This window comes from Nocardia yamanashiensis, from assembly GCF_021183565.1.
Lineage (GTDB): Bacteria > Actinomycetota > Actinomycetes > Mycobacteriales > Mycobacteriaceae > Nocardia > Nocardia yamanashiensis.
On the sequence record NZ_CP089226.1, the window covers coordinates 2,104,273 to 2,160,530 of the forward strand.

The window sequence follows — 56,258 nt, forward strand, 5'->3', positions numbered from 1 at the left end:
TCGCCCTCGCGGGCGGCGCGGCGCGCGGTGTCCTGGACGACCGGGTCGGCGGCGAGTTCGTGCAGCGTCCACGACAGCGCGGATGCGGTGGTCTCGTGCCCGGCCAGCAGCAGGGTGATGAGCTGGTCGCGCAGTTCGGCATCGGAAAGCGGTGTGTCCGAGGGATGCTCGCCCGAACCGACCGCGAGCAGCCGCGACAGCACATCGGTGCGCCGGTCCAGGTCCGGGTCGGCGCGGCGGGCGGCGATCTCGCGATAGAGCAGCTCGTCGATCGCCCGCTGGGTGTCGCGGAAGCGCTTCCACGGCCCGAAGCGTTCCAGGCGCGGATACTTCCAGCCCAGGAACACGATCGGATTGAGGTTCACGATCTGGCGCAGGCGCGGGGCGAGTTCCGCCCGCCGGCGCGCGTCGGTCAGCCCGAACACCACCCGCATGATGACCTCGAGGGTCAGATCGTTCATCTGTTCCAGGCTGTGCACGGTCGAACCGGTGGCCCACCGCTCCGCATGCTCCTTGGCGATGGCCTCCACCATGCCCCGGTAGCCGCGCAGCGCCGAACCCGCGAACGCGGGCATGAGCAGGCGGCGCGACCGGGCGTGTTCGGCTTCGTCGGTGAGCAGCAGCGAATGCTCGCCCATGACGTACAGCAGCAGCCGATTGCCTTCGCCCGCATGCAGATCCGCGGGATCGGCCGCGAAGATCTCGCGAATGTGCTCGGGCTTGGAGAACACCACCACGTGCGATGCGTACGGTTCGATCAGCCGCAGCGTGAACACCTCGCCGTAGCGGCGCGCCGATGCGATGAGCAGCGGGGCGCGCCATTTCGCGTACAGCAGAGTCTGAATGGCGCGCGGCACCGGCGGACCGGGCGGATAAGCGAGGTTCACGTGATCGTCCCTTCGCGCACACCGCATCGGCGCGGCAGCTTTCCCCTGTGGTCCAGCCTAGATCGCGGCCGCCGATCCGAGAACGGTCCTGCCGCCGCGGAACTAGGACCGGTGCTGACCTACACGGTTCCTATCGTGGAAGGCATGACGAATATCGAGCCCTTCCGAATCGCGGTCCCGCAGCACGATATCGACGATCTGAACGCCCGCCTGGCCGCGACGCGCTGGCCCACCGAACTGCCGGGCGTGGGCTGGGATTACGGCATCCCGACCGAGTACGTCCGCGAACTGTCCGACTATTGGCGCACCGGGTACGACTGGCGCGAGCACGAAGCGGAACTCAACGCGCACCCGCAGTTCGTCACCGAAATCGACGGCCGGCGACTGCATTTCACGCATGTGCGTTCACCCGAAGCCGATGCCCTGCCGCTGGTGCTCGTGCACGGCTGGCCCTTCGAGGATTTCAGTGAGGTGATCGGTCCGCTCACCGACCCGGCCGCCCACGGTGGCGATCCCGGTGACGCCTTCCACCTGGTCATCCCGACCCTGCCCGGATTCGGTTTCTCCGGTCCCACCCGGCGTCCCGGCGACGCGGCGACCGACCGCAGCGCCGAATCGATCGCGAAACTCATGTCCGCCCTGGGTTACTCGCGCTACGGCGCACAGGGCGGTGACGCCGGTTCTTTCATCGCACCGCAGCTCGGCCGGATCGCCCCGCAACACCTGGCCGGTATCCACCTCAACGACCCGATCACCATCCCGTCCCGGGACGACGACGGGTCGTCCTACAGCCCGGAGGATCAGGAAAAGCTCGCCAAGCTGTCCGACTGGTCCAGCCAGGACACCTCGGGCTACGCCGGAATCCATTCCACCCGCCCGCAAACCCTCGCGCCCGCCGTCAACGATTCCCCGGCCGGCCTGCTCGCCTGGGTCCTCGACGTGGTCAACACCTACAAGGATCCGGCCAAGGCCACGCCGACGGACGCCATCGACCGCGACCTGCTGCTGACCAATCTCTCGATCCTCTGGTTCACCGACACCATCGGCTCCTCCATGCTGCTCTACAAGGAGTCCCAGCAGTGGGGCGCGGACCTCTCCAACTCCGGAGTGCCGACCGGCATCGCGCTCTTCCCCGGCAACAAGACCATCCGCGGTTCGGCCGAAAAGCAGCACACCGTCACCCACTGGTCGGAATTCCCGCGCGGCGGCCACTTCGCCGCCATGGAAACCCCGGACCTGCTCACCACCGACCTGCGTGAGTTCTTCCACAAGCTCCGCTGAGGCCAGGGGCCGTTTTCGCGCCGTTCTGCACCCGGTGCGGACATGCCGTTGGCGCAAAGAGCCAGGTAAACGGATATTCCGGTCATATCATTGAGTCCATGCCCACCAATCGGATCGAGGGGCGGATCACGGTGTTCGCCGACTGGGCTTGGCAAGCGCTGCTGGTCAGCGGCGCCTGCTCGGTGCTACTCGGTGTGATCACCATGGTCTGGCCGAACAAGAGTGAAACCGTGCTGGGCACGCTGGCGGGCCTGATTCTGCTGGCCACCGCCGCCGTGCAGTTCGTGGTGGCCTTCGGCGCGCACATCGCCACCGCGCTCAAATGGCTGGAGTTCTTCGCGGCCGTGGCGGCGACGGTGCTGGCGCTGTGGTCCTTCAGCAGCGGACAGTGGATCTCGTTGCTGTCCTTGTGGATCGGTATGGGCTGGATGATCCGGGGCATCGTGCAGGCCATCGCCGGCGCGTGGTCGGAGCAGCACGCCGGATCCGGTCGTCAGGAAGTCCTGGGTCTGGTCACCGCCGCTATCGGCATGATCCTGGCGGTCGGACCGTTCCAGACCGCGACCGCGTTCTCGGTGGCGGTCGGGTGCTGCGTCGCGGCCCTCGGCGTCAGCGAGATCCTCACCTCCGCTCAGCTGATCGTCCCGCAGCGGTCCGCGACGACCTAGTTCATTCCCGGCGGTCATTCCGAGGCGGTGTAGACGGAACCTGCGGCGCGGCGCACGTCGGTGTCGGGGTGCGCGCGGAGCGTGAACAACAGGTCGGTCCACGGGTTCGTCCAGCCGAAGCGCTTGCCGCACTGGGCGATCAGCGGGACCGCGGCCAGTGCGGTGGTGTGCCGGGAGCTCGAGGCCAGAGGGGCCGCGAGCGCGGTCCAGGAGCCGGCCGGGATGTTGTCGAATTCGGAGGCGACTCGTTCGCTCAGGCGATCCGCGGGCCGGCCGGTCAGGATGCCGGTCGCGTAGGGGGCCAGGGCATCGATGGCCGATACCGTCGCTTCCGTCTCGGTCCAGCGCACCGCGGCCATCGCGATGTCGATGAGATGCGGGTGCCAGAACGGATCCGCGGCCAGCAATGCGATCACCGGCGGCGCGGCGGAGCGCGCGGTGTCGCTCACCCGGATGGTGGCGGCGAGGAAGTCGAGCAGGGCCGAAAGCCTTTGGCGGGCGGGCAGATCGCGGTCGGGAAGCGTGACCGTGGAGTCTCGGAGCACGGTGACGGCGGTGGTGAGGGCGGTGGGATCGCCGTCTTCGACGAGCGCGGCCAGCAGGGCGCGACCGGCCTCGCCCCAGAGTCCGACGACGTTCAGGTCGGTGAGCAGACCGACCAGGAGATCACCGGTGCCCGGCGGGGTCCAGCGATGCCAGCGGGTGAGGGCGTTCAATGCCTGGCGAGCGATACGCGGATCGGGAGCGGCGGCCAGGTCGCGGAGGAATGCGGCGAAGCGCGGGCGTTGCGGGGGCGGCAGCAGGCCGGGGGTGATTTCCAGGACGGCCGTGGCGGATTCGGGGTCGGCGGCCGCTTCGGTGAGCAGCTGCCAGGCCGCCGTCCGGTCGAACAGGGAACGGGTGGCGAAGACGGCGGCCCGGCGCACATCGCGATGGGTATCCGGGCGATTCCAGACCTCGGTGATGGTGTCCATCGCATCGGGGGCGCGCAGGGCGGCGAGCAGGCGCAGGCCTTCCTTCGCCGCGGTCACCTTCCGCGAATCCACCAGGGGCGCGAGCGTTCCGGAGAGTTCGTCGGCGGAGATGTCACGAGCGCACGCGGCGATCGCGCTCACCGCGACCCGGGCCCGGTCACCGTCGACGAACCCGGACAGCAGCGCGATGGCACGGGCCGGTTCATCGCTGGAACCCAGTGCGGTCAGCGCGGCCTCCACGATCACCAGATCGGGTGAGTTCAGGTGGCCGTACAGCCAGGTGAAACTGCCTGGCAGTCGGCCCAATTGCCGCACGGCGCCGGCGCGCTCGTACAGGCCCGCGGTGGTGCTGCGGGCATAGGTGTCGAGCAGCCGGGCGTAGCGTTCCACCTGCGCGGGCGGCCAGTTGCCGAAACCGGTGGCGAACATGGGCACGAAGCGGATCTTCTTGGACAGGAACCGGCCCGCGGTCGACTTGCTCAGCAACAGGTCGAGCAGGTCGGTGCGCCGGTAGGCGATCAGGTTGCGGACTTCCGGGAGGGCGATGAGCGAGCGGTCCCGGCCCAGGATCTCGTCCAGATGGGCGTCGCGGGTGGCCGGATTCGCCAATGCCAGTGGGAGTGCGCGGCGGACGATGTCGTCACTGTGGGCGGAGCAGGCGCGTACCAGCAGGCGCTGTAGTTCCGGGAGGGCGAAGGCGCGGCGGTCCAGTCCGGTCGCCAGGCGGATCGCCAGGTCCCAGCGGTCCCGGTCGGCGTCGGCGCGCAGCCGTGCGCTCAACGCCGCGTACAAACGCTGTTCGGCTCCGCGGGGCAGATTGCGGTGCAGCCCATACAGATTGACGGTGCTCGACAGTTCCGCCAGCCGGGTCAGCATCCGCAGCGAGACGTCGGTGTAGGCGGTGTCGCCGGTCGCGGCGCCGCGCAGCAGCAGGGTGCGGGCGAGTTCGCCGACAGCGGAGGTGGTCTGGTAGGACCGGTCGCGGGCTTGCAGGGCGTCCTCGGCGAGCTGTTCCAGAGCCGGGAGATGCGCGGTGCGCCACAGCGAGGCCGGAATCTTGTTCACCGCTTGTAATGCGCTGCTGCGCACCGGATCCTGTTCATTGCGCAGCCGTCCCAGCATGCCGAGCATGGTTCCGACGACCTCGGGGTCCCGGCTGCCGGCGGCGGCCGTGGCGAGCCGCGTGTACGCCAGGGCGCGTTCCTCGGCGGTCGGCCGCCGGATCGCTTCGGCCAGCCGCGGTTCGGCTTCCGGCCACGGCAGCCGGGCGTGCAGCGCATCGGCTACTCCGGGTACCTCACTGCCGGGCCGGGCCAGCAGGCTCCGGACCAATTCGATGCGTTCGCGCCGGGGAATCGCGTCGAGGACGGCCAGATCCACCAGGGCGGGTGCGAGCCCCGGCCGGGCGATCAGCGGACCCGCGAGTGCGGCACGACGGGCCGGCGGCAGCGTGGTCAGGAACCGCTGCCGCCGATGGACGGGGCAGGCGCGATAGAGCTCGGCCAGCCGCTCGTCGGGCAACTCGCGCATGGCACGCCACAGCGCAGGACCCGCCAAGCCCCGGCCGTTGCCGGTGGGATGGGTGATCAACCGGTGGACCGCGTCGGCGTCATGGCGTGCCAAACGTCCTGCCACCGGGTTCAATTCACCGATCGGAATCCATTCCACGGCCCGCGCGGACAGCGCCAGCAATCGATCCGGATCGAATTCCACGGCGGCCACGGCATCGGCGGTGAGCCGCCCCCACCATTCGCGCCAGTCGTCGCGTCCCGCGTCGGCGGCCATCGCTTCGACCTGCTCGAACACCACCTCGATATGCCGGTGACCGAGCACCGCCCAATTCGGAACGGCATAACCGAGTTCCGGCAGCAATGCACGCACCGTCGCGGCCGGACAGTACGGCAGGACCCGCGCCGCTTCACCGTCCCCGAACAGGGTTCGCAGTTGCGGCAGCAGGGCGGCGGCCAGCTCTTCCCGGTCCCCGGCGGCCAGGGCTCGGCGGATGTATTTGCGCGTGCGATGAGACAGGTGCGCCAACCTGCCGGACACCACCGCCGGTTCCACGCCCATTCGCACCAGCGCCGCCAGCGCGCGATTCACGCAGCCCGGATCGGCCGAATCCAATTGGGCGAAAAGGTGATCGCGCGCCCCGCCCAGCTCGGCCATCCGGATCGCGGTGAGCCGCTCGTACCGGTCCCCGCCACCGAGTTCGGCGAGCAGCCGATCCAATTCGGCCGTGCCCGCCAGCCGCCGCGCCTCGCCCGCGATCGTATGCAATCGCCGCGGCACCGACATGCTCGCCGTCGACTCCAGCCACCGCTTTCCCGCACCAGTCACGCCCGCCACGTTACAAAGATCAACCGGCGGTCGCCGGTTCAGCGCGCCGGAATGGTGGTGGCCAGGCCGGTGCCCGGCCAGCACTGGAATCCGGTCGGCAGCTGCTTGCCGCTGTTGAGCATGTCCAGGCATTTGGAGACGAGCACGTTCGGATCCTTCAGCGATTCGGCCAGGATCCGGTTGGCCTCGGCTTCCGCGGCGGCGGTCTTCTGCTTCTGCTCGGCGATGCGGGTGTCGGCGATCTGCGCCTGATACGCATTGATCTTCGACTGGGTCTGCTGATCGAAGTGCACGATCGAGATGATGACGTTCTGCACCTCGATCTGCGCGCCGATCTTGACCTGTAGCTTGTCGGTGGCCTGCCCCGACAGATCGGTCAGGTTCGGCCCGCCCGCGTTCTGCGGTTCCAAGGGGTTGTAGGCGGCGAAGATCTCGTTGAGCGTGGCATTGAGCTCCCGCGTCACCAGGCTGTCCTTGATATTGGCGATGGTGTGATAGTCGCGGAACAGTGCGTCCGCGGCCGCGTGATGGATACGCCAGCGCACCGTATTGTCCACGCACGCCGTGGAATTATTGGCCAGCCGGATGGCGCTCCCGCCCGAGCACCGGTCGTCCTTGAAGCCGCCGATCTGGTTATTGGTCTGAATGGTGCCGTCGAGTTCGGGCACCTGCTGCCACGGCCACACCGCGTGCAGGCCGTTCTCCTTGGTGCCCACCGGTTTCCCGAACGAGGTCACGATGCCGACATTGCGGGTGGAGACGATGCTCAGCGACGACATGGCCAGCAGGATCAGGCCGGCGACGACGCAGCCGAGCGCGGTCAGCAGGGTTGAGCCGCGGCTGGCGTACGGACGGCCACGCCGGCTCAGCAGCACGAGTACGGCGGCGCCGAGAAAGACGACGGCGAACAGGAACAGCCACGGCATGGCGTACTCTCCTCGGACGGTGCGGTCGGGCGAGACCAGCTTGGCACGGGAGTCGGTGAACGGCCGGTGTTCCCAATCGAATTCGGATAGTCTGGACGGCGTGTCGGAGATCGAGCGACTATCCGTTGTCACTCGCGTGCCCCGCACCGATATCGCCGCACTGGGGGATCTCGACGAGGGGGACTACGCGGTATTGCGCGCGGCCTGCGAACACGCCCTGGATTTGCGGGAACGCGAGTTGAGCGCGGCCATCGACAAGGGTCTCGGCATGGTTCCCGCCCTGGTGCGCAATGCGATCCGGCGGTTACTGCTCTCCTGAGGCGAATCATGACCAGTTTGGCGGCACGTGCGGAAGTGGTGAAACTGGCGCGCGAATTGCACACCGCGCCCGAGGATCTGGAGTTTCTGCTCGAATCGGATCCACAGGCCGTGCGGCAATTCCGGCGGGGCCTGCATCGCGGTTTGGACGCCAAACACCGGCCCATGTTCGATCGCCTCGCCAAAGCCAGTGCGCTGCTGCCGAATTCCCTGGCGGTGACCATCGCTACCCGGTTCTTCGGACCGGTGCTGTGCGGCATGATCGCCCCGTCGCTGAGCCCCGAACGCGCGCAAGCCCTCATCGGTCACGTGCCCATGCGATTCCTGGCCGACCTCGCACCGTACGTGGATCCCGAGGCCGCCACGCCCATTGTCAGCGCCTTGGACGTCGAGGTGATGGTGCCGGTCATGCGGGAGATGCTGCGGCGCAAGGACTATGTCACGCTCGCGCGCTTCCTGGTCGCGGCCACCGACCAGCAGTTGCTGGAGGTGCTGCCGCACATCGACTCGGGTGCGGACATGCTGCTGGTGGCGTTCAATGTCGAGCTGGACACGGTGTCGGACCGGTTCGAAACGGTCATGGCGGCGCTGCCGGAAGAACGCATTCGCGAGATCATGCAGGCGGGTTACGAACAGGACATGGTGGTGGAGGCGCTGACCTTCCTGCAATTCCTGAGCACCGAGACGCTCGGCCGGGTGGCGGACACCATCGCGGAGATGGACACCGAGATCCTCACCCACATGGTGGAGACCGCCCATCGCGAGAACGCCTGGGCGGAACTGATTCCGATCACCCTCGCCATGTCCGAGAAATACCGGATGCGGCTGGCCGAGCTGGACGTCTGGGACGAGGAGAAGATCGCGGCGATCACGCGGGTGGCCGAGCGCAACGGATTGTCCGCCGAACTCGAGCAGCTGATCAACGCGGCGGAGGAGTCGCGCGACTGACCCCGTCGAGAACGCAGGCCAGCCCGAACGCGAACTGCTCGGCCGGCCCCGGATCCTCGGCCTCGAGCACCCGCTTGGCCAGATGCGGGTACTCACCGGATTCGATGACCGCGCGCACGTACGGCCCGACGCTGGCCCGCCATTGCTCCTCGGTGAGCCCGGTGCGTTGCTGCACTTGGATTTCCGCGAGTTCCTGGTTGACCGCACCGAAGACGTACGACATCACGGTCTGGACGATTTGCGAGGCCAGGGTGGCGTCCGAGGTCAGCGGCGTGACCGCGGCCAGTGCTCGATCATGGCGGCGCAGCGCGTTGGGGCCCAGCGCGGGACGGCCGGACAGCTCGGGACCGAGCCAAGGGTGCCGCAGCAGGGTCGCGCGCAGCTGGTTCGCCAGTTCGGCGAGGTCGGCGCGCCAATCGCCCGAGGGTTCGGCGAGCGCGGTCTCGCCCTGTACGGCATCGATCATCAGATCCAGCAGTTCGTCACGATTGGCGACATAGCGGTAGAGCGAAGCGGTGCCCGACCCCAGATCGGTCGCGACCCGGCGCATCGAAACCGCGGGCAGCCCTTCGGTATCGGCGACCGCGCAGGCGGCCCGCACGATGCGATCCACGCTGGGCGCCCGGCGCGCGGGTTCGCGGCGGTCCTTGCTCCACACCAACTGCGGGTCGGTCATCGGCGTCCTCTCCGGATTCGTTGCGCACAGCCTAACACTGTGGTTACGGTGTAACCAGTACGGCTACGGTGTATCCATAAGGAGATTTGCGATGGCGGACAAGCACGTTCCGGTACTCATTGCCGGTGGCGGATCGGTCGGGCTGGCGACGGCCCTGTTCCTGGCGGATCGCGGGGTGCCGCCGCTGGTGGTGGAGGCGCAGGCCGGGCCGTCCACGCATCCGCGCGCCACCGGACTGGGGTCGCGCACGATGGAGATGCTGCGGGCCCTCGGGCTACAGGAGGCCGTGAACGCGGTGAGCGTGGACATGGTCGGCGCGGGCCTCGGCAAGACCTACGCATACAGCCTGGCCGCCACCGATTTCGGTGCCATGCCGGTGGTGGCCACCGCGCGCAAGGCATGGGGGAAGGACGAGGTGAGTCCGGGCCGCACCCGCGGCACCTGCCCGCAGCATCGGCTGGACTCGGTCCTGCTGCCGGCCGCGCGGGAACGCGGTGCGACGCTGCGCTATTCGACCCGCCTGGCATCGCTCACCCAGGACGCGGACGGCGTGCACGCGGTGCTCGACAGCGGGGAGACGGTGCACGCGGACTATCTCATCGGCGCGGACGGCCTGCGCAGCACGGTGCGCACGGCAGCCGGCATCGGCGTCAGCGGCCCCGGACCGCTCGGAAAACCCATGGTGAGCATGCTCTTCCGTGCCGACCTCACCCCGTACCTGGCCGGTCGGCAGTTCGTGACCTGCAATATCGAGAACCCCGGCGTGACCGGAATGATGGTGACCGTCGACGGCGAGAAGGAATGGATCCTGCACGTCGCGGCCGCCGAGGAGAAGGTGTTCCCCGAGGCGCGCTGCCTGGAATTGATCCGGGCCGCGATCGGCGACGACACCGCCGAGGTCGAGTTGGTGAGCGTACTGCCGTGGCGGCCGCGCGGATTCCTGGCCACCGCATTCCGCTCCGGCCGGATCTTCCTGGTCGGCGACGCCGCGCACGCCATCCCGCCGATCGGCGCGTTCGGGCTCAATACCGGTTTCGCCGACGCGCACAACCTGGCCTGGAAGCTCGCCGCCGTCGCGCACGGCCAAGCCGGACCCGCGCTGCTGGACACCTATGCCGCCGAACGGGAACCGGTGGTGCGAATGACCTTCGAACAAGCCCTGCTCCGATCCGCCGACGCACGCCTGCACTGGGACGACAGTCCCGAAACCGTCGCCGAACGCATCGCCAAGGGCGTACTCAACGCGCCGGTCGTACACCTGGGCTACCGCTACGACTCGACCGCGATCATCGGCGCGAACCCGGAACTGCCCTCCACCGAAGACGTTTCACTGACGCTGGACGGCACACCCGGTTCCCGCCTCCCGCATCGATGGATCGAGCAAGCCGGACGCACCGTCTCCACCCTCGACCTGATCGGCCCCCTGTTCACCCTCTTCACCGCCGACGAGCATTGGGCGCGGGCAGGGGAGCAGCTCGAAAACCTCACCGTGCGCCGCATTCCCGCCGACGACGCCGCCTGGATCGGCAGTCTCGGCATCACCGCACAGGGTGCAATGCTGGTGCGACCCGACCACATCGTCGCCTGGCGCACCACCGAATCCGCCACGCGCCCGGCCGAGGAACTCGCTCGGCTCCTGAATCGGCTGTGCGCACAACCGGACCCGCACCGGGACTGAGCATCCGTTCGACAATCATCGGCTCGTGGATGCGTGAGAACCAGGTTGACGGCGTGCGCAACGGGCGCTGATCGGGCTTGCATACGCCGCAGGGTTGCATCACCCGCAACCTTGCGGCATCCCCAGGGATGAGTGTCAATACCGCTGAGGTCGAATCGATTTCCGGTCCGGCGGTGGATGTCGCGGGACCGGCGGCGACCGTACCGTGACGATATGTCCGTTCAGGCCGTCTCACCCGTCGCCGCCGGGCGGCGCATCGGGGAGGTCGATACGCTGCGCGGGTTCGCGCTCTTCGGCATCCTCGTCACCAATACCGTCGTCTTGACCATGCTGATCTCGTTCCAGGGGACGGGCACCGATCTCACGGCCGGATTCGACGGCGGCTGGGATCGTTTCGGGTACGCCGTCATCGAGGGGCTGTTCCTCGGGAAGTTCTATCTGTTGTTCGCGTTCCTGTTCGGCTACTCGTTCACGCTGCAGATCGCGGCGGCCGAACGGGCGGGGGCGCGGGCGGTGCCCCGGCTGTTGCGGCGCAGCGGGGCGCTGTTCCTGATCGGGCTCGCGCACGTGATGTTCCTGTGGCTGGGCGACATTCTCACCCTGTACGCCGGATTGTGCGTGCTGCTGATCCTGTTCCGGAAGGTGCGCGCCCGCACGGCTCTGATCACCGGGATCGTGCTGTACGCGCTGTTCATGGCGCTGGCCTTCCTGCCGTCCTCGGGCGGCGGCGATATGTCCGGGCTCGGCAATGTGCTGGACGTGGCGGCGATCCGGAACGGTTTCACCGGCGGCTTCGCCGACACCTTCCGCACTCAGCTGACCACCGCGCCGGTCTTCATGATCTTCACGTGGATCGGGCAGGGCGTTCCCGCGTTCGGCATGTTCCTGATCGGCATGGCCGCGGGCAAGCGGCGGGTGTTCGAGGACGCGGAGTTGCTGCGGCGCTGGACGCCACGCGCCCTGCTGCTGGGATTCGGTGTGGGGCTGCCGGTCGCGCTGGTCACCATCGTGCTGTGGACCATGAACGGCAAGGTGCCGACCTATTGGTATGGGCTGCAGGAGCTCTGCAATCCGCTGCTCACGCTCGGATACGTGGCGGGCACCGTGTGGTTGACGCGGTCGCGGTGGGCCGAGCGGGTGCGGCTGCTCGCACCGGCGGGGCGGATGGCGGCATCGAACTACCTCTTGCAGTCGATCGTGTTCATGCTGCTGTACACCGGATACGGGCTGGCGCTGGGGGATCGGGTGCCGCCGCTCGGGGTGATGGCCATTGCGGTCGTGATCTTCGCCGGGCAGGTGTGGCTGAGCGACCGGTGGTTGCGGCGGTACGCCTACGGTCCGGTGGAATGGGTACTGCGCGCGGCGACCTACCGGTCGGTTCCGGCTTGGCGGAAGTCCTCGGCGTGAACGGTGGCCCACTGGGCGAAAGTGCGTGGGGCGCGGGCGGTGAGGCGCTCCACGTCCGGGCGGACCACGGATTCGTCGATGGCGCCGCGCACATAGAAGTCGAAGAAGGCGTCCACGTATGCGGCCGGGGTGGTTTTCAGCAGCTCGGCCCGAGCCTGCTCGTCGGTCAGGCCGACGCATTCGAGCGGGCGATCCAGCACCTGGGCGAGCAAGGCGATCTGTTCGGCCGGGCGCAGCGCTTCCGGGCCGGTCGGGAAGACGAACTCGCCGTGTAATGCCTTGTCGCGCAGTGCGTGTGCGGCGACGGCGGCCAGATCGTAGGGGTCCAGGCAGGCGGTGCGGACCTGCGGGAACGGTACCCGGATGAGATCGCCTTCGCGCATTTGCGGCAGCCAGCGCAAGGCATTGGAATCGAAGGCGCTGGGGCGCAGGATGGTCCAGGTGGTGCCGCACCGCTGGGTTTCCGCCTCGGCGGCCATCATGTAGCGGGTGACGGCGTTCGCGGTATCGCCGGTTCCCGCCGAGACACCCGACAGTTGCACTATGTGCTCGACGCCGGCCCGGGCGGCGGCGGTGGCCACGCCCGGATAGCCGGGCAGCAGGAACACCGCGCGCACACCGGCGAAAACGGGCGCCAGCGAATCGGGTGCGGTGAGATCGGCGGTCACGGCTTCGACGCCGTCCGGCAGCGTGGCCCGCCGCGGATCTCGGACCGCGGCCCGGACCGGTTCCGGGCCGCCCGCCAGGGTGTGCGCCAACTCCGCGCCGACATTGCCGGTCGCACCCGTCACCAGAATCATCCGCCCTCACCTTCGCCCGTCCCCGCCCGCGATAAGGAATACCTGAAAATCGTACGCGGAGAATGGATCTCCACGATTCCTTTACGCGGAGCGAACGGATCAGGACAGGTTGTAGGCGACCGGATGACGCGGTTGATACAGCCCGACCTCGCCCGCACCGGGCACCAGGAAGCTGGTCAGCAGCCCCCAGCCGGCGTCGGTGACCTCGGCGGTGAACTCCACATCGGCCGCGCGCAGGTCGGCCACGGTGGCTTCCAGGTCGTCGCACATGAAATAGATTCCGGCGGTGCCGCTTTCGGGGGCGGCGGCCGGATGGACGGCCAGTTCGGCCGGCGGGGATTTGAAGATGAGCCAGCCGCCGCCCGCGTCCACATTCGGCAGTTTCAGCACATCGCGGAAGAAGGCACGCGCCCGATCGGCGTCGGAGGCGTAGAGGATGGTGTGCGCTCCGTTGATCATCCGCCGACGGTAGCAGGGGGCGGGGCCTCGTTCTCGCAGGTGAGGCGTGGGCCGCGCGTCAGCCGGCGGTGGGGATCGGGGTCAGCAGGGTTTCGGTCAGCAGGTGGGCGAAGGCCTCCGGTTCGTCGGTGAATCCGCTGTGGCCGCCGGGGAATTCGGTGACGGTCGTGCCGAGCCGGGCGGCGATCTCGGCGGCCGGGCGGGCCGGGAGCTGGGTGCCGGTTTCGCGGCCGGATGCCAGCACCAGGCGATCGGTGACGGTGGCGAGCGCTGCGTAATCAGGGACGTGCGAAGTGAACTGGCGCAGTTCGTGTTCCATCATGATCGGCGCGTTGGCGAACAGGCGGCCCAGCATGTCGGCGGCGCGGGGCGGGAGATCGGCCGGGTCGGGCATCGGCTTCATGGTGCCGCCGATGCCCTCGATGAATCGCGCACCCGCGGCGGCCACGCCCTCGGTGCGGAACAGGCGGTAGACCTCGTCCACAAACGCGCGCTGTTCCTCGGCGTCCGGCAATACCGCGAAGCAGGGCGGTTCGTGCGCGACCAGTTTGCGCACCCGGTCGGGGTGGCGGGCCAGCAGATCCAATCCGACGATCGCGCCGCCGCTGCCGCCGAAGACGTAGGCGGGCTCGTCGGTGAGGTGGGTGAGGAGGTGGTACGCGTCCTCGCTCTGCACCTCTACCCGCTGATCTTCGGGGCCGTTGTCGAGGGTGCTGCGGGAGTATCCGCGCGGGTCGATGGCCACCAGGGTGAAGTGCGCGGTGAGGATGTCGGCGATCGCGTCGACGATGGCCGCGTCGCCGCCGCTGCCCGGCAGGAACAGCAGTAGCGGGCCGGTCCCGCGCACTTCGTAGTACAGGTTCGCGCCGGGGACGCGCAGGGTCTCGGATCGCATGTGAACTCCTTGGTTCCGCATCAAACTATGACTCGTAGGTACTTTCCTAAGATACATAGGTTTGGCGGATGTGCAAAAGGGCGGCCCGGCTCGACCGGACCGCCCTTGCTCTTCGGAGCGGCTCAGTCGATCGCCGCTCCGAACCACTTGCCGAGATGCGTGCGCAGGTCGTGCTGATCGTCACCGATCCACGCCACATGACCGTCCGGTCGCAGCAGCAGCGCGGGCACGTCCAATTCCTCACTCACCTCGGCAATGTGGTCGACGCGGTCCGCCCAGCCGTCGACGGACAGCCCGCCGGTCTGATCGAGCAGCAATCCGCGCCCCGTCCGCAGCAATTCGTAGAGCCGCCCCTGCTTCAAAGGCACGTCCCGCAATCGCTTTCCGAGCAGTTCGGGCCCCTCGCCGAAGTCGTAGCGGATCGACACCGCGATGAGCCGCTCGAGCAGATAGCGATTCACCTCGTCGAAGTCCATCAGCTTCGCGACCAGGTTGCGCGCGGCCTGCGGGCCCGGTTCGAGGGTCGTCAATTCCACCTGTGCGCGCGTGTTCTCGAGTACGTCCGCCGCGACCGGTCGCCGTTCGCTCTCATAGCTGTCCAGGAGCGTGTCCGGAGCCCAGCCCGCGATCTCCGCGGCCAGCTTCCAGCCGAGATTGAAGGCGTCCTGCAGTCCGAGGTTCAGGCCCTGCCCGCCCTGTGGCGGATGAATGTGCGCCGCATCCCCGGCCAGCAGCACGCGGTCCGCCCGATACCGGTCGGCTAATCGTGTGGCATCGCCGAATCGGGACAGCCAATGCGGTGAATGCGCCCCGAAGTCGGTCCCCGCCCACACCCGCAGCTGCTCCTTGAGCTCGTCGAGAGTCGGTGGGACCGAACGATCTTCGGCCACCTCGGCCGCAGGAACGCCCACCCGATACCTGCCGTCCTCGAGCTGCATCGCACCGAACCGCAACTGCGTCTTGCGCACCTCGTTGACCACGGCCGTCACCTCCTCCAGCGGCGTGGTCAGCTCCACCTCACCGATCAAGGTGTCCACTCGCGAAGGCTCGCCGGGAAATTCGATGCCCGCCAGCTTCCGCACCGTACTGCGACCCCCGTCGCACCCGACCAGATACCGCGCCCGCACCCGCGCACCATCGCCCAACTCGACGTCCACCCCCTCGGTGTCCTGCCGCAATCCGGTCACCTCGCACCCGAACCGAATCTCCACCCCCAGCTCCGCCGCATGCTCGAGCAGCAACCGCTCGGTCACAGGCTGCGGCACCCCCAGCACGAACGGATAAGTCGTATCCAGCCGCTCCGGCTGCGGCTTCCGAATCCCCGCGAAAAACCCACCCACCGGATACTGCGTCCCCACCGCCAGAAACCGCTCCAGCAACCCCCGCTGATCCATCACCTCGACAGTGCGTGCATGCAACCCCAGCCCCCGCACCACTTTCGTAGGCTCCGGCTCCTTCTCCACCACAACCACATTCACCCCCCGCATCTTCAATTCACTCCCCAGCATCACCCCGACCGGCCCGCCGCCCACAACGATCACATCGAACATGAACACCCCATTCGCCAAAGTTTCTCGGAATTCCCGCAGGTACTGGCTTCGGCACGAGATTCTGCACCACCCCCGTCCCCTTGCCGCAAGCCCCCGGATGCGTTATATGTTGAAGAGGGAAGGAGAACACAACTCCTTCCTTTCGCATTTCACCCCGCCGTACGCGCAAGCGCTTCGTACAACCAATGATTGGCGGGAGTCGGTTGACCTTCGAGTTGGTTGAGGCCTGACGATGATCGCGTGACCGCCATGACCACAACAGCCGCAACGCCGGACCCCACGATGGAGGCGATCGGCGCAGCCGTAGGCATCGGACGGGCAGGCGATGTCGAGTCAGCTCGGCGCGATCTGCTGGCCATCTGGGAACAGATCGGCGTTGCGGGCGATCCGTTGCATCGTTGCACGCTCGCGCACTACCTGGCCGACCTCTACGAAGACCCCGCCGAATCGCTGGTGTGGGACGTCCGCGCTCTCGATGCCGCCGATGCCCTCACCGACGACCGGGCCCAGCAACACCATGCAGGCCTCCAAGTCGCTGGCTTCTACCCGAGCCTGCATCTCAACCTGGCCGACAACTTTCGTCGCCTGGGCGCGTTCCACGCGGCCGCCGACCACATCGACGACGCCGAGCAGCACACCGCAGCACTTGCCGACGGGCCCTACGGTGACACCATACGAACGGCTATCCACGAGGTGAAGCAGGCCATCGCTAACCGGGACACCGCCCGGCGAGCTTCCGCGCCCGGCCCCACCCGGTGACGCACAAGAACGCCGCGCCAATTCGCCTATGCTGATCGGCTTTTCGCGGAATGTGCGTTCCGTCACAGTCCCTTGATCCTCCACCCGACTGGAGGTCCTAGCGTATCGGCGAACGAATGACGCGTTCGTGATCGGCTTCGGAAGGGAAAAGAATGGCTACCACGCAGAACGAGATCGTCGCGGGCATAGCGCTGATCGTGGAAGAGGTTACGGGGATCGAGGTTTCGGAGGTGACGGTGGAGAAGTCGTTCGTGGAGGATCTGGATATCGACTCGCTGTCGCTGGTGGAGATCGCGGTGCAGTTGGAGGACAAGTACGGGGTGCAGATTCCGGATGAGGATATGGCGAGTTTGCGGACCGTAGGGGACGCGGTGACGTATGTGCAGAAGATGGAGGCGGAAAAGCCGGAGTTGGCGGCAGAGCTGGAATCCAAGTTCAAGGAAGGGCAGGGGCGGTGACGGAATCGCTTCCCACGACTTCGTGAGGTGCTCGATCGGTAAGTTGGTCGGAATCGGGGAATTGGCGCGCCGCACCGGGGTGGCGGTGCGCACTATCCGGTTCTATTGCGATGAGGGGCTGCTGGAGGTCACGCGTAGTGCGGGCGGGCATCGTATGTTCGATGGCGAGCGGGCGGCTGAGCGGTTGTTGCTGGTTCGCCGGTTGCGGACGCTGGGGCTGGGGTTGGATTCGATCGCTGAGGTGGTGCGCGGGCAGTGTTCGGTAGGTGAGGCTGTCGCGGCCGAAAGTGTGCGGGTGGAGGTCGAATTCAGGTCGCTGGCTTGGCGGCGGGCGGCGTTGCGTGCCGTCGAGGCGGCGGTGCCGGTGGAGCGGAACCAGCGGCTTGCGCTGCTCACCGCTGTGGAGGACGGTGCTGCGGCGTACCGGTGCCTGGTTCGGTTCTGGCAGCAGGTGCTCGCGCCGATATCGCAGCGGGAGGTCGACGGCTGGGTGGATTGGAATGTCCCGGAGCCACCCGCTGATCCTTCCGCCGAGGATGTCGTCGCATATGCCGAGCTGGCCGTGCTGGCGGCCGATGCGGGCCTGAACGGTGCTGTGCGGCAACAGCTCTTCCGGCATCGGCCGGAAACCATTCGGGATCTGCGCGGACTGTATTCCGAGGTGGGCGGGGTGATGGCGGACGTGGTGCCGCTGGTGTCCGAAGGTGTGCGTCCGCGGGGAGGCGCTGAACTCGACCGATACGTCGGAGCGCACGCGGGAGCGCGGGGTGAACGTGATTCCCCGCGCTTCCGCGAACAATTGCTCGGCAATGCCACCGACACCGACCGTCGGATTCACCGCTATTGGGCGTTGACCACCCGATTCCTCGGGCCGCGAATCACCGTCGGGCAGGCGCACAACTGGGTGTACGACGCCTTGGCCGGCTCGGCCGCCGCTCAGCCGACCGGCTCATAGTCACGCGCCACCAGATTGTCGACGCACGCTCGAGCCACTTCGACGTCCTGGTCGGCGGTGCCGCCGGACACACCGACCGCACCGATGACGCGGCCGTCGGGATCGGTGATGGGCAGTCCGCCGCCAAAAGTGATCAGTCCGTCGTTGCTCACCTCGATGCCGTAGATAGGGCCGTCGGGGCGGGACAGTTCACCGAGCGTGGCGGTCGGCATGCGGAACAGCAAAGCCGTCTTGGCCTTTCGATGCGCGAGGTCGATGGAGCCGAGCAGGGCGTCATCCATGCGGGTGAAGTGCAGGAGGTGTCCGGCCGCATCGACGATGGTGATGTTCATGGGGACGCCGAGGGCGGTGGCGGCGGCGTGGCCGGCGGTCGCGAGGCGGGTGGCGGTGGCGAGGTCGATCGTTGTCATGGGAATGACTGTGGCGCGGAACAGACGCCGCAAACAGGGTGGTGTGGTGGCCGGGGACCGCGTTCCTGGGGATGACAGCCCCAGGCAGCGGGCGGCGCCGGAGTGCGAAACTGGGCGGTGTGAGTGAGCTCGGCGATTTCCTGAAGGCGAAACGCGCGGCCTTGACGCCCGAACAGGCCGGGCTGCCCGCGGTCGGGAATCCGCGCCGGGTCAAGGGATTACGGCGCGAGGAAGTCGCCCTGCTGGCGGCGGTCAGCGTCGACCACTACACGCGGCTCGAACAAGGCCGGGTCGCGGCCGCCTCGGAGAATCTGCTGGCCGGTATCGCCCGCGCGCTACGGCTCAGCGACGAGGAACACGAGTATCTGCGGATGCTGGTCGGGGCGCGGCCGCCGCGCCGTAAGTCCGCGGAACCCCGGGTCGGTGGGCCATTGCGGGATCTCCTGGATGTGCTGCCGACGCCCGCGCTGGTGCTGGGTCCACGCACCGACATCATCGGCTGGAACGCCTCCGCGACTGCTTTGTTCCTCGACTTCGTCGAAATACCGGTGCAGCAAAGGGCTTTGGTGCGGATGGTGTTCCTCGAGCCGCGTATGCGCGGATTGTTCCTGGACTGGGAGCAGGTCGCGGCCGAGGCGGTGGACCGTTTGCGGATGGCGGCGGCGCGCACGCCGGGTGATCCGCGGCTCGCGCAGTTGGTGGGCGAGCTGTCGGTGCACGACGCCGACTTCCGGCGCTGGTGGGCCGGGCACGGGGTGCGGGCCATGGCCGGTGGGCGCAAGCGGTTGCGGCATCCGGTGGTGGGGGAGTTGGAGCTGGATTGGCAAGTGCTCCAAGTGCTGTCCGCCAGTGAACAGACGTTGGTTACCTATACGGCGGCGGCCGGGTCGCCCAGTGCACAAGCCCTGCGGATTCTCGATTCCTGGTCGGCTCCGGCGCACCCCGGCGCGGTTGACGCAGATCACTGACCTCGATCCGGAAAACCTCTACTACGGCCCGTCGTGGGCGTCCTACTATCTGGAACAGGAAGATTCGACGAGCAAGGGGGCCCGCGATGCGAGCGATCACTCGAACCTGGCACTACCTCAAGGCATTCCGGCGTGCGCGCAAGAATCGATCCGATCTGATGGGGTGGCTCATCCGGCGGCCGGCATTGCTGCTGAGCACCATGTTCTACGAGTCGGCGCTGCTGCTGAGCAATCGCCTGGATCCGAATCTGAAGGAGCTGGCCGAACTCAAGGCGGCCGCCCTGGTGAACTGCCAGTTCTGTCTCGATATCGGCTCCACGCTCGCGCATTACAGCGGTCTCACCGAAGCACAGGTGGCGGAGCTGCCCAAGTATCAGACCAGTGACGCCTACTCGGAATTGGAGAAGCTGGTGCTGGCCTTCGCCGAGGCGATGACGGTGACTCCTTCCTCCCTGGATCTGGAAGACGTACGCGCGCAACTGCTGACCCGGTTGTCGAAGGCGCAGGTCGCCGAACTGGCCGCCGCTGTCGCGTGGGAGAACCAGCGGGCCCGGATCAATCAGGCGCTCGGGGTGCGGCCGACCGGCATGGCGGAGGGCATGGCCTGCGCGCTGCCCGAGCCCGGAAAAGCGGTGTGAACCGGTTCGATTCGCGGCGATGACTTTCCAGCGGTCGTACCGTCGACAGTGGTGTCCGTACCGTACGCCCGCTGGGAGCAACCATGACCTCGTCCTCGCCCGTCACCTCCGGAACCCTGGCCGTCCCCGACGGCCGCCTCTACTACGAAGTCCGCGGCAGCGGTCCGCTCATCGCGCTGGTCGGCGCGCCCATGGAGGCGGAACCGTTCGCGGCCGTGGCCGACGCGCTGGCAACCGATCACACCGTGCTGACCATGGATCCGCGTGGGCACGGCCGCAGCGAACTCGATGATCCGAACCAGGATTCCACCCCGGAGCTGCGCGCCGACGATCTGGCTCGGCTGATCACCCACCTCGGTGCCGGACCGGCCGCCGTATTCGGTTCCAGCGGTGGCGCGGTCACGGGCCTGGCCCTGGTCCTGACCCACCCGGAGGTGGTGCACACGCTCATCGCCCATGAGCCGCCGGTGCGCGAATACCTCGACGATCGAGCCGAATTGCGCGCCGTCACCGCGGATATTCTCGCCACCTACGGCACCGACGGTCCCGTCCCCGCCATGCGGAAGTTCTTCGCCCTCACCGGAATTTCGGTGCCCGACTTCATGATCGAGCAGATGTTTGGCGGTGAACGCGATCCACGCGTGGTGGCGGGTGAGCGTTTCTGGTTCGAGCACGAATTCAACGGAACCGTCGAGTTCCGCCCCGATTTCGAAGCCCTGCGCGCGGCGCCCGCCCGCATCATCATCGGTATCGGCGATGCCTCGGCCGGGCAATTCTGTGACCGCACCTCGCGGGCGCTGGCGGCGGGACTCGGCATCGAGCCGGAGCTCTTTCCAGGCGGGCACGGTGGCTTCACCGAGGACGCCGAGTCCTTCGCCAAGCGCGTGCGCGAGGTGCTGTGACCCTCAGTTCCAGTTGTCGATCTTGACGTCGTAGGGGTCGGGCGCGCCCTTCCCGGTCTCCACCGAGGACTTCAGGCTCACCAGGTACACGGCCCATTTGGTGCTGCAGTGGTGCATGAACTCGACCGGTTCCTTCCAGCCCTCGTGCTTGAAGAGCACGCTGGTCCAGTCGTCGGTGCGGTCGAGGGCGAAGTCCACGGTGGTGCCGAGCCATTCCGCGGGGCCGTCCACCACCTCCCACCGCACCCGCTTGCCGGGGTCGAGCTCGAGCACCTTCATATCGACGCTGCCGGGCCCGAAACGGAACTCGATGATGCCGCCGAGGTCGTCGCTCTTACCGCGGGTGTCGCTGGCCCACCAGCCGGACAGGCCTTCGACGGTGGTCAAGGCCGAATAGACCTCGGCGGCCGGCGCCTTGATCGCGACCTTGTGCAGGATGTCTACCATTTCGACTCTCACTTTCCGGATTGCTGATCTTTTTGGCGCTGAATCGCTTCCGCGATCCGCTTGATGCGCCGCAGCCTGGCATCCCAGGACTCTCCTACCGCGGACAATTGCGCGACCGCGCGAGCGAGTTGCGCTTCGTCCACCCGATATCGCCGTTCGCGTCCGGTGGCCGTGGCGTGCACCAGGCCGACCCGGTCGAGGACGGTGAGATGTTTCGCGATGGCCTGCCGGGTCACCGGCAGCTGCTCGCTGAGACTGGTAGCCGTGCCGTCGCCGGTCACCAGGAGCAGGTCGAGCATCCGCCGACGGGTCGGGTCGCCGACCGCGGACCACAGGTCGTCGTCGACGGGCGTGTTCACTTCGCCGACGCCAGCCGTGTGGTGTACTCGCCTAGCTGAGGCACGAACTTGTCCCAGCCGGTCGAGTGATCGAGGTACACCTCTTCCAACTTCGCCGCCTCCCAGCCCATTTCGCGGAAGCCGGTTTCGGTGAGCTTGACCAGCGTCCCGGTGCCGGAGGGGATGAGCTCGAAGGTGACCAGCAGCGAGTCGGCCACCTCGTCGGCCACGTTGTCCGGGTAGCACCACCGGAAGGCGAACAGCCGCGGCGGGTCCGCGGCCACCACCCGCATGACGGCCACATGCTCGCGATCGCCCCAGGCGAGTTCGCCGACCGCCCCTTCCTCGGGCTTGAAGTCGGCTTCGTCGCTCCACCATTCGGATACGTGCTCGGGACTGCTGACCACCTCGTAGACCACTTCGGGCGAGGCCTCGATATGAATCTCACGCTCGATGCTGCCGAACTCCATGCCGTCCTCCTCGTGCAACCTTTTGTTGCATATAAAGCTAGCCCGCCGATCACTGATCCGCAACCCTTGGTTGCATATCGTCCTGATCCAAGATCGGACTTGTGGCTGGACGCTTGATAGGTTGGCGTTCGTGCGAGGTGTCATGAGGGGGAGCCGGCGGCTCCGTACGAGCTGGCTGGTAGCCGCCATCGCCGCGGGAATCGTTGTAGGGCAACCGAATGCGCAGGCCTCGCCTTTCGCGCCGGACTGCTCGGCGGGCTGGGATGTCAGCACCGTGATGAGCGGGCGCGGCGAACTGGAGAACCTGGATTCCGATGGGCGAGGCGGGTTCTACGTCACCACGATCCTGGCCGGGGAACTGCTGCACGTCGCCGCCGACGGCACGGTCGAAACCCTGGCGGCGGGGTTCGACCATCCGGCCGGCGTTCGCTTCGACGGCCGCTACGTCTACTTCGTCACCGGTGACGACTTCAGCGCCGCGCCGGGACAGCTGTACCGCTACGACACCACGTCGGGCGAACTGGTCTCCTTGCTGTCAGGCTTGAGCATGGCCAACGGCCTGCTCCTGCTGCCCGACGGCGATCTGCTCATCGCGAACAGCTCGTTCGCCGGTGAGCCGCAAGGCATTTCGCGGTACCGCCCGTCGACCGGCGAATACACCAAGGCGTGGTCGTCGGTGCAGTCCCCGAACGGTCTCGCACTGTCGGAAGACGGCACCGCGATCTATGTGAGCTCCCTGATCATGCAGATCCAGCGCGTGCCATTGGACAACCCCCGCGCCGCGACCTTCGTGACCGGCGTACCGAAGCTGCTCGCCCTCCCCGACGACATGCAGGCCACCCGATCCGGCCTGCTGTTCTTCGGCGATCACGGCGTGGGCGCGGTCTACCGCACGAACACCGCCACCGGCGAAACCTGTTCGATCATCGAGGGTTTGATCAAACCCTCCACCGTGCGCATCCCACCCGACGGCGTCAGCTCGGTCCGAATCGCCCGCGACGGCGACGGCTGGTCCCTCTACGTCACCGCCATGGACGGCGTCCTGCGCCGCCTCCGCCCACCACCGGGCATCGACCTCACCCCGGTCGCAGATCGTCCTGGTAGCTGATCCGGACCGAAGCGCGGTGCGGAGTTATTCGAGCGGGGGGATCAACCAGCGGGCGTAGGTGTTTTCGGGGGAGACGGTGATCAGGTCGGCGACTTTGACTACGTCGGCGGGGATCTGGCCGTCGAAATGGTCGAGGCTGGGGGTGATTACGGCGTCCGCTTCCATGCGGGTGATGGCGGTTCTTACTCGGGTCAGAAGCCGGTCGGTGTCGGGGCCGAGAACGAGGGTCTTGCAGAGGTCGTAGCCGAGTCGGCCGGCGAGGTGACGAATTTGCGCCTCGTCCCATTGCTGTTGCGCGCCCGACACATCGTGCCGGAGGAAACCTATGGCCGCAGGTTGGGGCCGCATGACTCCTCCTCGGGAAGCCGTGATGCTGCTGATTCAACGCTAGGCCCTGGTTGCGAGGCGCGGAAGGATAATGCGGAATGCTATCGACCAGCCCGCAGCGTGTCGGAATGGTGCTGCGATTAGGGTCGACGGCATGGCTGAGGTGCATCGAACGACATTGGTTCCCACCAAGATCGAACTGCTCGCGCAGTGGTTGCCGAAGCAGGAGTGGTATCGCGGCGATGACACGCCGAAGTTGGTGAGAGCGGGCGGATTTCGCATCGACGATCCGGCCGGCGAGGTCGGCATCGAGTGCTATGTGGCGGTCGATGAGAACGCGGGCGTGGCCTATCACGTGCCGATGACCTACCGCGGCGCGCCGCTGGCGGATGCTGAGACGGCATTGATCGGCACCACCGAACACGGCGTGTTGGGCACCCGGTGGGTCTACGACGCGACCGGTGATCCGGTATTCGCGGCGCAGGCGGCGGAACTGCTGGCCGGGCGAGTGCGGGCGCAGGCGCAGAGCGAGAGCGATGCGGTGGATTCGAGCGTGCACGTGTCGGTGGACGATTCCGGCGCCGCCCGTGTGGTCCGGGTGCTCGTCGAAACCACCGAGGAACCCGAGGACGGCGGATTCGTGTCCGCGCCGTGGACCAACGGTCAGGGCGAGACCGTGCGCGGTGTACTGCTGACCGCGGACTGAACCGCGAAACGTGAAGGGCCGGGCTGATTCAGCCCGGCCCTTCACGATCGGTGTGCGCCGCTCAGCGGGTGAGCGCCGCCGCCTGCTCGGCCAGATCCAGCAGCGGCTGCGGGAAGATGCCGAGCACCAGGGTCGCCGCCGCGGTGAGCGCGATGACCGTGGTGGTGAGCGTCGGGAAGACGACCGCCGGCCCGGGCTCGGGGGCGTCGGTGAAGAACATCAGCACGATCACGCGGACGTAGAAGAACGCCGCGATCGCGCTGGTGACCACGCCGACGATGACCAGCGGGGTGGCCCCGCCCGACGAAGCCGCCTGGAACACCGCGAATTTGGCGATGAACCCGCTGGTGAGCGGAATGCCCGCGAACGAGAGCAGGAACAGCGACAGGATGATGGCGAGCCAGGGGGAGCGCCGGCCCATCCCGGCCCAGGCGGTGAGCGAGGTGGCCTCGTCACCGTTCTCGTCGCGCACCAGACTGACGATGGCGAACGCCCCGAGCGTGCCCAGACCGTAGACGGCGAGATAGAACAGCACCGAGGAGATGCCCGCCGTATTGGCCGCGACCAGTGCGGTGAGAATGAAGCCCGCGTGCGCCACCGCCGAATACGCGAGCATGCGCTTCATATCGGTCTGGGTGACGGCCAGGATCGCACCGACCACCATGGTCGCGATGGCGACGGCCGCCAGGATCGGCCGCCAATCGTCCCGCAGATCCGGCACCGCGACGTAGAGCACGCGCAACATGGCGCCGACAGCCGCGATCTTGGTGGCGGCGGCCATGAACGCGGTCACGGCCGTGGGCGCACCCTGGTACACGTCCGGCACCCAGGACTGGAACGGCACCGCACCGATCTTGAACAGCAGCCCGACCGCCAGCAGGGCGATGCCCAATACCGCCAGCGTGTGCGAGTTTCCGCTGTCCCGGGTCACCGCGTCCGCGATCCCCGACAGGCGCACCGTGCCCGCGTACCCGTACAGCAACGCCATCCCGTAGAGGAAGAACGCCGACGAGAACGCCCCCAGCAGGAAGTACTTGAGCGCCGCTTCCTGCGAGAGCAGCCGGCGCCGCCGCGCCAGCCCGCACAGCAGATACAGCGGCAGCGACAGCACTTCCAGCGCCACGAACATGGTCAGCAGATCATTGGAGGCCGGGAAGAGCATGAGCCCGCCGACCGCGAACAGCGTGAGCGGGAAGACCTCGGTGGTGGCGATTCCGGCTCGGGTGGCGGCGATTTCGTCCGAGCTGCCCGGCGTGGCGGCCGCCTGCGGGGTGAACGCGTCCACCCCGCGCGACGCCGTCAGACTCCAGGTGCCGGGGCCCTCGCGCCGGATCGGCATCCGGTCGGCGCGCCGTTCGGCCATGAACAGCAGCCCCAGCATGGCCACCACCAGAATGGTGCCCTGCAAGAACAGGGTCACCCCGTCGATGGCCACCGCGCCCACGACCGCCGTCTCCGACGTACCGCGCAAGCCGATGACCGCGCCCAGCGCCACACCGAGACCGCCCAGTCCGAGCGCCAGCTGGATGTAATACCGAGACACCTTGGGCGCGAACGCTTCCACCAGCACCCCGGCCACCGCCACGCCGAACACGATCAGCATCGGCGACAGATCCCGGTATTCGATGGACGGCGCCGGCACCACCGCCGCGAGCGGGGTATCCGCTCCGGCGGCGAACAACAGTGAGCCCGCACTCATTTGTGTGCACCTCCGGTCTGGGTCTGCGCGGCTTCGGGCTGCACCGCCGGTTTCGGATCGTGCTGCCCGATGGTGGTGAGCGTGTTCGCCACGGCCGGATCGATGCGGTCCAGCACCGGCTTCGGGTAGAAGCCGAGCACCAGCAGCGCGATCAGCAGCGGCGCCACCACGACCATTTCGCGCGGCAGCAGATCGTAGAGCCGCTCGTTGCCCTTCTTCACCGGGCCGGTCATCATGCGCTGGTACATCCACAGGATGTAGAGCGCGGCCAGCACCAGCGCCGTGGACGCCAGGATCGCCGCCACCGGGTAGCGGGTGAAAGTGCCGATGAGGACCAGGAATTCGCTGATGAACGGCGCGAGTCCCGGCAGCGACAGGGTGGCCAGGCCGGCGATGAAGAAGGTGCCCGCCAGGATCGGCGCGACCTTCTGAACGCCGCCGTATTCGGCGATGAGCCGGGTGCCGCGCCGCGAGACCAGGAATCCGGCGATCAGGAACAGTGCCGCCGTGGAGATTCCGTGATTGACCATGTACAGCGTCGCCCCGGAGCCGCCCTGGGTGGTGAGCGCGAAGATGCCCAGGATGATGAACCCGAAGTGCGAGATCGAGGTGTAGGCGATCAAGCGCATGACATCGGTCTGCCCGATGGCCAGCAGCGCCCCGTAGATGATCCCGATGACCGCCAGCACGCTGATGAACGGCGCGTAAGTCGAAGTGGCGGTGGGGAACAGCAGCAGGCAGTAGCGCAGCATGCCGAAGGTCCCGACCTTGTCGACGACGGCCATCATGAGCACCGCGCTGGCCGGTGTCGCGGCCACGGCGGCGTCCGGCAGCCAGGTGTGCAGCGGCCACAGCGGCGCCTTCACCGCGAACGCGAACATGAAGCCGAGGAACAGCGCGTTCAGCACCGCGGGCCCGGCGCCGAGCTGTCCGGAATTGGCGGCTTCCATGACCACCCGGAAATCGAAGGTGCCCTTACCGTCCACGCCCAGCTGCTCGCGCGCGGTCAGCACGTACAGCCCGATGACGGCGGCCAGCATGATGAGCCCGCCGAACAGGTTGTACAGCAGGAACTTCACGGCCGCCCGGGACCGCTGCGCGCGCACCGCCAGATCGCTGGTGCGCGGGCCGAAGCCGCCGATGAGGAAGTACATCGGGATGAGCATGACCTCGAAGAACACGTAGAAGAGCAGAATGTCCAAGGCGGTGAAGGAGATCAGCACCATGGACTCGACCACCAGCGTGAGGGCCATGTAGTAGTGCGTGACGCGGGGCCCGGTGCCCACCGCGCGCTCGTCCTGCCAGCCGGCGAGGATGAGCAGTGGGACGAGTCCGGCGGTGAGCAGCACGAGCACCAGGGCGATGCCGTCCAATCCGAGCGTGTAGCCCGCCCCGAACGCCGGAATCCATTGGTGCGATTCGACGAACTGGTAGTGCTCGCCACCCGGCTTGAAATCGATGGCGAGCCAGATCCCCACACCCAGCGTGCCCAGCGACACGATCAGCGCGAAGGCCCGGGCCGCGGTCCGCCAGGCGGCGGGGAAGAACAGCACCAGCAGCGCCCCCACCATGGGCGCCGCCCACAATGTTGTCAGCCAAGGAAAGTCGTTCAAAACAACCTCACCGCCAGCAGGGCGGCAGCCACCAGGGCCGCGCCGGTGAACATGGACAGGGCGTAGGAGCGCACGAATCCGGTTTGCACACGCCGGATCCGGGCGGACAGTCCGCCGATGACCGCGGCCGTCGTATTGACCAGGCCGTCGATGCCCCGGTTGTCGACGAAGACCAGCGAGCGGGTCAGATGCTGACCGGTGCGCATGAACGCCGCCTCGTTGACCGCGTCGCCGTAGAGATCACGGCGGGCGGCCTCGATGAGACCCGATGCGGCCGGGGCGGTTTCGGGAATCTCCTGTCCGGCAAACTGGTCATAGGCGACCCACACGCCCGCGGCGACGACCGCGAGGGCGAAGAAGGTGATGGCCCAGACCGGAATGACCGGTTCGCCGTGATGGCTGCCGACGACCGGCTCCAGCCAGTTCGCCAGCGAGGAACCCCACGCGAACACCGCGCCGGAGGCGACGGAACCGATGGCCAGCAGGATCATCGGACCGGTCATGGACACCGGGGCCTCGTGCGGATGCGTGCCATCCTTCCACCGCTTCTCACCGAAGAAGGTGAGCAGCATGACCCGGGTCATGTAGAAGGCGGTGATGCCCGCGCCGACCAGCGCCGCGATACCGGTGACGATGCCGCCCCAGCCGCCGTGCGCGAACGCCGCCTCGATGATCCGGTCCTTGGACCAGAACCCGGCGAACGGCGGAACGCCCAGGATGGCAAGGTATCCGAGCCCGAAGGTGACGTAGGTGATGGGCAGCAGTTTGCGCAGCCCGCCGTAGCGCCGCATATCGGTCTCGTCGTCCATGGCGTGCATGACCGAGCCCGCGCCGAGGAACAGCCCGGCCTTGAAGAAGCCGTGCGTGAGCAGGTGCATGATGGCCGCCGCGTATCCGACCGGGCCGAGACCCGCGGCGAGGACCATGTAGCCGATCTGGCTCATGGTGGATGCCGCGAGGGCCTTCTTGATGTCGTCCTTGGCGCAGCCGATCACCGCACCGAAGATCAAAGTCACCGCGCCGACGGCCATCACGCCCGCCTGCGCGCCCGGCGCCAGATCGAAGATCGGGTTGGACCGGGCGATCAGGTACACGCCGGCGGTGACCATGGTGGCCGCGTGGATGAGCGCCGACACCGGGGTCGGGCCCTCCATGGCGTCCCCGAGCCAGGACTGCAGCGGCACCTGCGCGGACTTGCCGCACGCGCCGAGCAGCAACAGCAGCCCGATCGCGGTGAGCGTGCCTTCGCTCGCCTGGCCCGCGGCCCCGAACACCGTCTGGAAGTCGATGGTCCCGAAGGTCGCGAACATGACCATCAGCGCGATGGCCAGGCCCATGTCGCCGACACGGTTGACGATGAACGCCTTCTTGGCGGCCGTTGCGGCGGAAGGCTTCTCGTACCAGAACCCGATCAGCAGATAGGACGCCAGGCCGACGCCTTCCCAGCCCAGGTACAGCACCAGGTAGTTGTCGGCGAGGACCAGCACCAGCATGGCCGCCAGGAACAGGTTGAGGTAGGCGAAGAATCGCCGCCGTCCCGGATCGTGCGACATGTACCCGATCGAATAGATGTGGATCAGCGATCCCACACCGGTGATCAGGAGCGCGAAGCACATCGACAACTGGTCGAGTTGCAGCGCGAAGTCCACCTTCAACCCGGTGACCGGCACCCATTCGAACATCGAATAGTGCACGGCCCGTTTCGCGTCCGACCGTCCCAGCATTTCGGTGAACGCCCACACCGCGACCCCGAAGGAGCCCAGCGCCAGCGCGGTCCCGACCCAATGTCCCCACTTGTCGGTGTATTTGCCGACCAGCAACAGGAATACGGCTCCGCCGAGCGGCAGAGCGGGCAGCAGCCACAGCATCATCTGTGCGGTATCCATGTCAGTACCGCAGCAGATTCGCGTCGTCGACCGAGGTCGAGCGGCGGGCCCGGAAGATGGTCATGATGATGGCCAGGCCGACCACGACCTCGGCCGCCGCGACCACCATGGTGAAGAACGCGAACACCTGCCCGTCCAGATTGGCGTGCAGCCGGGCGAAGGTGACGAAGGCGAGGTTCACCGCATTGAGCATGAGCTCGATGCACATGAACACGACGATGGCATTGCGCCGCACCAGTACTCCGGCCGCGCCGATGGTGAAGAGCAGAGCCGAGAGATACAGGTAGTAATCGGGATTCACCGCAAGCCTTCCTCGTGGGAGTCGTTGCCGTTGTCGCTCACATTGCGCGCCGCCGCTTCGGTATGCGCGCGTTCGCGCCGATGCCGCAGAATCGTGCTGACCGACAGCTCCTCGAAGGAACCGTCCGGCAGCCGGGCCGGCGCGTCGACGGCATTGTGGCGGGCGTACACGCCGGGCGTCGGCAGCGGTGTGACCCGCTTGCCTTCGCGGAAGCGCTGTTTGGACAGTTCCCGCTGATCCTGGCGGGGGCCGAAGCGTTCGCGGTGCGCGAGCACCATGGCCCCGATGGTCGCCGTGATGAGCAGCGCGCCGGTCAGCTCGAACGCCCACACGTAGCGCACGAAGATGAGTTCGGCCAGGGCCCCCACCGTGTCGTTGCCGCCCAGTCCGGGACCGGTCAGCGCCACGCTCTTGTCAGACATTCCGCGCGCCACCGCGGCGATGACGAGCAGCCCGAAGCCGATGCCCACCACCAGCACCGCGATCCGCTGGCCGCGAATGGTTTCCTTCAGCGATTCCGCCGAATCGACGCCGACCAGCATGAGCACGAACAGGAACAGCATCATGACCGCGCCGGTGTAGACGACGATCTGCACCACGCCCAGGAACAGCGCGTCCTGGGCGATGTAGAACACCGAGAGCGTGATCATGGTGGCGGCCAGGCAGAGTGCGGAGTGCACGGCCTTGCGCGCGCACACCATGCCCAGCACGCCCGCCACCGCGACGACCGCGAGGGTCCAGAACAGCACGGCCTCACCGGTGGAGGTGCGGGTGATCAGTTCCGGTTCGGCAGCCAGCAGGGAGATCATTTCGCCGCCCCTTCCGCCTCGGCCAATTCGCTGGGCGCGCCGGGCACTTCACCCCGGTAGTAGGAGCCCTCGTCCGCACCCGGGTACATGGCGTGCGGCGGGGCCAGCATGCCGTTGCGCAGCGGTGCGAGCAGATCGTCCTTCTCGAAGATGAGGTCGGCGCGATTGTCGTCGGCCAGCTCGTATTCGTTGGTCATGGTCAGCGCCCGGGTCGGGCACGCCTCGATGCACAGGCCGCAGCCGATGCAGCGCAGGTAGTTGATCTGGTAGACGCGGCCGTACCGCTCACCGGGCGAGAAGCGTTCGTCCTCGGTGTTGTCCGCGCCCTCGACATAGATGGCGTCCGCCGGGCAGGCCCAGGCGCACAGTTCGCAGCCGATGCACTTCTCCAGGCCGTCCGGATGCCGGTTGAGCTGATGCCGGCCGTGATAGCGCGGCGCGGTCGGCGTCTTGACCTCGGGGTACATCTCGGTGTTCGGCTTCTTGAACATGGTGCCGCCGGTGACCAGGAAGCCGCCGAGCGGTTCCAGCAGACCGGGTTTCGGCTTCTCCGCGGGCGGTTCCTTCGGCATGGGCGGCACCGGGAACGCCGAGTAGGCGCTGGTGGCCTCCTCGTCCGGGGCCGCCTTGGTGCGATCGTCGCCCGCGTGCCCGGCCTTGAGCACGAGCCCGATCAGCAAGCCCGCCACCAGGATTCCGCCGATGATCATGCCCGGCGTCTGGACCTCGATGCCCTCGTTCTGCAGCGCCCGCAGCGTGGCCACGAACATCACCCAGGCCAGCGAGACCGGGATGAGCAGCTTCCAGCCCAGGTTCATGAACTGGTCGTAGCGCAGGCGGGGGAGCGTGCCGCGCAGCCAGATGAACACGAACAGGAACGTCCACACCTTGGCGGTGAACCACAGCATGGGCCACCAGCCGGAGTTCGCGCCCGCCCACAGGCTGATCGGGAACGGCGCGTGCCAGCCGCCGAAGAACAGCGTGGTGGCCAGCGCGGAAACCGTTGCCATATTGATGTATTCGGCCATCATGAACATGGCGAACTTGAGCGAGGAGTACTCGGTGTGAAAGCCGCCGACCAGCTCGCCCTCGGCCTCGGGGAGGTCGAAGGGCGCACGGTTGGTCTCGCCGACCATGGACACCGCGTAGATCAGGAACGACGGCAGCAGCAGGAAGACGTACCAGGTGCCGTACTGCGCCTCCACGATGCCGGAGGTGGCCATGGTGCCCGAGAGCAGGAACACCGCCGCGAAGCACAGCGCCATGGCGATCTCGTAGGAGATGACCTGCGCGGTGGAGCGCAGCCCGCCCAGCAGCGGGTAGGTGGACCCGGAAGCCCAGCCCGCCAGCACGATTCCGTACACGCCCACCGAGGCCATGGCCAGGATGTAGAGCACGCCGACCGGCATATCGGTCAGCTGCAACGGGGTGCGATGCCCGAACATGCTCACCTCGGGCCCGAACGGGATGACGGCGAACGCCATCACGGCCGGGATGAGCGAGATGATCGGGGCCAGAATGAAGATCGGCTTGTCCACGATGGCCGGGATGATGTCCTCTTTGAGGAGCATCTTCACGCCGTCGGCGATGGACTGCAGGCTGCCGCGCGGGCCGACCCGGTTGGGGCCGACGCGCATCTGCATGAACGCCACGATCTTTCGTTCCGCGTACACCGCCAGCATCGGGGTGAGCAGCAGGAACACGAAGATCCCGATGGACTTCACCAGCACCAGCCACCACGGGTCGTGGCCGAACATACTCAAGTCACTCACGGTGATCCTCCCGTCGGATACGCACGATGTGGCCGGGTGTGGTGCCGAGCTGCACCAGCACGTCCGAGCCGGCGGAATTCATGGGCAGCCACACCACGCGGTTCGGCATCTCGGTGATGACCAGCGGCAGCGTGATGTGCCCGTGGTCGTTGCCGACCGTCACGGGATCGCCCGTGGTGGCGCCGATCTCGGCGGCGGTGTGCGCGGACAGCCGCACCACCGGGGTGCGGGCCGTGCCGGCGAGATTGGGTTCGCCGTCCTGCAATTTGCCGCGGTCGATGAGCATGCGCCAGCCCGCGAGCACCGCGCTGCCCGGGTGCGGTTCGGCCGGCGGCTGCGGCCGGATGCCCGGCGTCGCGGCGGCGGGGCCGTCCCATACGCCCAGGTCGGCGAGTTCGGCGCGGGCGTGGGCGGCGTCGGGCAGACCCAGCCGCACACCCATTTCCTGGGCGATGGCATCGAGCACGCGGTATTCGGCGAGCGGTGCGGCTTCGCGGCGGACCGTGGAATCGCGCAGCGCGGCGTCGAATTGGCGGTGGCGGCCTTCCCAGGTCAGGAAGGTGCCGGTCTTCTCCATGGCCGAGGCGACGGGGAAGACCACGTCGGCGCGGTCGCTGATATCGCTGCGCCGCAATTCCAGGGACACCACGAAACTGGCCGCGTCGATGGCCCGCAGCGCCGCGTGCGGGTCGGGCATATCGCCGACCTCCACGCCGCCGATGACCAGCGCGCCCAGGGTCGGCGCGGCGGCGAGGATGGCAGAGGTGTCCTTGCCGATGGCCGCGGGCAGTTCGCCGCAGCCCCAGGCTTCCCGGAGCTGGTGCCGTGCAACGGGATCCGCGACCGGACGGCCGCCCGGCAGCAGCACCGGCAGCGCACCGGCTTCCAGCGCACCGCGTTCACCGGCCCGCCGCGGAATCCAGGCCAGCTGCGCGCCGGTCTCGTCCGCCAGGCGCGCGGCGGCCGAGAGCCCGCCCGGAATCCCGCCCAGGCGTTCACCGGCGATGATCAGCGCGCCGGGTTCCCGCAGCAGGGCGCCGATTTCGTGCAGGCGGGCGTATTCGGCCGCGATGCCCTCGGTCGATCCGGTGCGAATGGCATCCAGCAGATGCGGTTCCACCCCGGGCGCGGTGGCGATCAAGGTCCCGGACATGCGCTGCAAACCGCGAGTCACGTAAGGGGCCATGGAGAAGATGGCCGCACCGTTCTTCCGCGCCGACTTGCGCAGCCGCAGATAGACGATGGGCGATTCCTCTTCGGCCTCGAACCCGACCAGCAGCACCATCGGCGCGCGTTCCAGTGCCGCGTAGTCGACGGTGATGCCCTGGCCCGCGATCCGCGCCGCCAGGAAGTCGGCCTCCTCGGCCGAATGCGCGCGCGAGCGGAAGTCGATGTCGTTGGTGTCCAAGGCGACTCGCGCGAACTTCGAGTACGCGTAGGCGTCCTCCAAGGTCACCCGGCCGCCCACCAGTACGCCGGCATTGCCGTGCGCCGCGGCCAGTCCGCGCGCGGCGGCGGTCAGCGCCTCCGACCACGAGGCCGGTTGCAGTGAACCGTCCCAGCTGCGCACCAGCGGAGTGGTGAGCCGGTCGCGTTCGGTGGCGTACTGGAACGCGAATCGTCCCTTGTCGCAGTTCCATTCCTCGTTGACCTGCGGGTCGTCACCGGCCAGCCGCCGCATGACCTTGCCGCGCCGATGGTCGGTGCGCTGCGCGCAGCCCGAGGCGCAGTGCTCGCACACGGCCGGGCTGGACACCAGGTCGAACGGCCGCGCCCGGAACCGGTAGGTGCTGCCGGTGAGCGCGCCCACCGGGCAGATCTGCACGGTATTGCCGGAGAAGTACGAGTCCAGGGGCTCCCCGGCGGCGATGCCGACCTGTTGCAGCGCACCGCGATCCATCAATTCGATGAACGGGTCACCGGCGACCTGCTGCGAGAACCGGGTGCAGCGCGCGCACAGCACGCAGCGTTCCCGATCCAGCAGAATCGCCGAGGACAGCGGAATCGGTTTGGGGTAGGTGCGCTTCTCGCCGTCGAAGCGCGATTCGGCCCGTCCGCTGGACATGGCCTGGTTCTGCAACGGGCATTCGCCGCCCTTGTCGCACACCGGGCAATCCAAGGGGTGGTTGATGAGCAGCAGCTCCATCACGCCCTCTTGGGCCTTCTCGGCGGCGGGCGAGGTGAGCTGGGTGTGCACCACCATGCCGTCGGCGACGGTCATGGTGCAGGAGGCCACCGGCTTGCGCTGGCCTTCCACCTCGACCAGGCACTGGCGGCAGGCGCCCACCGGATCCAGCAGCGGATGATCGCAGAAGCGCGGGATCTGGATGCCGATGAGTTCGGCGGCCCGGATGAGCAGGGTGCCGGGCGGGACGGAGACCACGGTCCCGTCGATGGTGACGCTCACCAGCTCGGCGGGCGCGAGGTCCCCGCCGGTGCCGGCGCTGACTGTGCTGGTCATCGCACTCCTTCGGCGGCCCACGCGGTCGACCGGGCCGGATCGAACGGGCAGCGGCCGAGGCGGATGTGCTCGGCGTACTCGTCGCGGAAGTACTTCAGGGAGGAGAAGATCGGGCTGGCCGCGCCGTCGCCGAGCGCGCAGAACGATTTGCCGTTGATGTTGTCGGCGATGTCCAGGAGCTTGTCCAGGTCGGTCTCGTGGCCGGTGCCGTTCTCCAGTCGTTGCAGCAACTGCACCAGCCAATACGTGCCTTCGCGGCACGGCGTGCATTTACCGCAGGATTCGTGGGCGTAGAACTCGGTCCAGCGCAGTACGGCCCGCACCACGCAGGTGGTTTCGTCGAAGAGCTGCAGCGCCTTGGTGCCCAGCATGGATCCGGCCGCCGCCACGCCCTCGTAATCCAGGGGGACGTCGAGATGCTCGGCGGTGAACAGCGGCGTGGAGGATCCGCCCGGCGTCCAGAACTTCAGGGTGTGCCCCTTGCGGATGCCGCCGGCATGAGACAGCAACTCGCGCAGCGTGATTCCGAGCGGCGCTTCGTACTGCCCGGGTCGCGTCACGTGACCGGAGAGCGAGTAGATGGTGGTGCCCGGCGACTTCTCGGTGCCGAAGCCCCGGAACCAGTCCACGCCATTGGCGATGATGGACGGTACGGAGGCAATGGATTCCACATTGTTCACCACGGTCGGGCAGGCGTAGAGCCCGGCGACGGCGGGGAACGGCGGACGCAGCCGGGGCTGGCCGCGGCGGCCTTCCAGGGAATCGAGCAGTGCGGTTTCCTCCCCGCAGATATACGCGCCGGCTCCGGCGTGTACGACCACTTCCAGGTCGTAGCCGGAGCCGAGGATATTGCGACCCAGATAGCCCGCGTCGTAGGCCTCGCGGACCGCTGTCTGCAGCCGGCGCAGCACCGAGACGACCTCGCCGCGCAGGTAGATGAACGCGTGCGAGGCCCGGATGGCGTACGCCGCGATGATCACGCCTTCCACGAGGGTGTGCGGCGAGGCCAGCATGAACGGAATGTCCTTGCAGGTCCCGGGTTCCGACTCGTCGGCATTGACCACCAGGTAGTGCGGTTTGGTGATGCCGTCGGGTCCGGGGCCCTGCGGGATGAAGCCCCACTTCATGCCGGTCGGGAAGCCCGCGCCGCCGCGACCGCGCAGCCCGGAGTCCTTGACGGTCGCGATGACCTCGTCCGGTTGCATGCGCAGCGCCTTGGGCAGGGCGCGGTAGCCGTCCTGGCGGCGATAGTTCTCCAGCGTCCACGATTCCGGATCCGCCCAGTGGCGGGTGAGTACCGGCGTCAGGGTCACTTCGCGCCTCCGTCGGTCGAATCGTCTTGCACCGCATGCAAACCGGCGAGGGTTGCCGCGCCCGGATCGCCGGCGTTGGCATTCGGCCGGTCGTCGGTGTATCCGGCGAGTATCCGGGCGGTCTCACGGAAGGTGCACAGCGGTGCGCCGCTGCGGGTTCCGGTGATCTGCTCGCCCCGGCGCAGCCCGTCCACCAGCGCCCGCGCCTTGTCCGGGGTCTGGTTGTCGAAGAACTCCCAGTTGACCATCATCACGGGGGCGTAGTCGCAGGCGGCGTTGCACTCGATGTGCTCGAGGGTGACCGCGCCGTCGGCGGTGGTCTCCCCGTGCTTGATGCCCAAGTGCTGCTTCAGTTCCGCGAAGATCTGGTCGCCGCCCATGACCGCGCACAGCGTGTTGGTGCACACGCCGACGTGGAAGTCACCGGTCGGGGTGCGCCGGTACATGGAGTAGAAGGTGGCGACCGCGGTCACCTCGGCATCGGTCAAACCCAGCTGCTCGGCACAGAATTCGATGCCGGTGCCGGAGACGTAGCCCTCCACCGATTGCACCAGGTGCAAAAGCGGCAGCAGTGCCGAACGCGAATGCGGATACCGGCCGATGATCTCCTTCGCCTCCAACTGGAGACGATCGTGCACCTGCTGCGGATAGGGGATGGGGCGCACGGTCAGGTTGAGCAGGATCTCGGTCATCGGTCCACACCGCCCATCACCGGGTCGATCGAGGCGACCGCGGCGATCACGTCGGCGACCATGCCGCCCTCGCACATCGCCGCCACCGCTTGCAGATTCGTGAACGAGGGGTCGCGGTAGTGGACCCGGTACGGGCGGGTGCCGCCGTCACTGACGATATGCACGCCCAGCTCGCCACGCGGGGATTCCACGGCCGTGTACACCTGGCCGGGCGGCACCCGCAGTCCCTCGGTCACCAGCTTGAAGTGGTGGATGAGCGACTCCATGGACTTGCCCATGATGTTGGAGATGTGCTTGGGGGAGTTGCCCAGCCCGTCCGGACCCAGCTCCAGATCGGCCGGCCACGCGATCTTCTTGTCCTCCACCATGATCGGACCGGGGCGCAGCTTGTCCAGGCACTGCTCGACGATCTTGAGCGATTCCTTCATCTCGTTGACGCGAATCAGGTAGCGCCCGTAGCAGTCACAGCCGGTGTCGACCTGCACATCGAATTCGTAGTTCTCGTAACCGCAGTACGGCTGGGCCTTGCGCAGATCGTGGGGGAGACCCGTCGAACGCAGCACCGGGCCGGTGATGCCCAGCGCCATACACCCGGTCAGATCCAGATACCCGACATTGCGGGTGCGAGCCTTCCAGATCGGGTTCTCGTTGAGCAGCAATTCCATGTCGCGCAGGCGCTTCGGCATGAGCTCGAGGAGTTCACGCACCTTCTGCACGCCGTCCTCGGGCAGATCCTGCGAGACGCCGCCCGGCCGGATGTAGGCGTGGTTCATGCGCAGGCCGGTGATGTTCTCGAACACGTCCAGGATGAGTTCGCGCTCGCGGAAACCGAACAGCATCGGGGTCAGCGCGCCCAGCTCCATACCGCCGGTCGCCAGGGCCACCAGGTGCGAGGAGATGCGGTTGAGCTCCATGAGCATGACGCGAATGACGCTGGCGCGCTCCGGAATATCGTCGGTGATGCCCAGCAGCTTCTCCACGCCCAGGCAGTACGCCGTCTCGTTGAAGAACGGCGACAGATAGTCCATGCGGGTGACGAAGGTGACGCCCTGCACCCAGCTGCGGTATTCGAGATTCTTCTCGATGCCGGTGTGCAGGTAGCCGATGCCGCAGCGGGCCTCGGTGACGGTCTCGCCCTCGATCTCCAGAATCAGGCGCAGCACCCCGTGCGTGGAGGGGTGCTGGGGGCCCATGTTCACGACGATGCGTTCCTCGGCCGCGCCGTCCAGGGCGGCGGAGATCTCGTCCCAGTCGTTGCCGACGGCGGTGAATTCCCGTTCGGGAGTGGGAGAGACGGGTGTATCCGGCGTACCTGTCTCGGTACGCCGGGTGTCGATGTCGTTCATCAGTGGTATGCCCTCCGCTCGTCGGGCGGCGGGATGCGCGCGCCCTTGTACTCGACCGGGATCCCGCCGAGCGGGTAGTCCTTGCGCTGGGGGTGTCCGCGCCAGTCGTCCGGCATCGCGATCCGGGTCAGCGACGGATGACCGTCGAAGAGGATGCCGAAGAAGTCGTAGGTCTCCCGCTCGTGCCAGTCCGTCGTGGGGTAGACGGCATAGAGCGAGGGGAGATGCGGATCCGCGTCGGGCACCGAGACTTCCAGGCGCACCCGGCGGTTGTGGGTGATCGAATTCAGGTGGTAGACGGCGTGCAGTTCCCGGCCCTTGTCGTCCGGGTAGTGCGCGCCGCTGACGCCCAGGCACAGCTCGAAGCGCAGCGGCTCCTTGTCGCGCAGGGTCTGGGCCACCAGCGGCAGGTGTTCGCGCCGCACGTGCAGGGTGAGTTCGTCCCGGAAGACCACGATCTTCTCGATGGCCTCGGTGAACACGCTGCCCAGCGCGACCCGCAGATTGGCGACCAGGTCGTCGAAATAGCCGCCGTAGGGCGGCTCGGAGCCGCCGGGCAGGCTGACCGTGCGCACCAGGCGGCCGTAGCCGGAGGTGTCGCCAGTGCCGGTGACGCCGAACATGCCGTGCTGGACGCCGATCACTTCCCCGGTGGCCGGTTCCGAGGCGGAATCCGGTGTGCCGGAGGCAGTTTCGGCGGGCGGTTCGATCGGCTGATTCGATTCGCCGTGTGCTTTCACGGCTTCCTCCGGGGGACTCTCCGTACCTGCGGCTGAATCGAATGTCATCGCAACAGCCCCTTCAATTGAATGGTGGGCGTGCTGGCGAGTGCGGCGCGTTCGGCTTCGCGGATCGCTTCCTCGCGATCGACGCCGAGCGGCATTTCCTGAATCTTCTCGTGCAGCTTCAGGATCGCGTTCAACAGCATCTCCGGGCGCGGCGGGCAGCCGGGCAGGTAGATGTCGACCGGCACGACGTGGTCCACGCCCTGCACGATCGCGTAGTTGTTGAACATGCCGCCGCTGGATGCGCAGACACCCATGGCCAGTACCCATTTGGGTTCGGTCATCTGGTCGTACACCTGGCGCAGGACGGGAGCCATCTTCTGGCTGACCCGGCCCGCGACGATCATGAGATCGGCCTGGCGGGGCGAGGCGCGGAACGCCTCCATGCCGAAGCGGGCGATATCGAATCGCCCGCCGCCGGTGGCCATCATCTCGATCGCGCAGCACGCCAGACCGAATGTGGCGGGCCACAGCGAACTTTTACGCAGGTAGCCGGCCATTCCTTCCACTGTGCTCAGCAGGAATCCGCTGGGCAGTTTCTCCTCGAGACCCATGTCGAACTACTTCTCCATCGGATCGACCCCGCCAAGCGCGGGGTTGGTTTTCGGAATCCCCCTGTGCGGCAATCAATCCCAGCTGAGCCCGCCCCGCTTCCACTCGTAGGCGTAGGCCACCGAGACGTTGAAGATGAACAGGGCCATGGCGGCCAGGCCGAACAGGCCCAGCGAGTCGAAGTGCACGGCCCACGGGTAGAGGAAGACGATCTCGATATCGAAGATGATGAAAAGCATGGCGGTCAGGTAGTACTTGACCGGAAAGCGTTGTCCGGCAGGACTTCCGGGTCCGCCGCCGATGGCGTGCGGAGTGGGCTCGATACCGCACTCGTACGGTTCGAGCTTGGCCCGGTTGTAGCGTTTCGGGCCGATCAGCGACGCCAGGAACACGGAGAAGACCGCGAAGGCGGCGGCGACCGCGCCCAGGACAAGCGTGGGTGTTTCGATGTTCACAACAGCACTACCCCTCCTGCGAGCTGGACGACGCGAAATACGGACGCAGCTGTCGGCGCGCGGGGGCGGATGGACTGATGCGCCTCCCGTGCGCGGTGTGAGCTAGGGCACAGACTACAACTCACGCGACAAGATACATGACGATTCACCACTGCGTTTGATCGAATTCAGAACAGTCTTTTATGACCGAATAGACGCAATCGCCACCGTCACGTGACAGAAACAACTCTCGTAACTCTCAGGGGTTCCACCCCTGAAACCCCAGGTCATCCGGGCCCACTTCGCCCACTTGGGCTTCACCTCCGAAACCTGGTCACGCGGGTTCGGATCGCCCGAGTGGGGTTCACCTCCGAAACCTGGTCACGGGGGGTCGGATCGCCCGATTGGGGTTTCAGGGGTGAGACCCCTGAAAATCTCTTGTTCAACGCCCGCCTCAGGCGGCGGAACGGCTCCGGAGCACGCCGAGGACCGCTTCGGTCAGGCGGATCGGGTCGATGGGGTGGGAGACCGCGGCATCGGCGCGCGACCAGTTCGCCAGCCAGGCGTCGTCCGGGCGACCGGTGATGACGACGATGGGCGGGCAGTCGGCGATTTCGTCCTTGAGTTGCTTCGCCAGGCCGAGGCCGCCGGTGGGTGCGGATTCGCCGTCGAGGATCAGCAGATCGGGCGCATCGGTGTCCATGTGCTCGATGACCACCGGACCGGTGGCGACCTCGAGGTACTCGAGGGGCGGTAGATCGGCATGCGGCCGTCTACCCAGCGCCAGCATGATCTGGCTGCGGGAATCGGCGTCGTTGCTGTAGACCAGCACCCGCACCGAGGAGGAACGCTTCGCTTCGGCCACGCCCCGCATGGTACGTCCTGACTATGGGTGCAGGTGGCAGCTTCGCGTGAACCCGTGTGCGCGTCGCGTTTTCGCCGGACGTGAGACAAGTCGATCGCAATCGATACCCAATTCACGCCCGGTAGCATCCGGAAAATGCGGGGTGACATCGACGAACGGCTCATCGAAACCGACGCCTGGACCGATGAGATGGTGGGGGCGGCCGGGATTCCGGTGATCGATGTACCGCTGGTGACGGTGGGCGGCGGTATCGGATCGTTCACGCTCTTCGACACCTTGCGGATTTACGGGGTGCCGAGGCGGGCGATGGCGGTGCTGAGTCCGCAGGACGCCCCGTGGCAGTCCTACGAATATCTGACCCGGGTATCGCAGATTCCACGGACGGAACGGCTGCGCAGCGATTCCGGCGGGATGCCCGAGAATATCTGGGGATTCCCGTCCTATGCCGTCCGCGAGGCAATAGCCGACAAGTCGCTGCATCCGCTGTGGAATGTCCTGGCGGAGCCGGTATTCGCCGATTACTACACCCCGCGCGCCGGCCAGGTCCTGGCGGGAATGGAGCGCGAGGCGAAACGAATCGGCTTCGCGCAATCGCTGTTCAAGGGACAGGTGCGCATGGTGCGCAAGCGGCGCGGCGGCGGGTATTACACCATTCTCACCCCACCGGCGGGGGCCACCCGGACCAAGCGAATTGCTTTCCGCAGCACCTATGTTCACATCGCCATCGGGTATCCCGGACTGCGCCTGCTACCGGATCTCCAAGCGTATCGGGAGAAATACCGCGATCCGACGCGGGTGGTGAATGCCTACGAGCCACACGAGCACGTTTATCAAGCCCTGCAACGACGTCCCGGAACCGTCATGGTGCGCGGCAGCGGAATAGTTGCCAGCCGGGTGCTGCAACGCCTCATCGACGATCGCGATCGTCTGGGCCTCCATACCCAGATCCTGCATCTGTTCCGGACCTATGTCGCCGGCCCGCACGGTTCGAGTGTTTTCATGCGCCGCAAGGGTGGTGACGGCTGGGCGTATCAGGGCTTCAATTGGCCCAAGGCGACCTGGGGCGGACAGTTGAAGACCCGGTTACGCAAACTCGAAGGCCGGGAACGGGCCGCCCTGCTGAAAACCATGGGCGGCACCAACACCCCGGCGCGCAAACTCTGGCAGCGGCAATTGGCGCGCGGCCGCGCCGAGGGCTGGTATCAGATTCTGGCCGGGGAGGCCCGGGACCTGCGACCGGATCGCACCCGGCCCGGCGTGGTCACCACCATCGACCCGGACCGATACGCACCCTTGCCTTTCCGGCCGCCGGAGCGCCCCTTCGATATGCACGCCGACTACGTCATCGACTGCACCGGACTGGAAGCCGATATTCGCGAGCACCGGCTGCTGGCCGACCTGCTCGTGCACACCGGGGCGCGCCGCAATCCACTGGAGCGGCTCGATGTCGAACCCACCTTCGAGCTCATCGGCGCCCGCAGCGCACCCGGCCGGCTGTACGCTTCGGGCAGCGCCACGCTCGGCGGGTACTACGCGAGCGTCGATTCCTTTCTCGGATTGCAGTACGCCGCATCGGAAATCGCCGACGATCTGGCTCGGCTCGGCTTCTGCCGCAGATTGCACGCGCTGCGCTCGGTACACCAATGGTGGCTGTGGATGCTGAACAAGAAGCTTCCGGAATGACCCCGACCCTCAACGGCCGTTTGCAGACCCGGGTGCTGGTGCTCGGCGTGGTCGGGTTGCTCGTGGCCGCGGTCCTGACGCCACTGTTGCCGAGCGGTGCGTTGTCGCTGGGACAGACCTACCGGATGACCTTGTCGATTCTGGCGGCGGTCGTGATCGCCGGCATCGGGTGGGAACTCCTGTACCACTTCGTGCAGCAATTCCGATGGGAGAAGGACTGGCCAACCCTGTTCGGGCTGGTGACCATCGTGAACGAGGGTCTTCTCATGGGGCTGCTGGTGTACCGGACGACCGTCGTGGTGCCACGGGACCTACGGCCCTCGGCGCTCGCTTTCACGATCGATTTCGTCCTCACCTGGCTGGCGTTCTGGCTGTTCGTCAACGGCCCGATCCGGGTACTGCTGCCACGGTGGCGGTTCAACGGAGGCCGGATCGTATGACGGGGCGGGTGGAGGTGTTGCCCGGCGGGCACCTGGTGGCGTGTGTGGACGGTGTGGTGCTGGTCGTCGCGCATCGGGAGGACGGGCCGGTCGGGCCCGGCTCGGAATCGATCGCGGTGCTGGACAAGCTCGGGGAGCTGGTGCAGGAGGCGGCCGCGCGGGAAACCCGCCGCACCGGACGCACTTTCGCGCGGCTCGTCTCGACCTGGCTGATGGGGCGCGAGGACGAGGAGCAGGTCGAGTTCGGTGTGCTCACCCCCGGATCGCGGGCCCTGGCGGTGTTCCTGCACGGCGGAATCACCGCGATCCTCGAAGGGGCGGACGGGCGGGTAGTCCTGCACGGCAGCGATGCGGGATTCACCGTCGATCGGGTGGTGGATCCGATCCCCGCGCGTGCGGCCGCGGTATTCGTGGATGACGATCCGGCACGCGACGAGCTGCCGGAGCCGGGCGTGTGGTCGCTGCGCGAAGGCCGGATGCCAGGTTCGGGTGCGGTTCTGTGGCTCGGCGACTCGGATGCATCCGCGGCGAGCAACCCGCGGATCGCGCTTCGCGAACGACCCGTCGAGGCGAGCGACAACCGCGACGTGAGCGGGGCGAAAAGCCCTGTGGCGGCAGCGAATGCATATCAGCACGCAATGCCGTCCGCCTCGGGCGCCGAGGCGCAGGTGACTCCGGCGCGGGCTCGGAGCGGCGTGGTGGTGCGCGGGTTCAAGTGTGCGCGTGGGCATTTGAACGACCCGCGGGTGTCGTTTTGCACCACGTGCGGAATTCGCATGGACCAGTCCACCTGCGTGCTGGTCGAGGGCGCGCGGCCACCGCTGGGCGTGCTGCTCCTCGACGACGGCCATTCGTACGTACTGGACGAGGACCTGGTGATCGGGCGGGAACCGGAACGATCGGAGCGGGTGCGGCGCGGCGCGAAACCGGTACGGCTGGCCGACGTCTCGGGCGGCATGTCCCGGGTGCACGCCGAGATCCGGTTGACCGAATGGGAGGTGACCGTGCTCGATCGCGGTTCGGCCAACGGAACGCACATCAAGCTGCCGGGGCGGGTCGAGTGGGCGCGCGCCGTGCCGGGACATCCGGTCGCGCTGGAACCGGGCAGTCAGGTGATGCTGGGCGGTCGCGTGTTCACCTTCGATTCCCAGCATCAGCCGCTGTGATGGCACGGTCCGGTGGCGGCCTGCCGGGTCAAGCGGCCTGAACATCCGGATCGGCCGCGCCGGGATCCCCACCTGCTCAGCCTTGCGCCCCGCCCAGCGCGTCCGCGCCCCGACGCCCTCGCGTCCGGTTAGGTATCGCCGCGTAATCTTTGCTGTTCACCCGCGGCAAATCGCGCGATCCTGTTAAGCATCGATGGTCCCGAGGGTTGGCGGTGGACATATGCGAATCTCCGAAATCCTGCGCCGGAAAGGCGCCGGCGTAGTCACGACCGCACCCGATGCAACGGTGCGCGAACTGCTGAGAGTGCTTGCGGTGCACAATGTGGGCGCGGTCATCGTGTCCCCGGACGGCGGTCTCATCTCCGGGATCGCCTCGGAGCGCGATATCGTCCGGCACCTGCACACCTATGGCGCGGACCTGCTGGACCAGCCGGTTTCGGCGATCATGACCGCGGCCGTGCACACCTGCTCGCCGGAGGATCGGGTCGAAACCCTGAACGCCACCATGACCGAACACCGGGTCCGGCATCTACCGGTGGTGGCCGACGGGCGCATGGTCGGCATCGTCAGCATCGGCGATGTGGTGAAGAGCCAGATCTCCGAACTGCAGACCGAACGCGAGCATCTGGTCCGCTATCTCCACGGCTGAAAAGTGGGGATTGTTCACCGGTCGGACAGCTGAAAGAGTGTTTACCGACGCTTCGGTCACCCGCATCGCGGATACCTTCGCGCTCGACCTTTTGTTCAGCCCGATACCCCGGTGACGGGGCATCGACCCTCGAGAATGTGACTGCTCCACCACATGAGTGCTCCACTGTCGGCGAATCGAATTCCCGAACTGGTGTCCATCATCATCCCCGTGTACAACGGGCTGCCGGATCTCGACGAACAACTCGACGGACTGGCGCACCAGGATTACACCGGCGAATACGAAGTGCTGGTGAGCGATAACGGGTCGAAAGACGGGCTGCGCGAACATATCGAGGGACATCCGCTCACCGCGAAACTGCGGTTGCGGTATGTCGACAGTTCCGCCAAACGCGGGGCGCCGTTCGCGCGCAACAATGCGGCCGCCGTCGCCACGGGTGATTTCCTGGCATTCGTGGATCAGGACGATCGGGCGCACGCGGGCTGGCTGAGCGCGATGGTGCGCACCGCCGCCGAGTTCGACGCGGTGAGCGGAGCCATCGAAAGCGACAGCCTCAACGATCGCAAGTCCTCGACCTGGCGTCCGGTGCCGCCGCCGGAGCAGGGCTTCGCCACGCATTGGATGCCGTTCGCGAACGGGAACAATACGGCGTACTGGCGCACGGCCTTCGAAAAGATCGGCGGCTACGACGAATCCCTGTTCACCGGCGCGGACGATGTGGACATCTCGTGGCGGTTGCAGCAGTCCGGGCAGAAACTCGGGCATGCGCCCGATGCGATGATCGCCTACCGGCTGCGCCGGAATTTCCGGGACGCGTGGAGCCAGTGCTTCGATTACGGGTACACCTACGCCGAGGTGTGCATGAAGCATCGGCCGCTGGGCTGCCCGCGAATTCCTTTCCGCGCCACGCTGCTTTCGCTGCTGACGGCGGTCGTGTGTAATCCGCTGAATCCGTTCACCCGCAAAATCGTGCCGACCGGGTTGTGGATCATGCACACCGCCGGGCTCATCGGGCGCGTGCGGGCCAATATCCGGCACCGCACCTATACCGGTTAGCCGGCGCCGCCGACGCGGTTCGAAGGTTGTCGGAGCGCCCGATTAACCTTCGAAGCCTTGGGTGTGGCGGCGACGGGTGAGGTGGATGGGCAAGAATCGGCGGCATCGGGAGCGGCAGCGGGCCGCGGCGGGCGATGCGGGGTTCGTGCTCGGCGCGTCCGGGCTCGGGGACGACGCGACCGCGGAGCAGATCGGTCAGGCGATTCTGGCGGGCGCGCTGGCGGTGGCCCGGGGCAATGCCAAGGCGGCACGGCAGTGCGCCGACGATCTGGGCCGATTGCCCGCGCTGGGTGCGGGCGCGGATTCGGCCGCGCGGCAACTCGTTTCGGCGGTGTTCCGCAACGGGTGGCTGCCGGGCGATATCGATCAGGTGGCGCGCCGCCGGGTGGACGAGTTCGCGCGGAGCTATCTCATCGACGCGATGGCAGCCCACGTACGGCCGTTCCCCGCCGAGACCGTCGACCCGACCTGGCTGGCCCAGCTCGACGAAGCCGGAGCCACGATCTGGTGGTCGGCCGGAGAACCGCACTTCGGACAATGGGCGGGCAAGCAGTTGCTGACGCCGGTCGAAGCGCTCACCACCGTGCTCGAAGCGTTCGCCCTGCTCCTGCAACTTCCTTCGATGCCGCTCATTCGCCCCCTGCCCGGCACCGCGAAACCGGAACTGCGCAGCCATCACGCCGTCGACGAGAAGGTGCTGGGCCGGGTGCGCGGTCTGCTCGCCAAAGCCGAATCCACCGCCTTCCCCGAGGAAGCCGAAACCCTCTCGGCCAAAGCCCAAGAGCTGATGACCAGATACGCCATCGATCAGGTGCTGGTCGATGCCGATCACCGCACCGTCGATCTGCCCGGCGCCCGCCGCTTCTGGCTCGAAACCCCTTACGTCGATGCCAAAGCGCTGCTCGTGGACGCGGTCGCCAAAGCCAACCGTTCCCGTGTCATTCTGTCCGCCGAATGGGGTTTCGTGGCGATCGTCGGCGACGAAACCGACCTGGACGCAGTCGAACTCCTCACCACCTCGCTGCTGGTGCAGGCGACCCGGGCCATGATCGCCTCCGGCAACGACGACGACCGCAGTACTCAGGCGCGCAGCCGCACCTTCCGCAAATCCTTCCTCATCGCCTACGCCACCCGTATCGGCGAACGCCTGGCTGCCGCCGAACAGGCCACCATCGCGAAATCCGCTGCCCCCGAACGCCTGCTGCCTGTTTTGGCAGCGCGCCGCCAGGACGTGGACAAAGCCTTCGATACCTATTTCCCCGCCGCGAAATCCTCCCGCATCTCCGCCGGCAGCGCCGAAGGCTGGCAGGCCGGGCGCGATGCCGCCGACCGCGCTCAGCTCGCCGCGCACCGTCCGATCGGCAACACCCGGTAGGGGAGGGACTACTCGTCCAGCGCGTCGATGAGAGTCAGCAGCGCCGATCGCAGTGCCGCCCGCTGCTCCGGATCGAGACGTTCCATCGCGACCGCGAAGCGTTGAATGCGGGCCGAGGTCAGGCCGCTCACCAGGTCGTGGGCCGATCCGGTCACCGAAAGCAGTTGGGCGCGGCCGTCTTCCGGATCGGCGTCGCGGGAGACGTAACCGGCCTTCTCCAGGCCGGTGATCATGCGGGACATGGTGGGCGCGCTGACCCGTTCCACCTGCGCGAGATCGCTCAAGCGCATGGGACCCGAACGGGCCAGCGTGGCCAGGGCGGAGGCCGAGCCGGGGCTCAGCGCGCCCAGATCCCCGGAGTGGCGCAGGAGCCGGATGGTGCGGCCGATCGCGTGGTAGAGATCGGCGGCTTCGGTGAGCTGCTCGGTGTCGGCTACACTCGCGGACTCGGTCAGCACATCCTCCTGCGTCATGGGGTCAGATTCCCGCGCGGTCGGCTTCGCGGAGTTCGGTGGCCTCGTCGAGAACCTTCGGAGTACCGGCGAACCACGACGCCACCGCGCCGATCAGCATCATAAGGGCCGCGCCGAGGAACACGACCACCAGGCCGGAATGGAACGGACCGGAGATCAGGTTCGGGAAGAACTCGCGTCCGGTGAGCACATCGGCGTGCACGCCCGGCTGGTTCAGCACGCCGCTGTGCCCCAGCAGTTCCTCGATCGGGTTGTAGCCGAGGAAGGCGGCGAACAGGCTGCCCACCGGGGGCAGATCCGCGACCTGCCCGGCGACCTGGGCGGGGACGCCCTGGGCCTGCAGGCCCGAGTTCATGGCGTCCGGCAGCGGACCGGACAGGCCGATGATCATGAGCGAGAAGAAGATTCCCATGGACAGCGCCATACCGCCGTTGAACAGGGTGCCGCGCATGCCCGAGGCGACGCCGCGCTGGGACGCCGGGACGCTGTTCATCACCTCGGCGGTGTTGGGGGAGGCGAACATGCCCGAGCCGAGGCCGTTGAGCAGGATGATGGCGGCGAAGGCCCAGTAGTTGAAGTCGGCCGGAATCACGACCAGCAGAACGAAAGTCGCCGCGGTGATGACCATGCCGAGGGTGGCGAACAGGCGGGTGCCGTACTTGTCCGACAGCCAGCCCGACACCGGTCCGGCGGCCAGGAAGCCGATGGTCAACGGCAGCAGGTAGATACCGGCCCACAGCGGCGTGGCCTCGTAGTCGTAGCCGTGCAGCGGCAGCCAGATGCCCTGCAGCCACACGATCAGCATGAACTGCAGGCCGCCGCGGCCGATCGAGGACATGAGGCCGGCCAGATTGCCGAACGCGAACGCCCGGTTCTTGAACAGCGACAGCTGGAACATGGGCTGCGCGACCTTGGTTTCGATCCAGCAGAACAGCACCAGCAGCGCCAGCCCGCCGGCCACGGCGCCGATCACCCACGGATTGCCCCAGCCGGTGGCCGAATCACCGTACGGCTGAATGCCGTACGTGATGCCCGTCAGCAGTGCGGTGAGTCCCAGCGCGAACGTGACCGTGCCGGGCAGGTCGAGCGATCCCGGCGTCCGTGCCCCGAAATCGTGCAGCGATCGGTACGACCACACCGTGCCGAGAATGCCGAACGGCACGCTCACCCAGAAGACGGCCTTCCAATCCCACTCCGACAGCACGCCGCCGATCACCAGGCCCAGGAACGAACCGGCCACCGCCGCAACCTGATTGATGCCCAGCGCGAACCCGCGCTGCTGCACCGGGAACGCGTCGGTCAGGATCGCCGTGGCGTTCGCCATCAGCATGGCGCCGCCCACACCTTGGATCACGCGCCACACGATCAGCCACATGGCGCCTCCGCCGTGCGTGAACGGATCGAACGACAACGCGATCGCCGACACCGTGAACACCACGAAGCCGAGGTTGTAGATCCGCACCCGCCCGAACATGTCGCCCAGCCGGCCGAACAGCACCACCAGCACCGCCGATGCCAGCAGGAATCCCATGAGCAGCCACAGCAGATAGCTCACGTTCCCCGGCTCGAGCGGATTCAGCCCGATGCCGTGGAAGATGGCCGGCAGCGAAATGATCACGATCGAGGAGTTGATGGTCACCATCAACATCCCCAGCGTCGTGTTCGACAACGCCACCCACTTGTAATGCGGATGATCCCGGTCGACTCGAAGCCGCCGTCGAATGGTCTTCACATCATCGGCGTCCAAGCCGGTGGTGGGAGCCGTAGCCATCTGAGCCTCCCCAGGAGTCGAACAGTGCGAACAGCGTCCCAATATAGTTGCATTACGCTAACTAACGAAATCCGGCGGTCGGTTCGCCTGGTCAACCCATCGAAACCGGCGTCTGGCTCCTGCTTCCGAATCGGCGGTTGATTGCCCACCCCGAGCGGATTCATGGCTCGGGGTGGGGAGTCGATCAGCTGAGGCGGACTTCGGCGGTGGCGAGGCCGAAGATCTTGCGGCCGTTGGACTTCGCGGTGATGACGAGGACGGCGGTCTTGGTTTCGGGGTCGAGGGATTTCACGCGGGCGGTGAACTCCACGGTGCCGGCGGATTCGGCTTCGATGATGGTGTAGTTGGAGAGGCGGACGTTGTAGCGCAGGAGGGCGCCGGGGTCGCCCAGCCAGTCGGTGACGAAGCCGGCGCCCAGGGCCATGGTGAGCATGCCGTGGGCGATCACGTCGGGGAGACCGGCCTTGGCGGCGATGGCTTCGTCCCAGTGGATGGGGTTGGCGTCGCCTGCCACGCCCGCGTAGTTGACCAGGTCACCGCGGGTGAGACGGGCGGTGCGGGGCGGGAGTTCGGTTCCTACCGAGAGCTTTTCGAAGTCGACGGCAGTGCGGGGGAGGCGGTCGCGGCTCGCGGGGGAGTGGGGGCCGTAGTCCGGGGTGGAGGGGGTGGCCGGGTCGGTCACCGTGGTGCGTTCGATGCCGTGCATGATCACGCGCTCGATGGCGGGGGTGATGTCGGCATCGACGTCTTCGGCGGTGAGGCCGAGGACGGTGGTGTGCATTATCTGGACGATTTCGCCGGATTGGGCGGTGAAGGTATTGGTGACGGTGAGCAGGTCGCGACCCGCGACGGTGCGGACCGCGGTCAGTTCGACGTCGCTGGTGACGCGGTCACCGGTGACGACCGGCTGATACATCTCGAAGACCTGATCGGTCTGGACGTAGACGCCGTATCCGGTGATGACGGATTCGAAGAGGCGGCGGTTGGCCAGCATGGCGACAATCGAGAAGAACGTGGTCGGGGCGACCAGTCCGTCGTAGCCGAGTTCGTTCGCGGCGGCCTCGCTCCAGTGCGCGGGATGGAAGTCCTGCACGGCACGGGCGTATTCGCGGATCTTCTCGCGACCCACCTCGTAGTAGTCGTCGAGGCGATAGTGGTGCCCGACCAGCGCGGCCGTATCGAACGTCGCTTCCACCAAGGTGCTCCTAACTTCACATTCCCCCGGCATCGCCCGAAAATTTCTCCGGAAATCTCCGGACGATGTGTCGAGATCCGGTCGGCGGCTCCGACCTTGGGCTGACAGTAGTTCAAACCCCTTGCCCAGGAGATCATCATGACCACCCTGAACACCTTCATCTGGTTCGAGCAGTCCGCCGAGGAAGCCGCCGAGTTCTACGTCGCGACCGTCCCCGGATCCAAGATCCACGAGGTCACCCGCAACGCCGACGGTTCCGCCTTCATCGTCACCCTCGACCTGGCCGGCCACGCCGTCACCATCATGAACGGCGGCCCCGACCACCCCCTCACCGACGCCATCTCCCTGCAGATCGTCGTCGACACCCAGGAAGAGATCGACCACCTGTGGGCAGCCCTGACCGACGGCGGCGCCCCCGGCCCCTGCGGCTGGCTCACCGACCGCTACGGCCTGAGCTGGCAGGTCGCCCCCGCCGCCATGCCGACCCTGATGAGCGGCACCCCCGAACAGGCCCTCGCCGTCGCCATGTCCCTCCGCGCCATGTCCAAGATCGACCTCAAAGTCCTCCAGGACGCCTACGACCGCGCCTGATCCACACCCCCACCCGCATCGCCGCCCATGTGAGTCATCGCATGGGCGGCGATGAAGGTGTGTAAGCGGGATACCGCGGGTGTCGGGCGATGCGTGCCGGAAACCAGTCCGATGCTGCGGGTGGGCGGGTTCCGCAGAGTCACCCGGTGCAAGTCAGGGTGCGGCGTCTCCGGTGCGGGGAGCAGCGCGATGCCCAGCCCGTGGCCGACCAATGCGCGCAGGGCGTCGAATTCGGTGATCTCGAATGCGACGGCCGGAGTGAATCCCGCTTCGGCGCACCGGGAATCGAGCAGCCGGCGCAAGTGATAACTGGGTGGGTTGGCGATGAATCGTTCCTCGGCCAACTCGGCGAGGTCCACGGATTCCCGTCCGGCCAGCCGGTGCCGGCGAGCGACGTACAGTTGAATGGGCTGATGTCCCAACACCGTCGAGGGTAGATCGTCGGGCGCCGGAATCACCACGGCCAGGTCCAAGTGGCCGGTCCGTATCTGTTCCGCGAGTGCCTCCCCGTGCGCCTGCACCAGATGCAATCTGATTCGCGGCGCGCTCCTGTGGAAGTCCGCCAGCAGCGCCGGCACGCTGACCGGCCCGAGACTGAGCGGAAATCCGAACCGCACCAGACCCGTTTCGGGATCGGCGTTCCCGCGCACCACATTGACCGCATCGTCCAGGCCGCGTACCAGCTCCCGAGTCCGCTCGAACAACTCGCGTCCCGCGGGCGTGAGCGTGATTCCACGACCGACCGGTTGGAAAAGCTGAATCCCGACCGCCTTCTCGACCGCCTTCAGCCTGCGGCTCAGGGATGACTGCGGCACCCCCAGCACCTGCGCCGCCCGTGTGACGTGCCCCTCACCGGCCGCGGTATCGAAGGCCGCGAGCAAGGGCGCGAGCGCCTCCAACTGCGCATACGGCGACTCATCCATATTCGGATCGTATTAGCCCGCAATCGATATTGGACGGATGAATCCGCTCGATGTGACGATTCCCGCAGCACCAGAGCGGGAGGCGTCAAATGGCAGCACAGGCAATGGAATCCCCTGCGGCTCCGGAGGTTCTGGATGTCGCACTGATCGGCGGCGGCATCATGTCCGCGACGCTGGGCGCGATGCTCGCACGCCTGCAACCGGACTGGTCGACAGCGCTGTTCGAGCGCCTCGATCACCTGGCCACGGAGAGTTCCGATCCCTGGAACAACGCCGGTACCGGGCATTCCGGATTCTGCGAGCTGAACTACATGCCCGACCCGGACGATCCGGCCAAGGCCGCGGAGATCGCCCGGCAGTTCCGGCTGTCGCGGGAATTCTGGAACACGCTCGGGAACCAGGATTTCGTGACTCCGACCCCGCACCTGGATGTCGTCTTCGGCGCGCGGGATGTGGATTACCTGCGGGCCCGATACAAGACCATGACGGCGCTGCCCGCGTTCGAGTCGATGGAGTTCACCGAGGATCCCGCGCAGATCGCGCAATGGGCGCCACTGCTGATGGACGGCCGTGAACCCGGCGAGCCGATGGCGGCAACCCGCTTCGCGGGCGGCACCGACGTGGATTTCGGTGCGCTCACCCGGTTGCTCGTGGACGGCATGAAGACCGCGGGCACACAGGTCCACCTCGGCCAAGAGGTGATCAAGCTCCGCAAGGAGGCCGACGTCTGGTCGCTCACCGTGCGCGACCGAACGACCGAGCGCCGTCATACCGTTCGAGCACGTTTCGTCTTCGTCGGGGCGGGCGGCTACGCCCTGAATCTTCTGCAACGGGCCGGGATTCCGGAAGTAGATGGCTATGCGGTCTTCCCATTCGGCGCACAGTTCCTGCGCACCGACAATCCAGACGTGGTCGCCCGTCACCAGGCGAAGGTGTACAGCCAAGCCGCGCTGGGCGCACCGCCGATGTCGGTCCCACACCTGGACAAACGGCTGGTCGACGGCACCGAATCACTGCTGTTCGGCCCGTACGCGACCTTCAGCACCAGGCTGCTCAAGCACGGCCGCCTCATCGACCTGTTCACCACCATCCGCCTCCGCAATATCGCGGTGCTGCTGGCCGCAGGCCTCCAGAATCTGTCCCTGGTGGGCTATCTGCTGAGTCAGCTCGTCGCCACCCGCCGCCGCAAATTCGCTGAGCTGCAACGTTTCTATCCCTCAGCCGACCCGGCGGACTGGACCCTGATCCAGGCCGGCCAGCGCGCCCAGGTCGTCAAACCGCACCCCGGCAAGGTCGGCGAGCTGACCTTCGGCACCGAACTGGTCGCTGCCGCGGACGGCAGCATCGCCGGTCTGCTCGGTGCATCGCCCGGAGCGTCGACGGCACCGGCGATCATGGCCGACCTGTTGGGCCGGTGCTTCCCCGCCCGCTACCTCGAGTGGGAACCGGCTCTCCGGGGCCTCATGCCCACGCTGCCACCCTCTAATGTCGAGTTGTGAGCTTCGAGGAACTGAGCAGGTTTCAGCCCGTGGTGGATGTGCGGCCCGTGGATGAGCCGTGGCCTGAAATGGTTTGGCCGATTGCTGACGGTACGGAGCTTGTGGGGGGCACGGTGGTGCTGACGCCGCTGGATCCGGCGAAGGATGCCGACGGGCTGTTTCATGCGCTCGATCATGATGATGTGTGGGCGCATGTGCCTTGGCGGCCGGCCGGGCCGGAGGAGTTCCGGGCGCATCTCGAAGGTCGGTGTGGGTTGCCGGACTGGCAGGTTTGGACTGTTCGGCTGCGGCGGGGGGTGTCGGGGATCGACGCGGATCGCGTGGTGGGGGTTTCCGCGTATCTGGGGGTTTCGGTGCGGGATGCTGCGCTGGAGATCGGGTTCACGCTGTATGACCCGGCGGTGTGGGCTACGAGTGTCAATCCTGAGGCCAAGCTGCTGCTGCTCGAGCATGCGTTCGAGAAGTTGAATGTCGGGCGCGTGCAATTGAAGACCGATGTGCGCAATCATCGGTCGCAGCAGGCGATCGCGCGACTGGGTGCGCAGTACGAGGGGGTGTTGCGGCGCAACTTCCGGCGGTCCGACGGCACGATTCGGGACAGTGTGTTGTTCTCGATCATCGCCGAGGATTGGCCGGCGGTCCGGGCGCGGTTGACCGGACGGCTTGCGGGGCAATGACAGTGCGGGGGGTCAGTACGTTGTGGCCGGCGGGCGAGGCGGACGGGGAGTTCGCGGGGGTGGTGACCATCGCGGATCTGAAGCTCGATCATCGGATCTTTGCCGCCGATCCGGATGAACCGAATCCGATCTGGCGGCAGCCGGTGCGCGATGCGGCGACCGTCGCGTATCGGCACGAGGTGTTTCGGGATCTCGAGGACGAGCGGATTCGTGCGGCATTCGAGGCCTTCGGGGGCGGAATGTATTCGGTGCGAAGACATTCCCGTCAGGGCCGGAAGCTGGAACAGCGGGATCGATGGCAGCTCGATGCCGAGGAGGTGTACTGCCGCACGGTATCGGAGCTCGCCGAGTCGCTGCGCGTACTGCCGGTGCGGTCGCGGGCGCTGCGCCGGTTACGGGATCAGCTGGCGGGATACATCGCGGGGGACTGGTTCCGCAGCCTGGTCCGCGACCGTGCGGAAGTGCGTGCGGTGCTGGACGAGATCCGCTACACCGTTCAGGTGAACGGCCGCAAAGTAGTGGTCGATCGTTACCGTGGCCAGCCGGACTACACCGAGACCTTGGCCGCCGCCTTCGCCCGCTTCCGGCCCGGCGATGCGGAAGAACCGGAACCCGTGGTCGATCCGTGGCCGGACATGAACGAGGTCGAGGAACAGCTCATCGCCGCCGTCACGGAACAGTTTCCGGAGGTGTTCGAAAGACTTGCGCGGCATGCGCGGCGGTTCCGGGACTTCGTCGATCCGATGCTCGAGCGGGTCGATGCCGAAATGCGTTTCTACCTCGGCTATTCGCGATTCGTGCGCGGACTCGGCGAGCGCGGGCTGACCTTCTGCTATCCGGAGGTCACCGAACGGTTCGACGGCATCGTCGCCGAGGGCGCGTTCGATGTGATGCTCGCGCGGGCGCGGCACGGGGATCCGTCGGCGGTGGTGGTGCGCAATGACATTCGACTCGACGACCCCGAACGGCTGATCGTGGTGACCGGCCCGAACCAGGGCGGGAAGAGCACCTTCGCGCGAATGGTCGGCCAGCTCGCCTACCTCACCGCCCTGGGTTGTCCCGTGCCGGGAACCCGTGCCCGAATGCTGCTGTCGGACAAGGTGTTCACCCACTTCGTGCACGAGGACGATATCGCCGACACCGGTGGGGCGCTGGCGCAGGAGCTGGCCAGGATGCGGGAGATCCTGGACGCGGTCACCGACCGCAGCGTGGTGGTGATGAACGAGAGCTTCAGCACCACCACGGCCGCCGATGCGGTTTCCATTGGAGGCGAAGTAGTGCGCAGACTCATCAACCGGGGCGCGACGGGGGTGTACGTGACGTTCCTGGAGGAACTGGCCGGCTTCGGCCCGGAGGTGGTGAGCATGGTGGCGGGCGTGGATTCGGATGCCGACGCCACCCGGACCTTCCGGATCGAACGCCGCCCACCGGACGGCCTGGCCTACGCCGCGGCACTCGCGCACCGGCACGGGCTGACCTACGACGCCATCCGGGAGCGCGTGCGATGATCCCGATCGGACTGCTCCAACCGCCCGGACAGCGGGTGCCGGTCGCGCGCAATGGCGATGCGGTGGCCGAGGATCTGGGTCTCGCGGACCTCTACACGGCGATGGCGGCCGGTGACGATTTCATCGCCGAGGTGGCGAAAGCCATTGTCCCGGTGAGCCTCACCGATCCCGATATCATTCGCTACCGCCAGCAGGTGCTGGCCGACTTCTGCGCCGATCCCGCACTGCTGCACGAGTTGTACGCCGTCGCCACCGAGGCCACCACCGTGCGCCGGTGGACGGTCATGGCGCTGCAATCGCTCGAGGGACTGGTCGGCCTGCTGCGCCGGCTCCGGCAGATCTGCGAGAAGCACCCCGTCGGCACCTCTGCGGGACTGCGCCGCTTCCGTGAGATCCTCGCCACCCAGCTCGACGACGACTACCTCGCGATACTC

The 56,258-nt window shown here is 67.2% G+C and carries 56 protein-coding genes and 1 pseudogene (2 of these 57 only partly in view); 25 read left to right on the forward strand and 32 right to left on the reverse strand.

What is annotated here, in order from left to right:
• Positions 1-887, reverse strand: partial view of a cytochrome P450 gene (locus LTV02_RS10170; protein WP_408639349.1) — the 5' portion only. The gene continues 427 nt to the left of window position 1, outside the view; 887 of the gene's 1,314 nt are visible here — the first part of the coding sequence; the start codon lies at positions 885-887; the stop codon falls past the left edge of the window.
• Between the two features lie 144 nt (positions 888-1,031).
• Here LTV02_RS10170 and LTV02_RS10175 point away from each other — a divergent pair, with 144 nt between their 5' ends.
• Positions 1,032-2,168, forward strand: coding sequence for an epoxide hydrolase family protein (locus LTV02_RS10175; protein ID WP_233039757.1), 1,137 nt, complete (start codon positions 1,032-1,034; stop codon positions 2,166-2,168).
• Between the two features lie 98 nt (positions 2,169-2,266).
• Positions 2,267-2,836: a DUF308 domain-containing protein gene (locus tag LTV02_RS10180; RefSeq protein WP_233039758.1), complete on the forward strand. Its 570-nt coding sequence runs from the start codon at positions 2,267-2,269 to the stop codon at positions 2,834-2,836.
• Positions 2,837-2,850: 14 nt separating this feature from the next.
• Here the strand turns inward: LTV02_RS10180 and LTV02_RS10185 are convergent, their stop codons facing one another.
• Together LTV02_RS10185 and LTV02_RS10190 are read right to left on the reverse strand one after the other, a co-directional pair.
• Complete coding sequence (locus LTV02_RS10185; RefSeq protein ID WP_233039759.1) at positions 2,851-6,147, reverse strand: hypothetical protein; 3,297 nt, start codon at positions 6,145-6,147, stop codon at positions 2,851-2,853.
• A gap of 38 nt (positions 6,148-6,185) precedes the next feature.
• A complete protein-coding gene (locus LTV02_RS10190; protein WP_233039760.1) occupies positions 6,186-7,073 on the reverse strand; it encodes an SPFH domain-containing protein in 888 nt (295 codons plus the stop codon).
• Between the two features lie 100 nt (positions 7,074-7,173).
• Here LTV02_RS10190 and LTV02_RS10195 point away from each other — a divergent pair, with 100 nt between their 5' ends.
• A complete protein-coding gene (locus tag LTV02_RS10195; protein ID WP_233039761.1) occupies positions 7,174-7,392 on the forward strand; it encodes a hypothetical protein in 219 nt (72 codons plus the stop codon).
• 8 nt (positions 7,393-7,400) lie between these two features.
• Positions 7,401-8,339 (forward strand): hypothetical protein, encoded by a 939-nt coding sequence (locus LTV02_RS10200; RefSeq protein ID WP_233039762.1) that lies wholly within the window; start codon positions 7,401-7,403, stop codon positions 8,337-8,339.
• Here the strand turns inward: LTV02_RS10200 and LTV02_RS10205 are convergent.
• Positions 8,311-9,015, reverse strand: a complete 705-nt coding sequence (locus tag LTV02_RS10205) for a TetR/AcrR family transcriptional regulator (RefSeq protein WP_233039763.1) — start codon at positions 9,013-9,015, stop codon at positions 8,311-8,313. The two genes, LTV02_RS10200 and LTV02_RS10205, sit on opposite strands and share 29 nt — an antisense overlap.
• Positions 9,016-9,106: 91 nt before the next feature.
• Between LTV02_RS10205 and LTV02_RS10210 the strand changes: the two genes are divergently transcribed.
• Together LTV02_RS10210 and LTV02_RS10215 are read left to right on the forward strand one after the other, a co-directional pair.
• Positions 9,107-10,693, forward strand: a complete 1,587-nt coding sequence (locus LTV02_RS10210) for an FAD-dependent monooxygenase (RefSeq protein WP_233039764.1) — start codon at positions 9,107-9,109, stop codon at positions 10,691-10,693.
• A gap of 213 nt (positions 10,694-10,906) precedes the next feature.
• Entirely contained in the window at positions 10,907-12,100 is a 1,194-nt protein-coding gene (locus tag LTV02_RS10215; protein WP_233039765.1) for a DUF418 domain-containing protein, read from the forward strand.
• On the opposite strand, the gene LTV02_RS10220 is transcribed toward LTV02_RS10215, so the two are convergent.
• The 4 genes from LTV02_RS10220 to rox all read right to left on the reverse strand — a co-directional run bounded on the left by LTV02_RS10220 (position 12,061) and on the right by rox (position 15,804).
• Positions 12,061-12,900: an NAD(P)H-binding protein gene (locus LTV02_RS10220; protein ID WP_233039766.1), complete on the reverse strand. Its 840-nt coding sequence runs from the start codon at positions 12,898-12,900 to the stop codon at positions 12,061-12,063. The two genes, LTV02_RS10215 and LTV02_RS10220, sit on opposite strands and share 40 nt — an antisense overlap.
• 99 nt (positions 12,901-12,999) lie before the next feature.
• Complete coding sequence (locus LTV02_RS10225) at positions 13,000-13,359, reverse strand: VOC family protein (RefSeq protein WP_233039767.1); 360 nt, start codon at positions 13,357-13,359, stop codon at positions 13,000-13,002.
• A 58-nt stretch (positions 13,360-13,417) separates the two neighbouring features.
• Positions 13,418-14,254 (reverse strand): alpha/beta fold hydrolase, encoded by an 837-nt coding sequence (locus tag LTV02_RS10230; RefSeq protein ID WP_233039768.1) that lies wholly within the window; start codon positions 14,252-14,254, stop codon positions 13,418-13,420.
• Positions 14,255-14,376: 122 nt separating this feature from the next.
• A complete protein-coding gene (gene rox / locus LTV02_RS10235; protein ID WP_233039769.1) occupies positions 14,377-15,804 on the reverse strand; it encodes a rifampin monooxygenase in 1,428 nt (475 codons plus the stop codon).
• Between the two features lie 249 nt (positions 15,805-16,053).
• Between rox and LTV02_RS10240 the strand changes: the two genes are divergently transcribed.
• The 3 genes from LTV02_RS10240 to LTV02_RS10250 all read left to right on the forward strand — a co-directional run bounded on the left by LTV02_RS10240 (position 16,054) and on the right by LTV02_RS10250 (position 17,976).
• Positions 16,054-16,563 (forward strand): hypothetical protein, encoded by a 510-nt coding sequence (locus LTV02_RS10240; protein WP_233041543.1) that lies wholly within the window; start codon positions 16,054-16,056, stop codon positions 16,561-16,563.
• Between the two features lie 152 nt (positions 16,564-16,715).
• Complete coding sequence (acpM, locus tag LTV02_RS10245) at positions 16,716-17,021, forward strand: meromycolate extension acyl carrier protein AcpM (protein ID WP_233039770.1); 306 nt, start codon at positions 16,716-16,718, stop codon at positions 17,019-17,021.
• Positions 17,022-17,064: 43 nt separating this feature from the next.
• Entirely contained in the window at positions 17,065-17,976 is a 912-nt protein-coding gene (locus LTV02_RS10250; RefSeq protein ID WP_233039771.1) for a MerR family transcriptional regulator, read from the forward strand.
• Here LTV02_RS10250 and LTV02_RS10255 read toward each other — a convergent pair.
• Positions 17,958-18,386 (reverse strand): GlcG/HbpS family heme-binding protein, encoded by a 429-nt coding sequence (locus LTV02_RS10255; protein ID WP_233039772.1) that lies wholly within the window; start codon positions 18,384-18,386, stop codon positions 17,958-17,960. The two genes, LTV02_RS10250 and LTV02_RS10255, sit on opposite strands and share 19 nt — an antisense overlap.
• Positions 18,387-18,505: 119 nt before the next feature.
• Between LTV02_RS10255 and LTV02_RS10260 the strand changes: the two genes are divergently transcribed.
• From LTV02_RS10260 to LTV02_RS10270, 3 genes are all read left to right on the forward strand, one after another.
• Positions 18,506-19,354 carry a helix-turn-helix domain-containing protein gene (locus tag LTV02_RS10260; RefSeq protein WP_233039773.1) on the forward strand — a complete coding sequence of 283 codons (849 nt, stop codon included), beginning with the start codon at positions 18,506-18,508 and terminating at the stop codon, positions 19,352-19,354.
• 86 nt (positions 19,355-19,440) lie between these two features.
• Positions 19,441-19,992: a carboxymuconolactone decarboxylase family protein gene (locus LTV02_RS10265; RefSeq protein ID WP_067708640.1), complete on the forward strand. Its 552-nt coding sequence runs from the start codon at positions 19,441-19,443 to the stop codon at positions 19,990-19,992.
• 83 nt (positions 19,993-20,075) lie between these two features.
• Entirely contained in the window at positions 20,076-20,894 is an 819-nt protein-coding gene (locus LTV02_RS10270; protein WP_233039774.1) for an alpha/beta fold hydrolase, read from the forward strand.
• A gap of 3 nt (positions 20,895-20,897) precedes the next feature.
• Here LTV02_RS10270 and LTV02_RS10275 read toward each other — a convergent pair whose 3' ends face one another.
• From LTV02_RS10275 to LTV02_RS10285, 3 genes are read right to left on the reverse strand one after another with little or no spacing between them, the layout of a single operon-like run.
• Entirely contained in the window at positions 20,898-21,341 is a 444-nt protein-coding gene (locus LTV02_RS10275; protein WP_233039775.1) for an SRPBCC family protein, read from the reverse strand.
• Positions 21,342-21,349: 8 nt separating this feature from the next.
• Positions 21,350-21,700: an ArsR/SmtB family transcription factor gene (locus LTV02_RS10280; RefSeq protein WP_067708649.1), complete on the reverse strand. Its 351-nt coding sequence runs from the start codon at positions 21,698-21,700 to the stop codon at positions 21,350-21,352.
• Complete coding sequence (locus LTV02_RS10285) at positions 21,697-22,149, reverse strand: SRPBCC family protein (protein WP_233039776.1); 453 nt, start codon at positions 22,147-22,149, stop codon at positions 21,697-21,699. Before LTV02_RS10285 ends, LTV02_RS10280 begins: the two co-directional genes overlap by 4 nt.
• Before the next feature lie 142 nt (positions 22,150-22,291).
• Between LTV02_RS10285 and LTV02_RS10290 the strand changes: the two genes are divergently transcribed.
• Positions 22,292-23,257, forward strand: coding sequence for an SMP-30/gluconolactonase/LRE family protein (locus tag LTV02_RS10290; protein ID WP_233039777.1), 966 nt, complete (start codon positions 22,292-22,294; stop codon positions 23,255-23,257).
• Between the two features lie 24 nt (positions 23,258-23,281).
• Here LTV02_RS10290 and LTV02_RS10295 read toward each other — a convergent pair whose 3' ends face one another.
• The gene (locus LTV02_RS10295) at positions 23,282-23,605 is read right to left on the reverse strand and encodes a hypothetical protein (RefSeq protein WP_233039778.1); all 324 of its coding nucleotides are present in this window, start codon (positions 23,603-23,605) and stop codon (positions 23,282-23,284) included.
• Positions 23,606-23,738: 133 nt separating this feature from the next.
• Here LTV02_RS10295 and LTV02_RS10300 point away from each other — a divergent pair, with 133 nt between their 5' ends.
• On the forward strand, positions 23,739-24,290 hold the full coding sequence (locus LTV02_RS10300; protein ID WP_233039779.1) for a maltokinase N-terminal cap-like domain-containing protein: 552 nt from the start codon (positions 23,739-23,741) through the stop codon (positions 24,288-24,290).
• Positions 24,291-24,351: 61 nt separating this feature from the next.
• On the opposite strand, the gene nuoN is transcribed toward LTV02_RS10300, so the two are convergent.
• From nuoN to LTV02_RS10375, 15 genes and pseudogenes are all read right to left on the reverse strand, one after another.
• On the reverse strand, positions 24,352-25,989 hold the full coding sequence (nuoN, locus tag LTV02_RS10305; RefSeq protein ID WP_233039780.1) for an NADH-quinone oxidoreductase subunit NuoN: 1,638 nt from the start codon (positions 25,987-25,989) through the stop codon (positions 24,352-24,354).
• Positions 25,986-27,602 carry an NADH-quinone oxidoreductase subunit M gene (locus LTV02_RS10310; RefSeq protein ID WP_233039781.1) on the reverse strand — a complete coding sequence of 539 codons (1,617 nt, stop codon included), beginning with the start codon at positions 27,600-27,602 and terminating at the stop codon, positions 25,986-25,988. Before LTV02_RS10310 ends, nuoN begins: the two co-directional genes overlap by 4 nt.
• Positions 27,599-29,488 carry an NADH-quinone oxidoreductase subunit L gene (gene nuoL / locus LTV02_RS10315; RefSeq protein WP_233039782.1) on the reverse strand — a complete coding sequence of 630 codons (1,890 nt, stop codon included), beginning with the start codon at positions 29,486-29,488 and terminating at the stop codon, positions 27,599-27,601. Before nuoL ends, LTV02_RS10310 begins: the two co-directional genes overlap by 4 nt.
• 1 nt (position 29,489) lies before the next feature.
• The gene (gene nuoK / locus LTV02_RS10320) at positions 29,490-29,789 is read right to left on the reverse strand and encodes an NADH-quinone oxidoreductase subunit NuoK (RefSeq protein ID WP_067708670.1); all 300 of its coding nucleotides are present in this window, start codon (positions 29,787-29,789) and stop codon (positions 29,490-29,492) included.
• On the reverse strand, positions 29,786-30,598 hold the full coding sequence (locus tag LTV02_RS10325) for an NADH-quinone oxidoreductase subunit J (protein WP_233039783.1): 813 nt from the start codon (positions 30,596-30,598) through the stop codon (positions 29,786-29,788). Before LTV02_RS10325 ends, nuoK begins: the two co-directional genes overlap by 4 nt.
• On the reverse strand, positions 30,595-31,170 hold the full coding sequence (gene nuoI, locus LTV02_RS10330) for an NADH-quinone oxidoreductase subunit NuoI (RefSeq protein ID WP_267888391.1): 576 nt from the start codon (positions 31,168-31,170) through the stop codon (positions 30,595-30,597). Before nuoI ends, LTV02_RS10325 begins: the two co-directional genes overlap by 4 nt.
• Positions 31,153-32,355, reverse strand: a pseudogene (nuoH, locus tag LTV02_RS10335) (NADH-quinone oxidoreductase subunit NuoH); the annotation flags it as partial. The pseudogene nuoH and the gene nuoI, both read right to left, overlap by 18 nt.
• 7 nt (positions 32,356-32,362) lie before the next feature.
• Entirely contained in the window at positions 32,363-34,831 is a 2,469-nt protein-coding gene (locus LTV02_RS10340) for an NADH-quinone oxidoreductase subunit G (protein WP_233039784.1), read from the reverse strand.
• Entirely contained in the window at positions 34,828-36,144 is a 1,317-nt protein-coding gene (nuoF, locus tag LTV02_RS10345; protein ID WP_233039785.1) for an NADH-quinone oxidoreductase subunit NuoF, read from the reverse strand. Before nuoF ends, LTV02_RS10340 begins: the two co-directional genes overlap by 4 nt.
• Complete coding sequence (gene nuoE / locus LTV02_RS10350; RefSeq protein ID WP_233039786.1) at positions 36,141-36,836, reverse strand: NADH-quinone oxidoreductase subunit NuoE; 696 nt, start codon at positions 36,834-36,836, stop codon at positions 36,141-36,143. The genes nuoF and nuoE overlap by 4 nt, the downstream gene beginning before the upstream one ends.
• On the reverse strand, positions 36,833-38,182 hold the full coding sequence (gene nuoD / locus LTV02_RS10355; RefSeq protein ID WP_233039787.1) for an NADH dehydrogenase (quinone) subunit D: 1,350 nt from the start codon (positions 38,180-38,182) through the stop codon (positions 36,833-36,835). The genes nuoE and nuoD overlap by 4 nt, the downstream gene beginning before the upstream one ends.
• Positions 38,182-38,892, reverse strand: a complete 711-nt coding sequence (locus LTV02_RS10360; RefSeq protein WP_233041545.1) for an NADH-quinone oxidoreductase subunit C — start codon at positions 38,890-38,892, stop codon at positions 38,182-38,184. Before LTV02_RS10360 ends, nuoD begins: the two co-directional genes overlap by 1 nt.
• A 74-nt stretch (positions 38,893-38,966) precedes the next feature.
• Positions 38,967-39,521 carry a NuoB/complex I 20 kDa subunit family protein gene (locus LTV02_RS10365; protein ID WP_067708687.1) on the reverse strand — a complete coding sequence of 185 codons (555 nt, stop codon included), beginning with the start codon at positions 39,519-39,521 and terminating at the stop codon, positions 38,967-38,969.
• A 72-nt stretch (positions 39,522-39,593) separates the two neighbouring features.
• A complete protein-coding gene (locus tag LTV02_RS10370; RefSeq protein WP_067708689.1) occupies positions 39,594-39,974 on the reverse strand; it encodes an NADH-quinone oxidoreductase subunit A in 381 nt (126 codons plus the stop codon).
• A gap of 433 nt (positions 39,975-40,407) precedes the next feature.
• Positions 40,408-40,827, reverse strand: a complete 420-nt coding sequence (locus LTV02_RS10375) for an Rv3143 family two-component system response regulator (protein WP_233039788.1) — start codon at positions 40,825-40,827, stop codon at positions 40,408-40,410.
• A 126-nt stretch (positions 40,828-40,953) separates the two neighbouring features.
• Between LTV02_RS10375 and LTV02_RS10380 the strand changes: the two genes are divergently transcribed.
• The 6 genes from LTV02_RS10380 (at position 40,954) to LTV02_RS10405 (ending at position 47,187) form a co-directional block, all read left to right on the forward strand.
• Positions 40,954-42,501: an FAD/NAD(P)-binding protein gene (locus tag LTV02_RS10380; protein WP_233039789.1), complete on the forward strand. Its 1,548-nt coding sequence runs from the start codon at positions 40,954-40,956 to the stop codon at positions 42,499-42,501.
• Positions 42,498-42,941, forward strand: coding sequence for a hypothetical protein (locus tag LTV02_RS10385; RefSeq protein WP_233039790.1), 444 nt, complete (start codon positions 42,498-42,500; stop codon positions 42,939-42,941). The genes LTV02_RS10380 and LTV02_RS10385 overlap by 4 nt, the downstream gene beginning before the upstream one ends.
• Positions 42,938-44,107 carry an FHA domain-containing protein gene (locus LTV02_RS10390; protein ID WP_233039791.1) on the forward strand — a complete coding sequence of 390 codons (1,170 nt, stop codon included), beginning with the start codon at positions 42,938-42,940 and terminating at the stop codon, positions 44,105-44,107. The genes LTV02_RS10385 and LTV02_RS10390 overlap by 4 nt, the downstream gene beginning before the upstream one ends.
• A gap of 220 nt (positions 44,108-44,327) precedes the next feature.
• Entirely contained in the window at positions 44,328-44,756 is a 429-nt protein-coding gene (locus LTV02_RS10395; RefSeq protein WP_233039792.1) for a CBS domain-containing protein, read from the forward strand.
• A 153-nt stretch (positions 44,757-44,909) separates the two neighbouring features.
• On the forward strand, positions 44,910-45,812 hold the full coding sequence (locus LTV02_RS10400) for a glycosyltransferase (RefSeq protein ID WP_233039793.1): 903 nt from the start codon (positions 44,910-44,912) through the stop codon (positions 45,810-45,812).
• Positions 45,813-45,897: 85 nt separating this feature from the next.
• The gene (locus tag LTV02_RS10405; RefSeq protein WP_233039794.1) at positions 45,898-47,187 is read left to right on the forward strand and encodes a DUF2786 domain-containing protein; all 1,290 of its coding nucleotides are present in this window, start codon (positions 45,898-45,900) and stop codon (positions 47,185-47,187) included.
• An 8-nt stretch (positions 47,188-47,195) separates the two neighbouring features.
• Here the strand turns inward: LTV02_RS10405 and LTV02_RS10410 are convergent, their stop codons facing one another.
• From LTV02_RS10410 to LTV02_RS10420, 3 genes are all read right to left on the reverse strand, one after another.
• Positions 47,196-47,660: a MarR family winged helix-turn-helix transcriptional regulator gene (locus tag LTV02_RS10410; protein ID WP_067708709.1), complete on the reverse strand. Its 465-nt coding sequence runs from the start codon at positions 47,658-47,660 to the stop codon at positions 47,196-47,198.
• A 4-nt stretch (positions 47,661-47,664) separates the two neighbouring features.
• The gene (locus LTV02_RS10415) at positions 47,665-49,431 is read right to left on the reverse strand and encodes an MFS transporter (RefSeq protein WP_067708712.1); all 1,767 of its coding nucleotides are present in this window, start codon (positions 49,429-49,431) and stop codon (positions 47,665-47,667) included.
• Positions 49,432-49,615: 184 nt separating this feature from the next.
• Positions 49,616-50,659, reverse strand: a complete 1,044-nt coding sequence (locus tag LTV02_RS10420) for a fused (3R)-hydroxyacyl-ACP dehydratase subunits HadA/HadB (RefSeq protein WP_408639350.1) — start codon at positions 50,657-50,659, stop codon at positions 49,616-49,618.
• 105 nt (positions 50,660-50,764) lie between these two features.
• On the opposite strand from LTV02_RS10420, the gene LTV02_RS10425 reads away from it, so the two are divergent.
• A complete protein-coding gene (locus LTV02_RS10425; RefSeq protein WP_233039796.1) occupies positions 50,765-51,217 on the forward strand; it encodes a VOC family protein in 453 nt (150 codons plus the stop codon).
• Here the strand turns inward: LTV02_RS10425 and LTV02_RS10430 are convergent.
• Complete coding sequence (locus LTV02_RS10430) at positions 51,202-52,140, reverse strand: LysR family transcriptional regulator (RefSeq protein ID WP_233039797.1); 939 nt, start codon at positions 52,138-52,140, stop codon at positions 51,202-51,204. The genes LTV02_RS10425 and LTV02_RS10430 overlap by 16 nt on opposite strands.
• An 89-nt stretch (positions 52,141-52,229) precedes the next feature.
• Here LTV02_RS10430 and mqo point away from each other — a divergent pair, with 89 nt between their 5' ends.
• The 4 genes in view from mqo to LTV02_RS10450 are tightly spaced (each overlapping or abutting the next) and all read left to right on the forward strand, a layout consistent with a single transcriptional unit that may run on beyond the window.
• Positions 52,230-53,639, forward strand: a complete 1,410-nt coding sequence (gene mqo, locus LTV02_RS10435) for a malate dehydrogenase (quinone) (RefSeq protein ID WP_233039798.1) — start codon at positions 52,230-52,232, stop codon at positions 53,637-53,639.
• The gene (locus tag LTV02_RS10440) at positions 53,636-54,316 is read left to right on the forward strand and encodes a GNAT family N-acetyltransferase (protein ID WP_233039799.1); all 681 of its coding nucleotides are present in this window, start codon (positions 53,636-53,638) and stop codon (positions 54,314-54,316) included. The genes mqo and LTV02_RS10440 overlap by 4 nt, the downstream gene beginning before the upstream one ends.
• On the forward strand, positions 54,313-55,824 hold the full coding sequence (locus tag LTV02_RS10445; RefSeq protein WP_233039800.1) for a MutS-related protein: 1,512 nt from the start codon (positions 54,313-54,315) through the stop codon (positions 55,822-55,824). The genes LTV02_RS10440 and LTV02_RS10445 overlap by 4 nt, the downstream gene beginning before the upstream one ends.
• A protein-coding gene (locus LTV02_RS10450) for a MutS-related protein (protein ID WP_233039801.1) crosses the window boundary here: on the forward strand, positions 55,821-56,258 show its start. Its footprint extends 1,032 nt past the window's final position; the window shows 438 of its 1,470 coding nt (coding positions 1-438); it begins with the start codon at positions 55,821-55,823; its stop codon lies off the right edge, out of view. The genes LTV02_RS10445 and LTV02_RS10450 overlap by 4 nt, the downstream gene beginning before the upstream one ends.

Coding starts and splice junctions, on each gene's coding strand:
- LTV02_RS10240 (WP_233041543.1), top strand. CDS start 16,054: ATGACCACAACAGCCGCAACGCCGGACCCCACGATGGAGGCGATCGGC.
- LTV02_RS10270 (WP_233039774.1), top strand. CDS start 20,076: ATGACCTCGTCCTCGCCCGTCACCTCCGGAACCCTGGCCGTCCCCGAC.
- LTV02_RS10380 (WP_233039789.1), top strand. CDS start 40,954: ATGCGGGGTGACATCGACGAACGGCTCATCGAAACCGACGCCTGGACC.
- acpM (WP_233039770.1), top strand. CDS start 16,716: ATGGCTACCACGCAGAACGAGATCGTCGCGGGCATAGCGCTGATCGTG.
- nuoE (WP_233039786.1), bottom strand. CDS start 36,836: ATGACCGAGATCCTGCTCAACCTGACCGTGCGCCCCATCCCCTATCCG.
- LTV02_RS10410 (WP_067708709.1), bottom strand. CDS start 47,660: ATGACGCAGGAGGATGTGCTGACCGAGTCCGCGAGTGTAGCCGACACC.
- LTV02_RS10200 (WP_233039762.1), top strand. CDS start 7,401: ATGACCAGTTTGGCGGCACGTGCGGAAGTGGTGAAACTGGCGCGCGAA.
- LTV02_RS10420 (WP_408639350.1), bottom strand. CDS start 50,659: ATGCCGGGGGAATGTGAAGTTAGGAGCACCTTGGTGGAAGCGACGTTC.
- nuoL (WP_233039782.1), bottom strand. CDS start 29,488: ATGGATACCGCACAGATGATGCTGTGGCTGCTGCCCGCTCTGCCGCTC.
- LTV02_RS10210 (WP_233039764.1), top strand. CDS start 9,107: ATGGCGGACAAGCACGTTCCGGTACTCATTGCCGGTGGCGGATCGGTC.
- LTV02_RS10295 (WP_233039778.1), bottom strand. CDS start 23,605: ATGCGGCCCCAACCTGCGGCCATAGGTTTCCTCCGGCACGATGTGTCG.
- LTV02_RS10325 (WP_233039783.1), bottom strand. CDS start 30,598: ATGATCTCCCTGCTGGCTGCCGAACCGGAACTGATCACCCGCACCTCC.
- LTV02_RS10265 (WP_067708640.1), top strand. CDS start 19,441: ATGCGAGCGATCACTCGAACCTGGCACTACCTCAAGGCATTCCGGCGT.
- nuoI (WP_267888391.1), bottom strand. CDS start 31,170: ATGCCGAAGGAACCGCCCGCGGAGAAGCCGAAACCCGGTCTGCTGGAA.
- nuoD (WP_233039787.1), bottom strand. CDS start 38,182: ATGAACGACATCGACACCCGGCGTACCGAGACAGGTACGCCGGATACA.
- LTV02_RS10275 (WP_233039775.1), bottom strand. CDS start 21,341: ATGGTAGACATCCTGCACAAGGTCGCGATCAAGGCGCCGGCCGCCGAG.
- LTV02_RS10385 (WP_233039790.1), top strand. CDS start 42,498: ATGACCCCGACCCTCAACGGCCGTTTGCAGACCCGGGTGCTGGTGCTC.
- LTV02_RS10415 (WP_067708712.1), bottom strand. CDS start 49,431: ATGGCTACGGCTCCCACCACCGGCTTGGACGCCGATGATGTGAAGACC.
- LTV02_RS10340 (WP_233039784.1), bottom strand. CDS start 34,831: ATGACCAGCACAGTCAGCGCCGGCACCGGCGGGGACCTCGCGCCCGCC.
- nuoN (WP_233039780.1), bottom strand. CDS start 25,989: ATGAGTGCGGGCTCACTGTTGTTCGCCGCCGGAGCGGATACCCCGCTC.
- LTV02_RS10230 (WP_233039768.1), bottom strand. CDS start 14,254: ATGCGATCCGAGACCCTGCGCGTCCCCGGCGCGAACCTGTACTACGAA.
- LTV02_RS10395 (WP_233039792.1), top strand. CDS start 44,328: ATGCGAATCTCCGAAATCCTGCGCCGGAAAGGCGCCGGCGTAGTCACG.
- LTV02_RS10285 (WP_233039776.1), bottom strand. CDS start 22,149: ATGGAGTTCGGCAGCATCGAGCGTGAGATTCATATCGAGGCCTCGCCC.
- LTV02_RS10445 (WP_233039800.1), top strand. CDS start 54,313: ATGACAGTGCGGGGGGTCAGTACGTTGTGGCCGGCGGGCGAGGCGGAC.
- LTV02_RS10290 (WP_233039777.1), top strand. CDS start 22,292: ATGAGGGGGAGCCGGCGGCTCCGTACGAGCTGGCTGGTAGCCGCCATC.
- LTV02_RS10180 (WP_233039758.1), top strand. CDS start 2,267: ATGCCCACCAATCGGATCGAGGGGCGGATCACGGTGTTCGCCGACTGG.
- LTV02_RS10400 (WP_233039793.1), top strand. CDS start 44,910: ATGAGTGCTCCACTGTCGGCGAATCGAATTCCCGAACTGGTGTCCATC.
- LTV02_RS10225 (WP_233039767.1), bottom strand. CDS start 13,359: ATGATCAACGGAGCGCACACCATCCTCTACGCCTCCGACGCCGATCGG.
- LTV02_RS10205 (WP_233039763.1), bottom strand. CDS start 9,015: ATGACCGACCCGCAGTTGGTGTGGAGCAAGGACCGCCGCGAACCCGCG.
- LTV02_RS10425 (WP_233039796.1), top strand. CDS start 50,765: ATGACCACCCTGAACACCTTCATCTGGTTCGAGCAGTCCGCCGAGGAA.
- LTV02_RS10255 (WP_233039772.1), bottom strand. CDS start 18,386: ATGACAACGATCGACCTCGCCACCGCCACCCGCCTCGCGACCGCCGGC.
- LTV02_RS10430 (WP_233039797.1), bottom strand. CDS start 52,140: ATGGATGAGTCGCCGTATGCGCAGTTGGAGGCGCTCGCGCCCTTGCTC.
- LTV02_RS10220 (WP_233039766.1), bottom strand. CDS start 12,900: ATGATTCTGGTGACGGGTGCGACCGGCAATGTCGGCGCGGAGTTGGCG.
- LTV02_RS10300 (WP_233039779.1), top strand. CDS start 23,739: ATGGCTGAGGTGCATCGAACGACATTGGTTCCCACCAAGATCGAACTG.
- LTV02_RS10175 (WP_233039757.1), top strand. CDS start 1,032: ATGACGAATATCGAGCCCTTCCGAATCGCGGTCCCGCAGCACGATATC.
- LTV02_RS10405 (WP_233039794.1), top strand. CDS start 45,898: ATGGGCAAGAATCGGCGGCATCGGGAGCGGCAGCGGGCCGCGGCGGGC.
- rox (WP_233039769.1), bottom strand. CDS start 15,804: ATGTTCGATGTGATCGTTGTGGGCGGCGGGCCGGTCGGGGTGATGCTG.
- LTV02_RS10390 (WP_233039791.1), top strand. CDS start 42,938: ATGACGGGGCGGGTGGAGGTGTTGCCCGGCGGGCACCTGGTGGCGTGT.
- LTV02_RS10365 (WP_067708687.1), bottom strand. CDS start 39,521: ATGGGTCTCGAGGAGAAACTGCCCAGCGGATTCCTGCTGAGCACAGTG.
- mqo (WP_233039798.1), top strand. CDS start 52,230: ATGGCAGCACAGGCAATGGAATCCCCTGCGGCTCCGGAGGTTCTGGAT.
- LTV02_RS10375 (WP_233039788.1), bottom strand. CDS start 40,827: ATGCGGGGCGTGGCCGAAGCGAAGCGTTCCTCCTCGGTGCGGGTGCTG.
- LTV02_RS10190 (WP_233039760.1), bottom strand. CDS start 7,073: ATGCCGTGGCTGTTCCTGTTCGCCGTCGTCTTTCTCGGCGCCGCCGTA.
- LTV02_RS10215 (WP_233039765.1), top strand. CDS start 10,907: ATGTCCGTTCAGGCCGTCTCACCCGTCGCCGCCGGGCGGCGCATCGGG.